The organism is Faecousia intestinalis, assembly GCF_040096185.1.
GTDB lineage: Bacteria > Bacillota > Clostridia > Oscillospirales > Oscillospiraceae > JAZOXB01.
This window is the reverse complement of record NZ_JBBMFF010000270.1, coordinates 1-57,671: the sequence shown is the minus strand read 5'-3', so window position 1 is coordinate 57,671 and position 57,671 is coordinate 1. Positions and strand designations below refer to the sequence as shown.

Annotated in this window: 57 protein-coding genes (1 of these 57 running past the window's edge); 17 read left to right on the top strand and 40 right to left on the bottom strand. The window is 50.2% G+C overall.

Going from position 1 to position 57,671, the window contains the following annotated elements; all coding sequences use genetic code 11:
- From WMO66_RS14555 to WMO66_RS13745, 14 genes are all read left to right on the top strand, one after another.
- On the top strand, window positions 1-37 hold the 3' portion of the coding sequence (locus tag WMO66_RS14555) for a hypothetical protein (RefSeq protein ID WP_435387808.1). The gene continues 398 nt to the left of window position 1, outside the view; only the last 37 of its 435 coding nucleotides appear in the window; the start codon falls outside the window, past its left edge; the stop codon is at window positions 35-37.
- 6 nt (window positions 38-43) lie between these two features.
- Entirely contained in the window at window positions 44-568 is a 525-nt protein-coding gene (locus WMO66_RS14550; RefSeq protein WP_435387807.1) for a helix-turn-helix domain-containing protein, read from the top strand.
- A gap of 146 nt (window positions 569-714) precedes the next feature.
- On the top strand, window positions 715-1,314 hold the full coding sequence (locus WMO66_RS13800) for an MptD family putative ECF transporter S component (RefSeq protein WP_009249994.1): 600 nt from the start codon (window positions 715-717) through the stop codon (window positions 1,312-1,314).
- Complete coding sequence (locus WMO66_RS13795; RefSeq protein ID WP_009249995.1) at window positions 1,314-2,066, top strand: energy-coupling factor transporter transmembrane component T; 753 nt, start codon at window positions 1,314-1,316, stop codon at window positions 2,064-2,066. Before WMO66_RS13800 ends, WMO66_RS13795 begins: the two co-directional genes overlap by 1 nt.
- The gene (locus WMO66_RS13790; protein WP_009249996.1) at window positions 2,063-3,529 is read left to right on the top strand and encodes an ABC transporter ATP-binding protein; all 1,467 of its coding nucleotides are present in this window, start codon (window positions 2,063-2,065) and stop codon (window positions 3,527-3,529) included. The genes WMO66_RS13795 and WMO66_RS13790 overlap by 4 nt, the downstream gene beginning before the upstream one ends.
- Before the next feature lie 126 nt (window positions 3,530-3,655).
- Window positions 3,656-5,440, top strand: a complete 1,785-nt coding sequence (locus WMO66_RS13785; RefSeq protein ID WP_009249997.1) for an ABC transporter ATP-binding protein — start codon at window positions 3,656-3,658, stop codon at window positions 5,438-5,440.
- Window positions 5,441-7,189, top strand: coding sequence for an ABC transporter ATP-binding protein (locus tag WMO66_RS13780; RefSeq protein WP_009249998.1), 1,749 nt, complete (start codon window positions 5,441-5,443; stop codon window positions 7,187-7,189).
- A gap of 11 nt (window positions 7,190-7,200) precedes the next feature.
- Entirely contained in the window at window positions 7,201-7,584 is a 384-nt protein-coding gene (locus WMO66_RS13775) for a metal-dependent transcriptional regulator (RefSeq protein WP_009249999.1), read from the top strand.
- Window positions 7,585-7,637: 53 nt separating this feature from the next.
- The gene (locus tag WMO66_RS13770) at window positions 7,638-8,087 is read left to right on the top strand and encodes a winged helix-turn-helix domain-containing protein (protein WP_009250000.1); all 450 of its coding nucleotides are present in this window, start codon (window positions 7,638-7,640) and stop codon (window positions 8,085-8,087) included.
- A gap of 461 nt (window positions 8,088-8,548) precedes the next feature.
- Entirely contained in the window at window positions 8,549-8,971 is a 423-nt protein-coding gene (locus WMO66_RS13765) for a sigma factor-like helix-turn-helix DNA-binding protein (RefSeq protein ID WP_009250001.1), read from the top strand.
- Between the two features lie 596 nt (window positions 8,972-9,567).
- Window positions 9,568-9,780, top strand: coding sequence for a DUF6870 family protein (locus tag WMO66_RS13760; protein WP_009250002.1), 213 nt, complete (start codon window positions 9,568-9,570; stop codon window positions 9,778-9,780).
- 139 nt (window positions 9,781-9,919) lie between these two features.
- A complete protein-coding gene (locus tag WMO66_RS13755) occupies window positions 9,920-11,548 on the top strand; it encodes a recombinase family protein (RefSeq protein WP_009250003.1) in 1,629 nt (542 codons plus the stop codon).
- Window positions 11,549-13,201, top strand: a complete 1,653-nt coding sequence (locus WMO66_RS13750; RefSeq protein WP_349136975.1) for a recombinase family protein — start codon at window positions 11,549-11,551, stop codon at window positions 13,199-13,201.
- Complete coding sequence (locus WMO66_RS13745; protein ID WP_009250005.1) at window positions 13,186-14,727, top strand: recombinase family protein; 1,542 nt, start codon at window positions 13,186-13,188, stop codon at window positions 14,725-14,727. The genes WMO66_RS13750 and WMO66_RS13745 overlap by 16 nt, the downstream gene beginning before the upstream one ends.
- Here WMO66_RS13745 and WMO66_RS13740 read toward each other — a convergent pair.
- The 9 genes from WMO66_RS13740 to WMO66_RS13700 form a co-directional block, all read right to left on the bottom strand.
- Window positions 14,681-15,856 (bottom strand): site-specific integrase, encoded by a 1,176-nt coding sequence (locus tag WMO66_RS13740; RefSeq protein ID WP_349136974.1) that lies wholly within the window; start codon window positions 15,854-15,856, stop codon window positions 14,681-14,683. The genes WMO66_RS13745 and WMO66_RS13740 overlap by 47 nt on opposite strands.
- A gap of 99 nt (window positions 15,857-15,955) precedes the next feature.
- A complete protein-coding gene (locus WMO66_RS13735; protein ID WP_349136973.1) occupies window positions 15,956-16,174 on the bottom strand; it encodes a helix-turn-helix domain-containing protein in 219 nt (72 codons plus the stop codon).
- Window positions 16,175-16,186: 12 nt separating this feature from the next.
- Entirely contained in the window at window positions 16,187-16,711 is a 525-nt protein-coding gene (locus tag WMO66_RS13730; protein WP_349136972.1) for a type II toxin-antitoxin system PemK/MazF family toxin, read from the bottom strand.
- Window positions 16,712-17,292: 581 nt separating this feature from the next.
- Entirely contained in the window at window positions 17,293-17,772 is a 480-nt protein-coding gene (locus WMO66_RS13725; protein WP_349136971.1) for an RNA polymerase sigma factor, read from the bottom strand.
- 477 nt (window positions 17,773-18,249) lie between these two features.
- Window positions 18,250-18,915, bottom strand: a complete 666-nt coding sequence (locus WMO66_RS13720; protein ID WP_177716544.1) for an ATP-binding cassette domain-containing protein — start codon at window positions 18,913-18,915, stop codon at window positions 18,250-18,252.
- Window positions 18,916-18,917: 2 nt separating this feature from the next.
- Window positions 18,918-20,084 (bottom strand): FtsX-like permease family protein, encoded by a 1,167-nt coding sequence (locus WMO66_RS13715; RefSeq protein ID WP_349136970.1) that lies wholly within the window; start codon window positions 20,082-20,084, stop codon window positions 18,918-18,920.
- A gap of 29 nt (window positions 20,085-20,113) precedes the next feature.
- Window positions 20,114-21,952 carry an ABC transporter permease gene (locus tag WMO66_RS13710; RefSeq protein ID WP_349136969.1) on the bottom strand — a complete coding sequence of 613 codons (1,839 nt, stop codon included), beginning with the start codon at window positions 21,950-21,952 and terminating at the stop codon, window positions 20,114-20,116.
- Between the two features lie 813 nt (window positions 21,953-22,765).
- On the bottom strand, window positions 22,766-23,377 hold the full coding sequence (locus WMO66_RS13705) for an accessory gene regulator ArgB-like protein (RefSeq protein WP_349136968.1): 612 nt from the start codon (window positions 23,375-23,377) through the stop codon (window positions 22,766-22,768).
- A complete protein-coding gene (locus tag WMO66_RS13700) occupies window positions 23,374-23,538 on the bottom strand; it encodes a cyclic lactone autoinducer peptide (protein WP_349136967.1) in 165 nt (54 codons plus the stop codon). Before WMO66_RS13700 ends, WMO66_RS13705 begins: the two co-directional genes overlap by 4 nt.
- 276 nt (window positions 23,539-23,814) lie before the next feature.
- Here WMO66_RS13700 and WMO66_RS14505 point away from each other — a divergent pair, with 276 nt between their 5' ends.
- The 3 genes from WMO66_RS14505 to WMO66_RS13690 are packed head-to-tail and all read left to right on the top strand — an operon-like array spanning window position 23,815 to window position 26,257.
- Complete coding sequence (locus WMO66_RS14505) at window positions 23,815-24,174, top strand: helix-turn-helix domain-containing protein (RefSeq protein WP_353963941.1); 360 nt, start codon at window positions 23,815-23,817, stop codon at window positions 24,172-24,174.
- A gap of 44 nt (window positions 24,175-24,218) precedes the next feature.
- A complete protein-coding gene (locus WMO66_RS13695) occupies window positions 24,219-24,932 on the top strand; it encodes a LytR/AlgR family response regulator transcription factor (protein ID WP_349136966.1) in 714 nt (237 codons plus the stop codon).
- On the top strand, window positions 24,929-26,257 hold the full coding sequence (locus WMO66_RS13690) for a sensor histidine kinase (RefSeq protein WP_349136965.1): 1,329 nt from the start codon (window positions 24,929-24,931) through the stop codon (window positions 26,255-26,257). Before WMO66_RS13695 ends, WMO66_RS13690 begins: the two co-directional genes overlap by 4 nt.
- 98 nt (window positions 26,258-26,355) lie before the next feature.
- Here WMO66_RS13690 and WMO66_RS13685 read toward each other — a convergent pair whose 3' ends face one another.
- The 31 genes from WMO66_RS13685 to WMO66_RS13540 form a co-directional block, all read right to left on the bottom strand.
- A complete protein-coding gene (locus WMO66_RS13685; RefSeq protein WP_349136964.1) occupies window positions 26,356-28,080 on the bottom strand; it encodes a CHAP domain-containing protein in 1,725 nt (574 codons plus the stop codon).
- The gene (locus WMO66_RS13680) at window positions 28,073-28,867 is read right to left on the bottom strand and encodes a class B sortase (protein WP_349136963.1); all 795 of its coding nucleotides are present in this window, start codon (window positions 28,865-28,867) and stop codon (window positions 28,073-28,075) included. The genes WMO66_RS13685 and WMO66_RS13680 overlap by 8 nt, the downstream gene beginning before the upstream one ends.
- Before the next feature lie 12 nt (window positions 28,868-28,879).
- The gene (locus WMO66_RS13675) at window positions 28,880-31,225 is read right to left on the bottom strand and encodes a VirB4-like conjugal transfer ATPase, CD1110 family (protein ID WP_349136962.1); all 2,346 of its coding nucleotides are present in this window, start codon (window positions 31,223-31,225) and stop codon (window positions 28,880-28,882) included.
- Window positions 31,222-31,566: a PrgI family protein gene (locus WMO66_RS13670; RefSeq protein ID WP_349136961.1), complete on the bottom strand. Its 345-nt coding sequence runs from the start codon at window positions 31,564-31,566 to the stop codon at window positions 31,222-31,224. Before WMO66_RS13670 ends, WMO66_RS13675 begins: the two co-directional genes overlap by 4 nt.
- Before the next feature lie 13 nt (window positions 31,567-31,579).
- Complete coding sequence (locus WMO66_RS13665) at window positions 31,580-32,416, bottom strand: VirB6/TrbL-like conjugal transfer protein, CD1112 family (RefSeq protein WP_349136960.1); 837 nt, start codon at window positions 32,414-32,416, stop codon at window positions 31,580-31,582.
- Window positions 32,406-32,972: an MT-A70 family methyltransferase gene (locus WMO66_RS13660; RefSeq protein WP_349136959.1), complete on the bottom strand. Its 567-nt coding sequence runs from the start codon at window positions 32,970-32,972 to the stop codon at window positions 32,406-32,408. The genes WMO66_RS13665 and WMO66_RS13660 overlap by 11 nt, the downstream gene beginning before the upstream one ends.
- A gap of 62 nt (window positions 32,973-33,034) precedes the next feature.
- Window positions 33,035-33,250: a hypothetical protein gene (locus WMO66_RS13655; RefSeq protein ID WP_349136958.1), complete on the bottom strand. Its 216-nt coding sequence runs from the start codon at window positions 33,248-33,250 to the stop codon at window positions 33,035-33,037.
- 13 nt (window positions 33,251-33,263) lie between these two features.
- Window positions 33,264-33,608 carry a glutamyl-tRNA amidotransferase gene (locus WMO66_RS13650; RefSeq protein ID WP_349136957.1) on the bottom strand — a complete coding sequence of 115 codons (345 nt, stop codon included), beginning with the start codon at window positions 33,606-33,608 and terminating at the stop codon, window positions 33,264-33,266.
- Window positions 33,609-33,626: 18 nt separating this feature from the next.
- Window positions 33,627-35,408, bottom strand: coding sequence for a VirD4-like conjugal transfer protein, CD1115 family (locus WMO66_RS13645; RefSeq protein ID WP_349136956.1), 1,782 nt, complete (start codon window positions 35,406-35,408; stop codon window positions 33,627-33,629).
- Window positions 35,392-35,586, bottom strand: a complete 195-nt coding sequence (locus WMO66_RS13640; protein WP_213540386.1) for a hypothetical protein — start codon at window positions 35,584-35,586, stop codon at window positions 35,392-35,394. Before WMO66_RS13640 ends, WMO66_RS13645 begins: the two co-directional genes overlap by 17 nt.
- Window positions 35,587-35,588: 2 nt before the next feature.
- Window positions 35,589-36,476, bottom strand: a complete 888-nt coding sequence (locus WMO66_RS13635; RefSeq protein WP_349136955.1) for a hypothetical protein — start codon at window positions 36,474-36,476, stop codon at window positions 35,589-35,591.
- A 3-nt stretch (window positions 36,477-36,479) separates the two neighbouring features.
- The gene (locus tag WMO66_RS13630) at window positions 36,480-37,283 is read right to left on the bottom strand and encodes a PcfB family protein (protein WP_349136954.1); all 804 of its coding nucleotides are present in this window, start codon (window positions 37,281-37,283) and stop codon (window positions 36,480-36,482) included.
- A 58-nt stretch (window positions 37,284-37,341) separates the two neighbouring features.
- Entirely contained in the window at window positions 37,342-38,775 is a 1,434-nt protein-coding gene (locus WMO66_RS13625) for a relaxase/mobilization nuclease domain-containing protein (protein WP_349136953.1), read from the bottom strand.
- 7 nt (window positions 38,776-38,782) lie between these two features.
- A complete protein-coding gene (locus WMO66_RS13620) occupies window positions 38,783-39,112 on the bottom strand; it encodes a plasmid mobilization protein (protein ID WP_349136952.1) in 330 nt (109 codons plus the stop codon).
- Window positions 39,109-40,491, bottom strand: coding sequence for a DNA (cytosine-5-)-methyltransferase (gene dcm / locus WMO66_RS13615; protein WP_349136951.1), 1,383 nt, complete (start codon window positions 40,489-40,491; stop codon window positions 39,109-39,111). Before dcm ends, WMO66_RS13620 begins: the two co-directional genes overlap by 4 nt.
- Before the next feature lie 176 nt (window positions 40,492-40,667).
- Entirely contained in the window at window positions 40,668-41,069 is a 402-nt protein-coding gene (locus WMO66_RS13610; RefSeq protein ID WP_349136950.1) for a DUF3846 domain-containing protein, read from the bottom strand.
- A gap of 15 nt (window positions 41,070-41,084) precedes the next feature.
- A complete protein-coding gene (locus WMO66_RS14500; RefSeq protein ID WP_353963942.1) occupies window positions 41,085-41,240 on the bottom strand; it encodes a DpnD/PcfM family protein in 156 nt (51 codons plus the stop codon).
- Window positions 41,218-41,592, bottom strand: a complete 375-nt coding sequence (locus WMO66_RS13605) for a helix-turn-helix domain-containing protein (protein WP_349136949.1) — start codon at window positions 41,590-41,592, stop codon at window positions 41,218-41,220. The genes WMO66_RS14500 and WMO66_RS13605 overlap by 23 nt, the downstream gene beginning before the upstream one ends.
- Window positions 41,589-42,557 carry a DUF3991 domain-containing protein gene (locus tag WMO66_RS13600; RefSeq protein ID WP_349136948.1) on the bottom strand — a complete coding sequence of 323 codons (969 nt, stop codon included), beginning with the start codon at window positions 42,555-42,557 and terminating at the stop codon, window positions 41,589-41,591. The genes WMO66_RS13605 and WMO66_RS13600 overlap by 4 nt, the downstream gene beginning before the upstream one ends.
- A gap of 96 nt (window positions 42,558-42,653) precedes the next feature.
- Window positions 42,654-44,570: a UvrD-helicase domain-containing protein gene (locus WMO66_RS13595; RefSeq protein WP_349136947.1), complete on the bottom strand. Its 1,917-nt coding sequence runs from the start codon at window positions 44,568-44,570 to the stop codon at window positions 42,654-42,656.
- A gap of 13 nt (window positions 44,571-44,583) precedes the next feature.
- The gene (locus WMO66_RS13590) at window positions 44,584-46,506 is read right to left on the bottom strand and encodes an ATP-dependent nuclease (protein WP_349136946.1); all 1,923 of its coding nucleotides are present in this window, start codon (window positions 46,504-46,506) and stop codon (window positions 44,584-44,586) included.
- A 146-nt stretch (window positions 46,507-46,652) separates the two neighbouring features.
- A complete protein-coding gene (locus tag WMO66_RS13585) occupies window positions 46,653-47,852 on the bottom strand; it encodes an ATP-binding protein (protein WP_349136945.1) in 1,200 nt (399 codons plus the stop codon).
- A 164-nt stretch (window positions 47,853-48,016) separates the two neighbouring features.
- A complete protein-coding gene (locus WMO66_RS13580) occupies window positions 48,017-48,340 on the bottom strand; it encodes a DUF6664 family protein (RefSeq protein WP_349136944.1) in 324 nt (107 codons plus the stop codon).
- A gap of 69 nt (window positions 48,341-48,409) precedes the next feature.
- Window positions 48,410-49,093, bottom strand: a complete 684-nt coding sequence (locus tag WMO66_RS13575) for an antirestriction protein ArdA (RefSeq protein ID WP_349136943.1) — start codon at window positions 49,091-49,093, stop codon at window positions 48,410-48,412.
- A gap of 11 nt (window positions 49,094-49,104) precedes the next feature.
- On the bottom strand, window positions 49,105-49,650 hold the full coding sequence (locus tag WMO66_RS13570; protein WP_349136942.1) for a hypothetical protein: 546 nt from the start codon (window positions 49,648-49,650) through the stop codon (window positions 49,105-49,107).
- Window positions 49,647-49,982 carry a hypothetical protein gene (locus tag WMO66_RS13565; RefSeq protein WP_349136941.1) on the bottom strand — a complete coding sequence of 112 codons (336 nt, stop codon included), beginning with the start codon at window positions 49,980-49,982 and terminating at the stop codon, window positions 49,647-49,649. Before WMO66_RS13565 ends, WMO66_RS13570 begins: the two co-directional genes overlap by 4 nt.
- Window positions 49,983-50,136: 154 nt before the next feature.
- Window positions 50,137-54,363, bottom strand: a complete 4,227-nt coding sequence (locus WMO66_RS13560) for a SpaA isopeptide-forming pilin-related protein (RefSeq protein ID WP_349136940.1) — start codon at window positions 54,361-54,363, stop codon at window positions 50,137-50,139.
- A gap of 57 nt (window positions 54,364-54,420) precedes the next feature.
- Window positions 54,421-55,056, bottom strand: a complete 636-nt coding sequence (locus WMO66_RS13555; protein ID WP_349136939.1) for a hypothetical protein — start codon at window positions 55,054-55,056, stop codon at window positions 54,421-54,423.
- Between the two features lie 187 nt (window positions 55,057-55,243).
- Window positions 55,244-56,146 (bottom strand): ParB/RepB/Spo0J family partition protein, encoded by a 903-nt coding sequence (locus tag WMO66_RS13550; RefSeq protein ID WP_349136983.1) that lies wholly within the window; start codon window positions 56,144-56,146, stop codon window positions 55,244-55,246.
- Complete coding sequence (locus WMO66_RS13545) at window positions 56,130-56,954, bottom strand: ParA family protein (RefSeq protein WP_349136938.1); 825 nt, start codon at window positions 56,952-56,954, stop codon at window positions 56,130-56,132. Before WMO66_RS13545 ends, WMO66_RS13550 begins: the two co-directional genes overlap by 17 nt.
- A 102-nt stretch (window positions 56,955-57,056) precedes the next feature.
- On the bottom strand, window positions 57,057-57,299 hold the full coding sequence (locus WMO66_RS13540; protein WP_349136937.1) for a DNA-binding protein: 243 nt from the start codon (window positions 57,297-57,299) through the stop codon (window positions 57,057-57,059).
- Between the last annotated feature and the right edge of the window lie 372 nt (window positions 57,300-57,671).

Sequence of the window (57,671 nt, the reverse complement as noted above, 5' to 3'; positions counted from 1 at the left end):
CTACTTTGAAGATAGTGAGATAGATGCTTATGAGTAAAAATTATTGACTGGCATTTCAAAAGTGAGTATCACCCCGTATATGGAACATATTTTTGCGGAGTTAAAAGATTTTACGCAATACCGGGGCGGTTTAGGGTATTTATTTCTGGAAAGCAAGGTCTTTGAATTGCTGTCCGTGTATTTGAGTGAAGTATTGGAACTCAGTATTCTTTCATCGAGTTATATCAGCATTTCTAAAAGTGACAGGGACTCAATTACCGAGGCAAAGCGGATTATCGACAGCCAGCTTGCTTTTGCACCGAGTTGTGAGAAACTGGCGAAAAAGGTCAATATCAGTGTTTCCAAGCTGACAAAGGGATTTAATTCTTTATTTGGGACATCGGTTCACGCATACATCATAGATCAAAGACTGGAAAAAGCGGCAGGGCTGCTTTTGGAAAGCGACTTGAATGTAAGCCAGATCGCAACGCTGGTTGGATATTCAAAACCAAGCAATTTTGCGGCTGCGTTCAAAAAGAAATATGGAGTAATACCTAAGAACTATAAAGATGAAAATACGATTGGCTAAACCTAAAAAAATACCGTTTTTGGGTAGAATGAAATCGGGTTTGGGTTGGATTCATTGTCGGTAACAGTTACAATATGTGGTGTGGTTAGATTATGCTAACTACGCCACATTTTATTTTTCCGTACAAGGATAGGAGGATATTGTTTATGGATGCAAAGAAAAAAAGTGCTTCCCGACTTGAGGGAAAGGACTTAATCACGATTGGCATTTACACGGTTATCTATGTTGTTATTGTCATGCTGGTGGCGATGCTTGGCTTCATCCCCATTTTTATTCCGCTGATGGCGGTGCTGTGCCCTTTGATTGGTGGCATCCCCTATATGCTGTATGTTACAAAGGCTAAAAAATTCGGGATGACCGCAATCATGGGTTTCCTGATCGGCCTGGTCATGGTGTTCTTTGGTAACGGCTATCTTACGATGGTAACAGGGCTGGTTGGCGGTCTGATTGCTGATGTAATTTTGAAAAACGGCGGATATAAAAGCGCAAAGAGCAGCGTTCTATCCTGCGGCGTGTTCAGCATTTGGGTGTTTGGCAACTTTGCTCCCATTTTCCTGAACCGCGAAAGCTATATGGTTATGCTGACTGAAGGCTATGGTGCGGAATATGCTGCTACGCTTAATAGCTATATGCCGATGTGGATTGCTCCTGTTCTGCTGGTTGCCTGCTTTGTGTTCGGACTTGTCGGCGGTCTGCTTGGCAAAGCAATTTGTAAAAAGCACTTCCAGCGTGCAGGTATTGCGTAATGGCGCGGGAAATTCTGCTCAGCAAAAAAACAGAACAAGGGTTGCGGCTTGATCCGCGTACAAAGCTGTTGCTCATCTTCATCATAAGTATTTTTGTCATGGGAGGAACAGGCGGAGAGGCTATGGGGCTGATCCGCCTTGTTCTTTGTGCGGTTCCGGCACTGTTGTTGCTTACTTCAAAACAATTTGTAAAAGCCGTAAGCTATATTGCTGTGTTCTCTGTTTTTTACGCTGTTCAAGTTTATGTTTTACCACACCTTACAGGAATATTGAATTTTCTCGTGCTGTTTACAACAGGATTTTTCTGCCGTATCCTTCCCAGCGTTGCAATCGCTGCGTATGCAGTCAAAACAACAACGGTTAGTGAATTGATTTCGGGCATGGAAAGAATCCACATGCCTAAAGAAGTGACAATCCCCTTAACTGTCATGTTCCGCTTTTTTCCAACTGTCTTTCAAGAGTCGGAAGCAATCAGTGATGCCATGAAAATGCGGGGGATTAAACTCGGTGGGAAAAAATCTTCAAAAATACTGGAGTATAAGTTGATTCCAATGATTACCTGTTCCGTGAAAATTGGGGAGGAACTTTCCGCTTCTGCGATTACCCGTGGCCTTGGCGCTCCCGTTAAACGGACAAATATTTGTCAGCTTAAATTCAATTTCGCTGATGTGGTGCTGATTTTGTTCTGCTGCTTTGTAGTATTTTGGGCGATTGCTTCCCCGATAATTTCCGCAGGAGGGATTTTGCCATGATAGATTTTCAAAATGTTTCTTTTTCTTATGGTGAAGAATCCAGCGGCGGAGGGATTAGAAATGTCAATCTCACCATAAACACAGGGGAATTTGTTTTACTCACGGGAGAATCCGGCTGTGGGAAAACAACGATTACCCGTTTGGTAAACGGGCTGGTGCCTCATTATTACGAGGGCAATTTAGAGGGTGATGTCCTTCTGGACGGAAAAAGCGTATCAGATACGCCGCTTTATGACTTGGCTGCTATGGTGGGATCTGTATTCCAGAATCCCAAAAGTCAGTTTTTCAACGTGGATACGGATAGTGAATTAGCCTTTGCCTGTGAAAATTTAGGCTATCCCCAGGAAGATATCCTGAAAAGGATTGACCGTACAGTTTCCGATTATCATATTGAAGATTTGATGGGGCGAAGCGTGTTTGCTCTGTCCGGGGGCGAAAAGCAAAAAATAGCCTGTGCTTCATCAAGTGTATTGCTACCGGGAATTATGGTCCTTGACGAACCATCTTCTAATCTGGATATGGCTGCTATTGATGACCTGCGGCAGGTCTTGAGCCTCTGGAAAAAGCAGGGCAAAACAATTCTGATTGCAGAACACCGCCTTTACTACCTTCACGATCTTGCAGATCGTGTGCTGTATGTAAAAGATGGGGAGATTGAACGGGAATACACGCCTGCTGAATTTGACAGTTTATCGGATAGCACTCGAAAAGAAATGGGGCTGCGGCCGTTTTCTCTCTCGAAGTTGAAACCCGCGAATCAGTATCAGGCGCATACAGCTAAACTGATGGAATTTCAAAATTTCTGCTTTGCGTATAAAAAGCGGGAACCGGAAAGCCTCCATATTCCGAGTGCTGAACTGCCTGTTGGAGAAACGATTGCCATTATCGGCCTGAATGGCGCTGGAAAATCTACTTTGGCCCGCTGTATTTGCGGACTGGAAAAGAAGTGTGGCCTTTTGCAGGTTGACGGGAAAACCCTTGATTGGAAAGCCCGGCTCAAACATTGCTACATGGTAATGCAGGATACCAGCCATCAGCTATTTACCGAAAGCGTGATGGATGAAGTGCTTCTGAGCATGGACAACGAGGATGAAACTGTTGCAGATGAAATCCTTAAACAGTTTGATCTGCTGGAATATAAAGACAGGCACCCGCTTTCTCTTTCCGGCGGGCAAAAACAGCGGGTAGCGATCGCATCTGCCATTGTGAGTAACCGGGAGATCATTGTGTTTGACGAACCAACCAGCGGGCTTGATCTCAAACATATGTGGGAAGTTGCGCGGAGTTTGAAGTCACTCGCGGATCAGGGCAAAACGCTTCTTGTTATTACGCATGATCCGGAGTTGGTGATGGCGGGATGTTCGTATGTAGTCCATATGGAAAAAGGGCAAATAAAAGAAAGCTATCCATTGGACGAATCCGGCAGTAAAAAGGTTTTGGATTTTTTCCGAATCCGCCAGTGAATTTTAGAAATTATGAATGTCAGGGCCGCCTTGACTGGACAGAAAGATAATGATAAGAGGCCGCTTTACTTTGGCGGCCTCTTGTTTTTGAAGCACAGACAGTACGGCTCAATATAAGGAGGGCTTATGTTCAAAAAAATCTTTGAGTACGCAGGGCCATATAAGAAAAATATGTATGTGGCCACGGTTGTCGTACTGGTCAGCGTTCTTATGGGCGTCCTGCCTTTTGTGCTGGCCTATCAGGTCATTTCGCCATTGGTTATGGGCGATTCTGTTGAGACAGAATTTGTTTTATTGCGTGTTATAGGGGTTTTGATCTGTCTTGTTTTGCAGGCGGTTTTATATGGATGGGGATTATCAATTTCTCATAAAGCAGCATATAACACATTGTTCCGGCTGCGGGTATCTCTGCAAGAGAAGTTTGAGAAACTTCCCCTTGGCATTGTGGAGGAAAAAGGGACAGGGACAATCAAAAAGCTGTTTGTCGATGATGTGGACAGCTTGGAATTGCTCCTTGCTCATTCAGTCCCGGAGGGTATCGCAAATTTGCTGATCCCGCTGGTGATTTATGTTGCTATGTTTTGTGCGGACTGGAAACTGGCTCTTATGTCTTTGGCCTCTATCCCGATCAGCCTGCTCTCCATGGTCATTATGTACTCTGTTGGAATGAAGCGCATGGGTCCCTACTATCAGTCTGCACAGAAAATGAACAACACGATCATTGAGTACATCAATGGTATGGAGGTTGTCAAGGTTTTCAACCGGGAGAGTGAATCTTACGAGAACTTCCGCAAGGATGTAACGGACTATCGGGATTATACCTTGGCATGGTATAAGGCCGCCTGGCCCTGGATGGCGATATACGGAAGTCTGCTGCCCTGCACTGTTATTCTGACTTTGCCTCTTGGGGCATGGTTTGTTCTCTGTGGCATAAGCACTTTACCTGATTTGATTTTAGTCCTCTGCCTTTCCCTCAGCATTGGGATTCCTCTCCTGAAAGCACTGGGCTTTATGGAGACGATTCCGAATCTGAATTATAAGATCACGGCACTTGAACAGATGTTAAATGCGGCACCGCTGCAAGCTGCTGAGGATGATTTCCACGGACAGGATTTTAACATTTCTTACGATCATGTTTCCTTTGCGTATCAAACGACACAGCCTGGCCCAGATGGGAAACCGATAATAGCGGAAAACGAAGTCCTCCACGATATTACCCTTGTGGCAAAAGCAGGACAAAAAACTGCCCTGGTTGGTGAATCCGGTTCTGGCAAGAGCACCCTTGCAAAACTGTTGATCCACTACTATGACCCGCAGAAAGGGAGCATTTCCATTGGCGGGCAGAAACTTTGTGATATGAGCCTGGAGGCATTGAACAGCCGCATTTCCTATGTGGCTCAGGATCAGTACCTGTTTAACACCTCCCTGCTGGAAAATATCCGTCTTGGACGTTTGGATGCTACCGATGAGGAAGTAATGGAGGCGGCGAAGAAAGCCCAGTGTATGGAGTTTCTGGAAAAGCTGCCGCAAGGTATTCACTCCATGGCGGGCGATGCGGGGAAAATGCTTTCCGGGGGGCAGCGCCAGCGAATTTCCCTGGCGCGAGCAATATTGAAGGATGCCCCGATTGTAGTGCTTGACGAGGCCACGGCCTATGCTGATCCAGAAAATGAGGAAAAAATGGAGGCTGCTATTGCGGAGCTGGTGAAGGGAAAAACCTTGGTAGTTATCGCTCACAAACTTCCCGCTATAATGAACGCAGATCAAATATGCGTTATGGATCACGGAAAGATGGTGGCAACCGGAAAACATCAGGAGCTGATTCAAGCTTGCCCAGAATACCAAAAGTTGTGGAAAGCGGCTCAGGACAGCGCCGAGTGGAAAGTATCTACTGCAAAGGAGGGAAGATAAATGTTTGCATTGATTTCAAGAATCCTGAACCTCTCCGGGAGGTATAAAAGCCGTATTCAGGCTGCATTTCTATGTGCATTTGTCGAGTCCATTCTCTCCAAAATGCCGATCTTCATGGCGTTTATTGTCTTTGCCGGGTTTGCTGATAATACGCTGACTGGAAAGACCTGTCTGTTTGTCGGACTTGGATTATTAGCTGTTGTAGTGGTTCAGACAGTGGTTCACTATTTGAGCGACCGTCTGCAAAGTGCCGCTGGATTTATGATCTTTGCTGATAAACGGATGGAGTTGGGAAATCATTTAAGAAAAATGCCGATGGGTTACTTTACATCGGGGAATATTGGCAAAATCAGCTCTGTTCTCAGTACGGATATGGTTTTCATTGAGGAAGTTTCTATGAGTACCATTGGCAACATGATGAGCTATATGCTGTCTACTTTGGTTTTAGCTGTTTTTATGTTCGTACTGGATTGGAGACTTGGGCTGATTGCGGTAATCATTACCTTGCTGGCATCGCTGGTTGCAAAATATATGAATAAGGTTTCCTTCAAGGAGGCTGTCGGGCGTCAAAACCAAAGCGAGAATTTGACGGATGCGGTCTTGTCTTTTGCTGAAGGAATTGGGGTTATCAAAAGTTACAATCTGCTCGGAGAAAAATCTGACGAATTAACGGAAAACTTCAAAAAATCAAGGGATGTCAATACGAAGTTTGAGCAGAAAATGACACCGTGGACCACTGGCTTAAACATTCTCTATGGCGTGGGTATTGCCGCTATCTTCGGTTTATCCGTTTTTTTACATCAGGAAGGCGTACTCTCCCTGGCTTATCTTTTGGGCGTGCTGCTGTTTGTCTTTGATCTCTTTGGGCCTCTGAAAGCTCTTTATGGAGAAGCAACCCGACTGACCGTGATGAATGCCGCATTAGACCGCATTGAAGCTGTTTTGGACGAGCCCGAACTTCCCGATAACGGAAATCAACATATTCTGTCACAGGCACAGCCGGATCAGCCAGAAGTACAATTTAGCGATGTGGCCTTCGCCTATCAGGACAAGGAAGTCCTGCACAACATCAGCTTCTCTATGCAGAAGAATACCATGACCGCACTTGTGGGACCGTCTGGCGGTGGCAAATCCACGATTGCGAACCTTCTGGCGCGGCTGTGGGATGTGAAATCTGGAACGGTAACGGTTCGCGGGACGGATATTCGGGATGTGCCGCTGGCTGAGTTGATGGAACAAATCAGCATGGTATTCCAGCGCGTGTACTTATTCCAAGACACAATTTATAACAATATCAGCATGGGCAAACCTGACGCCACTGAACAGGAAGTCTATGAGGCAGCTAAGAAAGCTCGGTGTTATGACTTTATCATGGCTCTGCCGGATGGATTTCAGACTGTTGTTGGCGAGGGCGGCGCTACTTTGTCCGGCGGCGAGAAACAGCGTATTTCTATTGCCCGCTGTATTCTGAAAGATGCCCCGATTGTAATTTTAGACGAAGCAACAGCCAGTGTCGATACTGATAATGAAAGTTACATTCAGGAGGCAATCAATGAGCTGGTCAAGGGTAAGACATTACTTGTAATTGCACATCGGCTGAATACCATCCGGCAGGCAGATCAGATTTTGGTAATCTCTAATGGACAGATTAGCGAACAGGGAACCCATGATGAGCTTATGGCAAAAGCCGGAATTTATCAGGAATTTGTCAATATCCGAAAAAAATCTGCTGGATGGAGCCTTACATAAGGGAGGAACGGATGAAACTTCATGCGTCAGGCGAGGACTACTTAGAGGCCATACTAATGCTGCAAAAGAAATCCGGCATGGTACGCTCTGTTGATCTTGCCCGACACATGGGCTTTAGCAAACCGAGTATCAGCCATGCAGTAGGTGTCCTGCGGGACGGTGGCTTTCTGACCGTGGATAAAGATGGTTTTCTCCATCTGACAGACATAGGCCGGGAGATTGCCGAGAAAATTTATGAACGGCACCGATTCTTTACGGAGCAGCTTGTCGCTGCCGGTGTCGATCAGGAAACGGCAGAGCAAGACGCCTGCCGGATAGAACACGCAATCAGCGAGGAATCCTTTCAGAAATTGAAAGACGCTTTAAGGAAGGAAGGTGATGACATGGGAAACTAGCGGTACTTGATTTATCGGAGAATGGCCGGCAGATTGGTGAGAAACTTTTTGTTTTGCTTGATGTTGAGCAGAAACGCGAAATGATACAGTTTGTCCTTGAAACAGAACAACAGCAGGGCTTTTCGGCCATCCCATGTACTAACCCGGATTCTTTTGGCGCACGGATAGATACGTCTCAACCTTTAACAGAAATTCGGGAAGGTGATCTGTATTTTTGTCTGGAAGAAAGAGAGGTCGCTGTCCAAGGGAAAAAGGTAGATTTGTCGGTCAGAGAGTTTAATGCCCTTTACTTATTGCTTATGAATCGAAGACGAGTAATGACCTTTGAAACCATAGCCTACCATGTATGGAGTGAGGAATATGTTGAGAACGAACTAACTGCGATTCATAACATAATGAGTCGGCTGCGGCAAAAACTCAAAATATCCCCGGACATTCCAGATTATATTATCAGTGTGCGCGGTGTTGGATATAAATTTGACACAACGCAGCAAAAGAAGTGAAATTACAACATCTTGATTAACTTCTGAGAAAAAGGTGAACGGAGGCTGATTACTATACCCTATATAATGTCCCCAAAGTAACAGATTGGGGGAAGTATAAAAGCAATACCGTTCTAATCTGTTTGTGCTCCCCCAGGTATGGGGGCAGACATGCACATTTGGAAGGTCCAATATTTCTACAGAAACCGACAACGATATAGCCGAAAATCTTTTAGTGCCGCAGCTCAAAACGCTGCGGCGCTTTTTGTATCGACATATTTTTATCCTTTTCCCCAATACTCAACAAAATATTCCTATGAGCGCGTTCCTGAAATAAAACAGGTACGCGCTTTTTTCATATCTGAAAGGCGGACAAGCCTATCTGATTTTTTTCTTGTAGGCGGAACTCCTGGCTGTCGCTCCCCGCCCTCTGATTTCGATTTTGCCTATCAACTCAAAAATTGAAATTGGAGGATAATCTAATGAAAAAGATCAATCTGCGGGATTATTACCCGTTTTATACAACTGATACCATTGTGGAAGTGCCGGACGAAGTGGCTGATTTGCTCCATGAGTATAAGCTGAATGAGGCGGCTTATATTTTGCGTACATACCGGCACAAAGCATATTTTTCGCTGGACTATGATGCCAATGTCGAGCGTGACGCTCTGGTAATTGTCCTGACACCTGCGGATATTTTGGAACGGAAAGAAGAAAATGCCAGGCTGTATCAGGCACTTGCCTCTTTGCCGGAGAAACAGCGGAATCGGATTTATGCGCACTATTTTCTTGGCATGAGCAAATCGGATATTGCAAAAGCGGAGGGCACCCATAAGAGCCGAATTACTCGCTCTATCAATGCCGGCCTGCGAAGTTTGGAAAAGTTTTTGAAAGAACTTTCCTGACAGACGGCAACTTTGCCCCCGAAAATGAAATGAATAATAGAGGGACATATTCGGCAGACAAGTCCAATGGGTGCGGCCATACAGCACATGCTCTGGTCCACCCCAACTATAAAATGTCATAATGGCCGTGCCCTCGTTGCACTTTGACAACCGAATATACGTTGCTATGGGTACGTCATTCTGTGTTCCGAGCGGCAAATGGAGCGGCGCAAAGACAGGCAGCCAGGGAGGTGATGAATCCGGCTGTCCGAGCGATCCACGCAATCCATTGACCCGGCTGTGGCAGGCCGGGCGCGACGACGGCGCAGATCATAATGGTACTTTTTCACAATCTCTCACGGACTTGAAGGGAAGTCCCTGCGGTGTGCGCTTGCTCTGGCAAAGCGGCGGCATCTGCGGGGCTATGATGCGGTAAAGCTGGCCGCAGCCTATGGCAACCCCGCTTTGTGTAGACAGAGCTGCCGGGGGGCGTGGCAAATACGGCAAGCAAAATCGAAATCAGATACAATGGGCCGGACCTGTTTCTATTTATAGGGCGGGTCCGGCTTATTCATGTGGTTTTGATAGACCAGTAATTTCAGGAAGGAGTTGGTATTATGGAGAATATTACTGCTGGCGGAAGCGGTTCATTGGTAGACATTCGGGATGTCACCGTGGATAAGGAGCTTCCCCGCGAGGAACGAATCACTGAATTTGTGCGCCAGATCAAAAACCCTTACCGTTTTAAGTGCGGACGTTTTACCGTCCGGGCCAGCTTTGCCCCTGGCGGTGCCACCCTGGAGGAATGTATCAAGGGTATTTTACGGTGAAGCAAAATTTCTTCCAGAAAAGGGCTGACTTTCCCGTAAGAGCGTGGTACAATAAGAGTCGGAAAAGGAATTGAATACGGCATAACCACACTTCTTGAATTGCGGGGATTTTTCTGCGCAACGAAAGGAGTGTTTTTTTATGCAGGTTTATAAAGCTATTAAGTATATCCGTCTTTCCTATACGGATGACAAGTCGGTGGAAAGTGACAGCGTTGCCAATCAGCGGCGGCTCATTGATGATTTCATTGCCCGGCACCCGGAGATTGAGGTTGTGGCAGAAAAGATTGACGACGGTTACAGCGGTGTCCTCTTTGACCGTCCAGCATTTCAGGAAATGATGCGGATGATCGAACAGGGCGAGGCTAACTGTGTCATTGTAAAAGACCTTTCCCGCCTGGGGCGTGAGTACATAGAGACGGGCCGTTATATGCGTCGGGTATTTCCGGCCTACGGCGTCCGTTTTATCGCCATCAATGACAATGTAGACACGGAAAATGACGCTGCAGATGATCTCACCGTATCGGTAAAAAACATTATGAACGAGGCATACTGCCGGGATATTTCCGTAAAGACCCGGAGTGCCCTGGATGTGAAACGACGCAGCGGTGATTTTGTTGGAGCTTTTACTATTTACGGTTATGTAAAAACTGGCGACAAGCATAAGAGTTTGGAAGTTGACGAGTATGCAGCGGGTGTGGTACGGGATATTTTCAGAAAGCGTCTGGAAGGATTCAGTGCTTCCCATATTGCTGATGAACTGAACCGCATGGGTATTCTCTCTCCGCTGGCTTATAAGAGGAATCACGGGATGCCCCATGCCAAAGGCGGCTATACGGACCGTAAGGATTGTAAATGGTCTGCCACTACCATCATCCGCATTTTGAAGGACGAAACCTATACCGGGACACTGGTGCAGGGAAAACAGACAACGCCCCACTTCAAATTGAAGGAGCGTGAGGATAAGCCTTCATCCGAGTGGATTCGTGTAGAGGGCACCCATGAGGCGATTATCCAGAAACACGATTTTGACCTGATTCAGCGACTTCGCCGGATTGACACCCGGACCTCTCCTAAATCGGATAAGGTATATCTGTTCTCCGGTATTTTGATCTGTGGATGCTGCGGCTGCCGCATGACCCGTAAGACAAACCGCTACAAAGACAAGGAATACCACTACTACTATTGCCCTACGGGCAAAAAGAATGGCTGCGCTTCCTCTGTGATGCTGAAAGAGGACGACTTGATCGAGTGTGTGCAGGACAGCTTAAAGGGCCATATTGAAAATGTGGCTTCTCTGGATTCGCTGTTGTCCAGTATCAGTCAGGAACGGATCAACCGGGAACTGGCCCAGGAATACGCCGGACAGATCAGAGCCAATGAAAAACAGTTGGCACAGATTGAGGGTTTCAAGACGAAGCTCTATGAAAATCTGGTGAGCGGGATTCTTACCAAAGAAGAATATCTATCCTACAAGCGGAAATACAATGCGGACATTGAATTGCTGCAAAAGGCAGTTGCGGAATGGGAGGAACGGCTGACAGATGTATTGGAAAACCGCAGCGAGCGGAACCGCTGGATCAATCACTTCATGCAGTTTTCCACGATGGAGGAAATTGACCGCCGCGCAGTCATGCAGCTTATCCGCAGTATTCGCGTGATTAGCAAGGACGAGCTGCATATTGAATTTAATTATCAGGACGAATACAAAAAAGCGGTTGCCCTGGCAGAGCAGATCGTAGAACAGGCCGCGGAAAGGAAGGTGGGTTAAATGGCAAGAAAGAGCAGAAAAGAAACAGTAATCACGGCTGAGCCAGTACCATCTTTATATGTTCATGTAGCACTGTATATCCGGCTTTCCGTGGAGGATAACAAGAAACGGGGATGTTCGGTGGAAAACCAAAAGCTGGTCCTGAATGATTTTCTTGCTGATAAACCGGATTTTGTCGTCTATGATACCTATATCGACAACGGCATGACGGGCACGAATTTCCATCGTCCGGGCTTTCAACAGATGCTTTCGGATATTGAGGCAGGCTATATCAACTGTGTGATTGTTAAGGACCTATCCCGCCTGGGGCGTAATTCCATTGATACCGGCTATTATATCGAACAGTATTTCTACACGCACAATGTCCGTTTTATTGCGGCTACAGATCAGTTTGATACGGCAGACCCCGGCAATCTTCACGGAGGCATTATGCTTCCGCTGAAAAACATGATAAATGAAGCCTATTCGCTGGATATTGGCCGGAAGATCAAGGCCCAGGCAAGGCAGGCCATGAAAGACGGTGACTATATTGGCGCACGGGCTCCATACGGCTACCGGAAAGACCCGGAGAACTGTCATAAACTGCTGATTGACGAGGCCGCCGCTCCTGTTGTGCAGCAGATTTTCCAGTGGGCTTATGAGCGTGTAGCGTTAAACCGTATTGTGCGTAATCTGAATGAAATGGGGATTCCTGCCCCAAGCCATTATAAAAAGACTACCGGTGAAATTACCAGCCCTGGGCTGATCGGGAGCGGGAAATGGCAGACCCGTACTGTAATGAAGATACTGGAAAGTGAGGTTTATACCGGTGATCTGGTACAGGGCAAGACCAAAATTGTAGACCACCAGCAGGTACAGGCCGGAGACGATAATCTGATCGTTGCAAGGCATACCCATGAGCCTATTATCAGCCATGCGGTTTTTGAGGCGGTACAGGACTATCGGAAACAGGTCTGCGAGCAAAGCAAGGCTGTGCCAAAAAAACCATATACCCCCAATATCTTTAAGGGAAAGGTATTCTGTGCGGATTGCGGCAGGAGTCTCCACCGGCAGCGGGCGGAGCGCAAAAAAGGGCCGGATATTTACTGGTTTCATTGCCTTACCAACAGCCGGGTAGAAAAAGATAGCTGCAAGGGTGTGATGATACAGGAAACGGAGCTGATCGCTACGGTCACATCTGTTTTGGAGAAAGAGCTGACGGTTGCCCTGGGAATGTCTCTCCCCCTCTTTCAGTTGGAGGCAAGGCAAAAACAGGAAAAGGATAAACTCAGGGGCCAGATGTCATCCAAACGGCAGGAAATTGAAAAGAAACGCCGGTTGATCCGCGGCCTATATGAGAACTTTGTACAGGGTGTTTTGACAAGCGAGGAATACTTTGAACTGAAAGCGGATTATGAGGAATCCATCAATACACTGTCCGGTGAGATCACCGAGCTTGAAAGGGATATGGATGCTCTCGACGAACAGTTTGTACGCTACCGGACTATGGAAAAGGATGCAAAGTCACTGGCAAAGGATCACCTGCTTACGGCAGAACTGATTGACCGGCTGATTGAGCGGATCGAGATAGACCACAAACGGGATATTCATGTGACCTTCCGCTTTAAGAGTGAATTTCAGGGAAAGGAAGTGGAGTCATGCGCAAATATGTAATTGCCCTTTATATTCGGTTATCCGTGGAGGATATTAAGACAGAAAGTTTGAGTATTCCGAACCAGCGCCTTATCCTGCGGGAAAAAGCCATGTCGCTGCCGGAATGGGATAATGGCGAGGTTTTGGAGTTTGTCGATAATGGCCATACGGGTACGAATTTTGAACGTCCCGCAGTGCAGGAGCTTTTGACGATGGTGCAGGCAGGAAGTATCGACTGTATCATTGTCAAAGACCTATCCCGGTTTGGACGCAACAGCATTGAGACCGGTTATTTCATCGAGCGGGTGTTTCCGCTCTATCACACCCGGTTTATCTCTGTCAGCGACGATTTTGACACCGTCAATTTCAAAGGAGATACCGGAGGGATTGATGTTGCCTTTAAGTATCTTATCAGCGAGTGCTACAGCCGTGATATGTCCATGAAAACAAAAAGCGCCAAATATGCGAAGATGCGCCGGGGCGAGTACCAGAGCGTTATCTGTCCTTACGGCTACCGCAAAAGCGCAGACGGGCGTATGGAGCCGGACGAAAATGTTGCGGGAAATGTCCGTCTGATATTTGAATGGGCGGCTGAAGGCAATACCGCAGCAGAGATCACCCGCAAGTTGTACGCCCTCCATATTCCCACGCCTGGAGAGTATCGGAGGGATAACGGAAAAGACCATTATAATGTGTCAAGGACACACGGCGTATGGAGCAGTTCAACAGTCCTGCGGATGCTGGAGGATCAGCGGTATATCGGCACCTACATAATCGGCAAACGCAAGGTGCAGGAAATCGGCAGCCGCTGCATGAAGCTCAAAGATGAAAGCGAGTGGTTCAAAATCCCCGACCATCATTCCGCGATTGTCAGCAAGGAATTGTTTGAGCAGGCCAATACTTCTATTAAGCGTTTTTCCCTCCCCAATAAAAAAAGGCGTGACTATCTGCTTCGGGGAAAGGTGTTTTGTGGATGCTGCGATCATGCTATGTCACTCAGAAATGGAGCATGGTTTTATTGCCGTCATTCCGAAGTGTCAGAAAGTTTTCCCTGTCATGGCGTGCGGGTAAAGATGGCTGATCTGGAGCAGGTAGTCTTTGAGACGATCCGGGCGCAGATGTGTCCGGCGTTGGGAATCGACGGCAGTAAAGATAAGCTGGATTTACAGACGGTCCAGCAGGCCGAGCATGAAGATAAGTTGCGGGCTATACAGGACAGCAAACGGCAGCTTTATGAACGGTATGCGCTTGGCGAGATCGATCTGGAAACCTACCGGTCACAGAAAGCAGTATATGACGCGGAACTGGTACAGGCCAAGAATGTCCATGCCGCTATCACAGCGCAGACCAAACAGATACAGAGTGATTATGAGGCGAGGCTGAAACAGCGGGAAATTGTTCAGGAAGTAGGCAGCACCGATGTCCTGACGCAATCGCTGATAGACCGGCTTATCAACAGGGTATATGTTTTTCCTGGGGATCGGATTGAGATAGAATATGTTACGCAGGACTTTTTAGGAACGGAGAAATCTGGAAAGGAAGCATGAGCCATGAATACCGTATGGAACAGCTACGGGCAGCTATTGCAGCTGCCCGAAAAAACTTCAAAAAAGATGCAAATTTTTTTGTCGTGGGCTTGACATACGGGTGCCGCAGATCATGAAAGCGAATCTTCCGCATACCGTTCTTTTGCAGAATCAGCGGAAAATGCTGTGTGAGATATCCGGGCTTCACAAGTTCACCGATCTCGTTGACATAGATATAACCGGTGTATTTTTTGCAATAGGAACGCCCGCATAGTTTTTGATTCAACTCCTGCTGTGCTTTCAGACGGTGCAGCAATTCTTCAAACGGCGGGACAAGCGGCAGACTGCGGTAGCTGGATTTCGTCTTTGTCCGATCCTTTTGGATGATTTTGCTTTTGCCATCTATGGTCGCCTGCGTGACGGTATGCCGGATAGTAATGGTTTTCTTTTTGAAGTCGATCGCGTCCCACTTCAAGCCAACCGCTTCACTTCGGCGCAGTCCGTAAAATGCGCCGAGGATAACGCCAAGCTCTATGGGGTCGCCTTTGACGATCTCAAAAAGGCGGTTTAGTTCATCTTCTTCGTAAACGCTGCCGACAAACTTTTCTTTTTTCGGTCGCTCAATGCGATCCGCAGGGTTCGTATCAATCAAACCGAGCTTGAAAGCGTGCTGTAAGGCTTTACGGATATTGGCATGACGATGTATGACCGTGTTTGCGGAAACACCTCGCACCATCAATTCGTAGGTGTAATAATCCTGTATGTGTTTTGGTGTCACCTCGCACAGCGCCAGTCCGGGATGGTGTTCTTCAAAGTACGGAATGATCTTGTTTTTGATCCCCATTGCATACGCCCCGTAGGTGGTTTCCTCCACATTCTTTTTCGTCATTTCCAGCCAGTCAAGCAGAAATGCAGTGAAAAGGATCGTGCCCGCAGGGGCTTTGCCTGTGCTTCGTTCGATCGCTCTTGCCTCTAATTCGGCTTCTTTTGCGGCACGAGCTTCGGAAAGCATTTTTTCGGCACGCTTTTTGTTTCCCTTTACGGTTAGACCCGTGGATTTCGACGGCGTGTGCCGTTTGCCGTATTCGTCCACATAATTCAGTACCATATGATAGTACCCGTTTTTTTCTCGCAGATGTCCTGCTACCATAATAAAACCTCCTTTGAGTGGTACAGCGTAGATTCATCTGCCATTGACATTCATATTGTAGCAGAAAGAACCTCGTAGGCCAAATGTGCAAACGAGGTTTTACGCATTAGATTTATCTATCAATTCCAAGTATTCCAGAATGTTGAGCTTCGGGATTCGATAATGACGGCCGACGATAAAGCTCTTGATTTCGCCGGATTTCAAAAGCCGATATGCCGTTTTATCGCAGATGCCACCGAGCATTTCACACATCTGCTCGACATTGACTACATCGGGATATTCGGTGAACAACAATTTATAGGCTACCTGAGATTCCATAGGTAGTCCTCCTTACCGTTTCTTCGGAATCAGCTCATAGTCGTATCCCTTCCGCTGATTGCAGTAGGTGCAGGTATCCTTTTCGATCTGCTGCGGCTCGATCCTGCGCAAAGAATAAGCACCCGTGCCGCAGAAGTTATCGGCGCAGGTGCTGCAAAGGCAGAGGATCAGTTTTTTCGGGACGCTTTCGATCAGACCGATGCTGACCGCCAGCGCATGGTTGATGCCGCAAATGTGCTTTTCGGACAGATGCCCGATGAAGTTGCCCAAGCGTCGCTTATCGACGGTGCGCAGCTGTTCCAGCAGGACGATGGAGGGCAGCTCCAAGCCGTCCTCGGCGTCGATGTAGTAGTGGGTGGGAAGTTTGGCTTTCACGCCGGTTTTGCTCGTAATGGAAGCGATAATGACCGTGGGGCTGTGTTTGTTCCCGACATTGTTCTGAATGATCACGACGGGGCGATAGCCCTCCTGCTCGGAGCCGATACCCCGGCCTAGATCGGCGTAATACATATCGCCGCGCAAATATGTGTGGTTCATTCTGTGATGACCTCCTTTGTGTATTTAGGCGTTTCCGCCTATGTAGAGGTCAAGCGGCAGAACAGAATTGAGGTCGGTGAGAGATAAAGCATTCTCCGTTTCGTCTGACCCGTCCCGCCGCTTGACCGTAGTATTTTGAAGAAAATCTATTTGTCCTCGACACCCCGATTTTCTATTGGGAAGTCATCAAGCGGCCGATGGCTGTCGGCTCCACGGGAATTTCACCCTCACGAGGTTCTCTCGCAACCGCCCCCATTGCCTGCGACGGCTTCACGGTCGAAATGCCGCTTATCACGCTCGGACTGTGGCTGGACGGGAGTATCGTTAGCCCTATTGCCGGTCGTCGCCGGGGCGGGAGCCACCCGCCCGTGATAGCCGACTGTTTCTCGCTCCCCGCAATGCGGATTATGGCGCAGCCGCTAATGTGGCTCATGCTTTCGCAATGGCAATAGGAATGTGCTTGATGAATGGTTATTCGGTTGTCAAAGATCATCCCTGCTTGCCGAAAAGGAAAACAGGCAGAGAGTTTTCGTACCTCTCCACCTGTTTCCTCACTTAAAGGCTATTTGTGTAGTCTGAACTCAAAAATTTTTGAAAAACTTTTTGAGCTTTTCCACGGCGATGTCTACACTGAATTTCACTGCCCGTTTGGTGCATCCCTCCATTTCTGCAATCTGCTCATAGGTCAAGCCTTGAAAATAGTAGAGGATCAACCTCCGCTTTTGTATTTCGGGCAGTTCAGAGATCGCCCTATGTAACTGCGCATATTCCATGCTCTGCAAAGCGCTTTCTTCGACCGTCGCCGGGCGATGCACGGCTCGGTCATACAACGATGCCTCCGTGAGCTCCGACTGCTCATAGTGGCGATCCACCTCGTTCAGATAGGAGAGATCGTCCAACTCAAAGGAATCGAACAGTGTAAATACGGCAGCACTGATCTCAACATGATGCCGATCGCCTTGCCCGTCCAAAAAGGTCAGCCAATGGCGGCCGTCCTCGGTCGTGCTGATGGTATAGGGATCATATTTGTCCTTTCTTCGTTTCGGATGGTTTCCATCCATAGCGTTATCCTCCGTTTCGATTTGAATTTTTGAATGATCCAAATCGGACGGAGGGCTGCGGCAGCCTACGCTGCCACGCAAAAGGCACAGATATAGCAAAACGCACCTGCAAAGCGGCAGAAGCCGCAAAGCAAGTGCGTTTAATTCATTATTATAATGACCGTGCAGTTCAGCATCAAGGAATGAGTAGAAATCAAGTTGAATAATTGATGCAAGCGATGGATCAAGCGCCCGATGCTTTTGTCATGCTTTCAGGATAATCCTCATTGTCCGGTCACAGCAGCGAAAGCATCTATCAAATCGGCATCATGTTTTTGCTATACACCGCAAGGTGACAACCATTTTACGGATTTCCGTAGCCATATCCTTGAAGACATAAGACTTCAAGTCACCAAAATGGGCTCTAAACTGCAAGCGAATCTTTTGGTATATGGCACTGTCGGTCATTTTCCTTGTGCAAATAGGTGATGCAACGGATCAGTGAATCAACTTACCGTCTTTCATCTTTAGTAGCACATCGGCTACCTCTGCTACTGCGGGATCGTGGGTGACAATGATAACACAGCGATTTCCCTCATGGGCCAGCCCTTGCAGAATACCAACAATGTTTCGGCTGTTTTCACTGTCCAAATTGCCGGTAGGTTCGTCTGCCAGAATAAGCTCACTGCCTGAGGTTAGCGCGCGGGCGATAGCCACTCGCTGCTGCTCTCCTCCGGAGAGCATATTGGGAAACCGCTTGAACTGATCCTCCTTCAACCCAACTTGCAGAAGTTTTTCTGCTGCGAGCTCATCCGCTTTTTTCTTTGGCATTTTGCGGACATACAGGGGATAGGCGGCGTTCTCCAACACGGTCAGGTGTTGAAACAAGTTGAAATTCTGGTAAATCACGGACACATGGTTCAGCCGGTAAGAATCACGGTTCATTTTCGCCGTGGATTCTCCGTCTAATTCGATCGTGCCGGAGGTCGGCACATCCAGTCCTGCAAGCAACGATAGAAATGTAGTCTTCCCGCTGCCGGAAGGCCCTACAATGGCATAAACATGCCCCTGTTGAAAAGTGCAACTGACACCATTCACAGCCCTTACTGTCTGGACTGCATTTCTATATTCGTATGTAACTTGTTTGGAAGTCAGGATATTCATATTCAATCCTCCACCTTCATGAGATTCATAACATTTATGCTTGTGATCCGAAGTGCTGCAACCGCGGAACCGAGTAAAAATATACCTGTCATCAGCGCAGCATGAAGCAATGCACTTGTCTGTATTTCGCCTTCCAGAAGAATGCCACCAGCTATACCGAAGAATGCACCTGTAAAAGCGAGAATAGAAAGTTCTCCCATGACCAATCCAAAAATTTTACATTGTTTCATGCCGAGGCAGCGCATGACAGCAAACTCTTTTGTCCTGCCGCGAGTTGCCAGAAAACTTGCGAAAAAGCCGATGCCGCCGCATACAATGATCAAAACCGGCAGCAACAGATGCAGCATGGAAAGGTTCGCCTGAATCTCCTCTATATTTTTCTGATAGGTCTCATCGTGGATTAAAACACCAAAAGTAAGACCATCCATTTGATTGCTGAGATCCGGGCGAACAAACCACTCGTAAATATACGATTTGCTTTCTTCCAGCTTTTGATTGTTTCGGATATCGAAAGAACAGCTGTCCGTCAGAAAAGCAACGGAAACGCCTTCACTCCATGACATGAAATAGGGACAATATATTTCATTGCTCGGGCCGTTTGTAACAGTCCCTATGATTCGCAATCGTGCAGATTCGCCCATATCGGCGGCAACGGTAATGTATTCGCCATCGGTGACCAAGTCAGATGAAATCAGGCATACTTGTTCTTGCCCGCGCAGAACTCCTTCCTCCCAGTCTTCAAAAAATTGGACATAGACCCCTTCTGCTTGAGAAAGAGCGGGATCGGAATCGATCGAGAGAATCCTGCTGAGTGTTGCGCCTTCCGGTTTCTCCAATGACATTTTCGCTTTTGCCCGCACGTTTTTTACATAATCGTCCAAATAGCATTCCCGCAACCGTCGTTTCCCCTCCAACATCTCTACAAAAGCCGAAAGCATTTGCAGGTTGCCGGAATCAGTACCTTTTGCATTTGTTACGGTGCAGGAAATTGTGGTATTCTCAATCGTGTTGCATAAAGCATTCTCCTGACGGATAGTTAAATTCTGTAAGATCATTGCAGAAAGAGCCCCTGCGGCGGCAACCGCAATAAGGAGCAGACTTGATGTCCATCGGCGGAGCATGGCAGTCAGTGTTACACTTTCAAGAGCGTGACCGTTTTTTTGAGACATAGACAATTATGCTCCTTTCAAGGCAAGCCTTATTTTGCTTTCATCAGCTTGCGGTTCGCAAAGATCGCCGTGCTGATCATAGTAGAAACCATGAGAAATACAAATGCAGTAACAGCAGAAACCGCCATTGCCTCCGGTCGGAGCGTAAGAGCGCTCGAAAGCAGATTCCGTGTAACAACATCAAATAGCGCAATTGCAGCACATGTGCCAAACAAGACTGCAAGGGTTTCCAAAGGAATAAGTGCCATGATGATTTCCCGGAATACTGCCTTGGATGACCTGCCCAAGAGGCGAACACCACGGATCGTCAAGTTCATTCTGCGGAAATTCAGAAACAAAAACAGTGCGGAAGTAAGCAGGAATACTCCGATGCCGACCATCATCAGGCGCATGGCATTGGTTTCAAGTGCATCCAGTGATTCCTGCATAGAAGAAAAGTCCTGATCGAAATAGAGAAATTGTCCAGCGAGGTTCTGCTGCTCCATGTACTTTTCAAATTCTTTTGCAGAGCCATTTTTCAGGACAAAAGTGTTCAGTAAGGAATTTGCCCGTGTTTCATAATTCTGCGCATTAGGAACAGATGCTTTGGGAACCAAAATCGTGTCCGCATTAAGCTGATATGCGCCAAATGCGAATCGAGCGCCAGTATAAATGCCAATAACGGTATAATTTTTGCATACACCGATCGCATCATCGAGAGACATATAGTATCGTTGACGATAAGGGCCCGGATCTTCCGCCGCAAGCATAGAATTCGCCGTCGCACCGTTGTTGTATTCCCCAAATCCAGAATCATAGTAGTCAAGCTGAATCATATCTCCCAGCCGGAGGCCGTTTTGTTCAGCATAGGCTGCACTGATGACACACACATCATCACCGTTTGTGTACTCTTCGCCTGTAAAAAAGCGCCCGGATAACAAAGCCTCATCACCGGTATTAAAAGAATACATACTCTCTGCTCGATCGGTCAGTATCACGGCCGCAGACTCATAGTTAAGCTGACAAAGCGGTACAATATCTTCCCGCCAAGTCGAAGCTGCATCGCTGTTTAGATAATCTGTCACCGACCCTGTATATTCACAGACCCAAGGAAGTTGTCCTGCCGCAAGGAAATGGTAGTCCAGCCCATTATAACTACCAAGTTCAAGACTGCTGGGCTCACCATAGAAATTGCTGTTGATCTCAGGGAACGGAACAATGTAGCGATTCTCATTTTTTACCTGATCATACCCATCGGCGGACCGAACGACACGATGATCTTGGTATTGGCCGAACACAAGATAGGTTTTACCTTTTTCAAATGGTACTGCCCCATCCGATTCGCGTACATCGCTGTAGATATGTACCGAATCAGGTCTGGGGAACGTATTATATGCGTCTGACAAGCAGACGATTTCCTCAACGCTGAATGTTGCATCATACAGAAACATACCTTCCGTTGGCTGCTCCCGGATGCCGCTGCAGCGCAGTGCAAATACAGCAAGAGAATAACATTCTCCATCAAATGCAGTATTATATTCAGATGGGTCGATGCTGCTGGAAGAGAGGGATCTACTGCCCGCTATATGAGCAGAAAGCAGGCAGCGACGGTCAACCATGGTGATTTGGGGAGCCTCCTGCGCTGCGTTGTCTGCAAATACACGATTCTGCAATGCGGTGGCGATCTCCTCTGGTGACAGGTTGCTTAGATCAGGCTCTATCGGGATTGCAATCGTTGTGTAACCATTTGAAATCTCACTTTTCTGTGTTTTGGCGCTTTCCCACGCGGAATAACCGATGCAGGATAGCAGAACAGAGAAACTGAGCAGCAATACCAGCAATGTGGTAAAGAGCGGCCTTCTTGTTGCCTGCTTGAGGAAAATATTCATAGTTCTATCCCCCTTTTCGTAATATCAAATGTTGCCGCACCTGGGGTGGTGCGGCAACATTTTAAGATTGTTGCTTAATGGTCGGGTTGACTATACAAAGCTTACTAAGAGTTTAGATAGGCAACCACTGACAGCCATTTTTGTGATTCTTACCTGCACCGGGACATGCGATCCACTTCGTATACCGATATGCACCGCAATTGGGGCAGTTGTAAACGTGCGTCTGAGTAGTGCCATCACAACTTGCACGACTCAAAGCTTCACCATGATAAGGATAGCTGACGGTAGATGTTTGCGTGACTTTCGCGCATTTAGTACATACTCTTGTCACCACAACGGTTTTTTTGCATTGCGAGTCGTTGTACTTAGCCCATGATGTAGACGTAGTAGCAGCTCCCCAAGTGTGACTGCATGCCTGGGGCACCACAGTGTCGGGCTGTGCCGCAAAAGTGGGGATGGCAAGGCACATAACCAGTGCAATGGCCATAACAAGAGAAATAACCTTTTTCATGCGTAGCTCCTGCTATTTAGTATTTGGTGTATTTGCTGATTTCTTTCTGCCCCAACTGCAATCAACATACAGTTAATGTGTTTGTCCTTTCACAAGACGATCGGCAATGGCACCACATGTCGATCGTGGGCATTGGACTATAGCAAACGCTGGCCCTGCGTTTGTCAACGAGAAATGACTATGCCTCGAGCCAAATAGTTCGGATAGTCTATTTTGCCTGCTATACACTATCGAGTCGGCCGTTTAGTACATCTTACTTTTTGAATTATGAGAATTCAAGAGAAGATGCACGAAACGACAATTTATGGGCCCTTTTGGTCATGCTTTTTTTGTGTATTTGCAAATAACCGCTTGATCAATACAGGCATTTGCAAACAAGCTGGTAAAACTATCCCAAATCCGATAGGAAAGGCAACATAGTCCTGTTTGATAGCCAGAAAAATAATGTACACAATTAGCATTGCTATTACAATAACTCTGGCCCACCTCCCGAATACCCGAATTTCCTTCTCTGATAAGCGTCTGGCTTCAGAATCGATAGGACTAAACACGCAAATAATAACTACTGATAGAAAAACTGCAACAGATAGTCCCGTTGATGAGGTAGTGCTATTGATCACAGTTAATCCCCATACGGCAAATCCCAAAAGGATAGTTGACGTGGCAAAGCAAATACCGGGGTTGGAGAGATGATATCCGCCGCTAAACTTGCGAATCAGCATAAACGGAAGAATTAATAGAGTGCTTTCGAGTAGCGCGTTGAAAATAATCCCCCATACAGTAACTATGATAAAAGGAAGCAGCCCCCATATAAAACTGTAAGCTGCATAGCGAAACAGCGGTACTTCGGAGGCTTCAACACAGCCTTCCCTTCTAAGCCAACTTACGACGCGCTCAGAAAGCCGATTGATCATTTGAGTTTGCTGAATTTGCGCAGCTCATCGGGCGCTTGAGGCTGGTGAATCATAAAACAGGAGTTAGTATTTGCACAGACAAATAGGACTGCGCACAGGACAGCAGAGAGAAGAGATGCTGTTTTTCCCAGCAGCATGTTGTTTCGAGTAGTTCTTTTCATATAAAACCCTCCAGAAATTTTTTTGCAGATTACCTGCAAATGTATTGTAGTGTAAATTTGAATAAAATGAAAGACATTATACACGAAACGACAGAATTCACTCAAAAACGTATATACGCTCAATAAATAGGCACAGGATATATAACTAAAACAGAAAAATTCTTTGCTGCATAAATCAAATTTGCATTTTATTTATACAACTACATCCAATACAGAATAATTCTGGAATAGATTGTTGAGTTTAAGCGATGCTATTGGTAGGATTTATGAGGGCAGGTGATTCTAGTGGAATTGAACTACGTTGAGATAGGGAACCGAATTGCTCAACGGCGTATACACGCTGGCATCAAGCAAACAAATCTGGCTGAAACAGTGGGAATATCTAATAATTACTTATCAAGCATTGAGCGTGGGAAAGAACGACCCAGCCTCGAAATATTGGTCAGCATATGTAACGCTCTGCATGTAACACCTGATTACCTTTTGATGGGAAATATGCACTCAAACAATATTCCACAAAATATAACCGATGGATTGAGACTATGTTCTGAGAATGACCTCGACCTTATATTGGCGATCGTTCAAATCATGGTTAGAAGATCGTCTGACCGATGGAATAGTGACAATTACTTTTAGATATGCTATAATACCCCTACTCTTAAAAAGGTAGGGGTATTATTGTGCGTATTATTTTTTGTGATGATGACCCCATGGTCATCGAGCAGCTCCTGTCATATGTGTCAGAGTTTTTTGCACAGCTGGGAGGAAAGAAAGTGGAATTCGCCTATTACTCCAGCGGAGATGCTCTGTTAAATGCTAAAGCTCGTGCGGATATCGCATTTTTAGATGTTGAAATGCCCGGCGTTAGCGGGATCCATGTTGGTGCAAAGCTGAAAGAATTGAATCCAAATATAAAAATATTCATCGTGACCTCTTATCCGGATTATTTGGACGAAGCCATGAGATTTCAGGTGTTTCGGTATTTGTCAAAACCGATTGATAAAAATCGGCTGTTTCGCAATCTGAAAGATGCAGTTTACCAGTACAATATGGAAAGCCGCGAGTTCCCCATTGTAACGAATGAAGGAGTATTTGTTCGTCGTGCGGAAGAGATCATTTGCGTTGAAGCGACACAGAGAAAAGTTTTAGTTCATACGATAGATGGAGTTCTGCAAAGTACACAGAATATGGAGTATTGGCGGCAAACTTTGACCTTGCCATGCTTTTATATGACGCACCGGAGCTATATCGTCAATCTGCACTTTGTCAATTCTATTCACAAAGATACGATCCTGCTGAAATATCGGGGCAGGGAGATGACCGCTTACTTAACAAGGAGAAGGTATACTGCATTCAAGGACACCTATTTGTGGTATATGGAAAGCGTGAAATGATGGCGGAATATATTTGCTATGGCGTGTTATATATTGCGGAAGCGACCATTGCATGGTTGTATTTTGATGCTCTGTTTTGTAGAAAATCGTCCGGCTTGAAAATCGGTATCACTTTTGCGGTTGCCTATCTTCTCTTGTTTGGCATTACATGGTTTAACAGCGTCGTTTTGAATGGCGCAGCATTTTTCCTCGCTAATTTACTGCTGCTATGGATGAATTACGAATGCAAACTGAGATCTGCCATATTGCATTCTGCTTTTCTGACCTCGATCATGGCTATTACAGAAATTATCGCAGCATGGATCATCAGCTTGTTTGGGTTCCGTTTTGGTGCCTATGCAGATAGTTTGGCCATCATGATCGTCATGGCTGTGATCAGCAAAATGCTTTATTTTTCGATAACAGTCATTGCTGCAAAACTCTGGGCTCCGAACCGACAGGCTCAGGAAGAGCCTGCGTTTATGGGATTGCTTTGCATATTACCGATCTTTTCTGTCATTGTCTCAGCAGTAGTGGTATATATCGGGGTACGCGCAGAGATGGCAAAGCCGGTAGAACTTCTCATGATAATCATTGTGTTGACCTTGCTGATCGTCAATCTGATTTTTATGGTCATATACAACCATTTGCAGCGAATGCACGCTGAACAGCTGGCTATGAATTTGAGTATTCAAAAAGAAGAAGCAGATGCTGCATATTATCAGGATCTGCAAAAGCAGTCCGAAAACCAGCGCATTCTCATACACGACATCAAAAGACATCTAAATACTATTCACGGCTTGGCAAACGATTTCAACGCTCCGGGGATATCCGAGTATATTACAAAACTCGTGGATGATGTACTGCCTGATCAGCAGGTAAAACTATGTTCTGACCCCATACTTAATTTCATGCTGCAGCAATTTCGGGATAAATGTAAAAGCCCCCAAATAACCTTTCAATGTGATATCCGGGATAATTGTCTTTCGTTTATGGATGCCCCAAGTATTACGACCTTTTACGGTAACCTGCTGACGAATGCGTTCGAGGCGGCGAGCTTCTCTGCAGAACGGACGATAGAGCTATCCGTAAAGAAAAATGAGGACCAACAGGTTGTGATCGTTTCAGTTGTCAATTCCTGCGACACACCACCTGTGCCGGATCATGAGGGCTTGTTTCGAACGAAAAAGCGCAATCCCGGAATTCATGGTGTGGGGCTGAAGAGCATTGGACGTATAGTAGCCCGATATCACGGCGTTGCAACGATGCGTTTTGACCCCGAAAGTAAGAAATTCTATCATATCGTTCAATTTCCCATGCAAGAAGAACGGAAAAATCGTAGCTGAACACATCTAATGATTTTTCCGCCCATTCGGTATGTAACATGCAAAAGGAGCAAATGGCATCTTTGGTCTATGCCATTTGCTCCTTTTTATAGGCCTAATTAAAAGGCTGGTATTCCATACCCAAGGATCTCATAATACCCTACGGGATATTGGTTCTGTCGGCAGCTATCGCCGGAATTGCCCTCGATGGTGTAGACAATGCCGTTTTCGCATTTCTCCACGATGCCGACATGATCGGACTGCCCATCTTGCGGGCCGGAGCTGCCTTTGTTGTCCCAATCAAAGAAAATGATCTGACCGGCAGATGGTTCAAAGCTGCCGTCCTGCCATTGTCCACGGTCTTTGAACCACTGGACACCGTTGACGCAGCCCGCAAACTTCGGGATAACGCCGCCGTCGATATAGCCGCACTCATTGGCACACCACGAAACAAAGCAGGCGCACCATTCTACACGGCTTTCAAATCCATACCACGACCAATAGGGCTGACCGCCCACATTGCCGATCTGCGACAAGGCCACCGTGACGATGGAATCATCCCCGAAATAAATACCATAGAGGACAGCAGACCACATACTGCGGTTTTCCTCGGCAAGCAGTTCAGAAAGCTGCTGTCGCTGGTCAGCGTTGAAATTGAAAAGGTCTGCCATTTCCTCGGCGGTCTTGTGGCTGACCGTGATATAGAGATAGGTGCGTGTGACCGTCGTGGCAGTTTCCACGATGTTCCCGTGACCGTCGTCGGTTTCAGTAATGACTTTCTCGGTCTTGCTCTCGGTGCGGGAAGATATTTCGTTCATCTGCCAGAAAATATCGTTGAGAATGGCTTTCTTGGCATCGTCCACCGTGGCAACCTCCTGCGGATCGTCGGGATCGGTGGTGGTTTTTACCGCATACACCGCCAGCACCTCCGGCCATACCGCACGGGAGCCGGACATTTCCAGCTCGTCATAGGTGATGTTTGCCCTTGTGGTGTCGATCTGTGATTGATAGTCGGCATTGATCTCCTGCACGGCCTGTCGCATGGTCTGTCCCGTGCCGCTGTCCTCGCCGGAGAAAAAGATGCCGAAGCAAGAGCCGATGATTAGCCCGATCAGACAGATGACGATAATCACGACAACGGCGATCCAACCGCCCGCAGCGATGGCGGCAATCAGCGCTTTTGTTCCGGCAATGATGGCTTTGACGGCAGCAGCGGTAGCCTTGACCGCCGCCTTGATGCCTGCCGCAGTCGCTTTTGCTGCTGCACGGGCGGTTTGCGCCGCAGTTTTAGCGGCTTTTGCCGTGGCCCGTGCGGTTTTCTGTGCCGTCTTTGCCGCAGCCTGCGTCGTTTTTATGGTCGTCCGGGCGGTCTGCTCGGCGGTCTTGATGGTTTTCTGCGTGGTCTTGGCTGCTGCCTTGCCTGTGGATTTTGCCGTCTGCTTGATGGTCTTGCCGCTGCGGTCTACCGTTTTGATCGTTTTTTGCGTGGTATCGGCAGAGCGGCGCACTCGCCGCATGGCGTCCTTCGTCTGCTTTTTCGGCAGGTCTGCCTTTCTCCGCTGAAAATAGTCCTTTGCCTTGGAGATATTCTCCTTGGTGGTTTTTACGCCCTTGCGGCCGGCCTTATCCAGCCCGTGGGCGGCTTCGTGCGCCGCCGTTTCCGTCCCGGTCAAAGTGCGGTCGGCGGCATATTCTTCGGGAGAGGATTCCGCCGCAAAAACACCGTGCTCCGCCTTGTCCTTGGTGCGGACATAGGCATCCTTCATCCGCTCGGCGGCTACCGCCGATTTGCCAATCACCTTTACCGTTCCATTGACCGCATCTCTTGTTTTGATGTCAGGCATCGCTGCCCACCTCCGCAGAGGGTGCGGCGATCCGCTTGGCAACAACGACCATGCGCCCGTTTTTGCGGCTGTATTCGCAGGTGGAGAGCGTGATCAGCTTGTCGCCGTATTCCGCCATTATGCCGGTGTCGTAGAGGGAAAGCGCCTTGCATTGAGCGATATAGGCTCCAAAGTCCTCCGCCGAGTCCGCACGGGTGAAGTGGTAATACTTGAAGTCCTGCTCGGAATAGGCAACGGTCTTGAACACCGCCACGATCTCATATTCACCAAAGCCGGACAGCGTGTCAAAATGGATTGTCTTGTGCTCCTGATAGAAGCCCTCGCTTTCGTATTTGCAGAGATCGGCAAACATCGTCCCGTTGTTCATGTGATGGCCGTAGATCACGCAGTTGTCGGAGAGTGCAAGGTCGCAGTTTTCCTGCACATAGGGCACACCGTAATCGCTGTACTGCTTGTCAAAGCCTCGTTTCAGATAGAAATTCGGCTTGTCCACGGTCTGCATCACGGGATAGTCGATGCTCGTGCCGGGGATGGAGAGCCAGCCCACAAAATCGCTGTTTTGCTCCTGCACCGCCCGATACTTTTCAAATGCCGTCAGTTCCGGCAGCGGCTCGGTTTCCTGCGGTGTATCGGCGGGTGCCGATTCGGTTTCCACCAGTGCGGCGACCTGTTCAAAGGCTTCGGTGCTCTGTTTTTCGTCTGCATACTGCCGACAGAGCATGATGCCGGAGAAAAGGAAAAGGGCGGCACATACGGCCGCCCCGATCATCAGATATTTGCTTTTCATATATGGCCTCCTTTAAGATGCGTTTCCGCTGCCGAACACACCCTCGCCGGGGCGTGTCGTCATCAAGCGGTAAAGCTCGGTATCTTTGGGGAAACGGTTGATAAACGGCACCAGCGCCGAGCCGTACTTGATCAGCCCACAGCCCGCATCGGCGTTGGTGACATAGCTCATCTGTTCGTCAGAGATGTTCAGGAGTTTTGAGAGCTTGGCACGGTCGGAAAACGCCTGATTGAGCATGACCACAAACTCGGAGTTGGAGAGCATCGTGCTTGCCTGCACGGAATCCAGCAGGTATTCTACATTCTGCGTGATGGCAGTGGGATAGCCGTTGCGCTTACGGAACTGCCGCCATGCGGAATTGAAGAAAATGCCGCTCTGCTCATTTTCAAAAACGACATGAAATTCGTCGATGAAGATGTGGGTGCGCTTGCCCTTCTTCCAGTTGAGAGTGACACGGTTGAGGATGGTGTCGGTGATCACCAGCAGTCCCGTCGGCTTCAACTGCTCGCCAAGGCCGTGAATATCGAATACGACGATGCGCTTGTCGAGATCGACGGTGCTTTCGTGGCCGAAAATATCCAGTGAGCCGGTGGTGAACAGCTCCAGCGACAAGGCGATTTCTTTTGCCTTTTCTTCGGGCTGTTCCAACAGCTTGTTTCGCAGGTCACAGAGCGTAGCGGGCTTACCCGTCCGCTCGGCGTCCTGATACACCAGCGCCGTGCAGCGGTCGATGATGGATTTTTGCTGCGGGCCGACACCGGCCTTATCGATCTGCTCCACAAGGGACATGATGAACTGCGATTTCTCCACGATGGGGTTGTTCTCGCCGTAGCCGTCCACCATATACATGGCGTTCAAACGGTCTTTGCCGCCAGCCGCCATATGAATGACGGTCGCCGTTTCCTTACCCAGCGCCGCCGCCAGCGCACCAAATTCGTTTTCCGGATCGCAGATCAACACATCATCGGCGGTATTGAGAATGAGAAAAGCGATCAGCTCCTTGGCGCTGAACGATTTGCCCGAACCGGGCACGCCCAGCAGAAACGCCGACTGGTTCAGAAGATTTGCTTTGTTGCACATGATGAGGTTGTGGGAGATGGCGTTCTCTCCGAAATAAATGCCGCCCTTGTCCTGTACCTCCTGCACCTTAAAGGGCATAAACACCGCAAGGCTCTCAGTGGTGAGGGTACGGAACGCATTGATCCTCCGTGCGCCGATGGGAAGAACGGTGTTCAGCCCGTCGAACTGCTGGAATTTCAGAACGGCAAGCTGGCACATATGCTTTCGTGCCACGGCAAGCACCGTTTCGGTATCGCTGTCGAGCTGCTTTTTGTCGTCGGCGGTAATGACCATCGTAATAACGGCAAGCATCATCCGCTGATCTCTCGTGGTCAGGTCGTCCAGAAACTCCTTGCTTTCCTTGCGCTGGAGCTCCATATCATAGGGCACGACAGCGGAGAAATTGTTGTTGGCGTTCTGCCTGCGCTGCCAGTTGGTGATATTGGTTTCGATGCCGAGCAGACGGTTTTCCACCTCCCGCACGGCCTCGTCGGTGGGGATCGGCACAACATCGATCGACAGCATCATATTTCGGTTGAAATCGGTCAGTTCCGTGACCATGCTGTCTTTGATATACGAAGCGTAGTCCTTCAAAAACAAGACACGGCAGTATTTCTCGCCCAGCTTCAGGCAGTCACTGCTTTTCTCCATTGAGTCAGGACAGATATAGTCCTTGAAATTGTGTCCCTTGTGCATCATATCCTGCGGGTCAAAGTGAAAGGCCGCTTCTTCACCCTGACGGTAGAAATCGTGGAGCACCCGCAGCTTTTCGGCGGCATCCAGTTCGGTACACTTGGAGCCGAGGGCGGCGAAATGGGCAATCAGGTCTGCGCCCACACGGGAAAAGTAGGTGCGGGCTTCTTCGATGTCTTTCTTGCAGACCGACACCGTGATATACTTCTCCTGAATGATGCCGTTGGCGCCGGTGGTCTTGTCAAGCAGCATTTGATTGTATTCCCTGCGGTACACATCGCAGGCATCGCCCCGCATGGGCATCAAGATCGACTGCTCAAAATCTGCCCGGTTCAGCCTGCGGTTGTTGATGGTGATCTTCGTTGTCGCCCCGGAATCCAGACTGTTCAGCAGCTCCGAATAGGCAAGGAACATCTGCTCCTTGTCCTCACGGCTTGCCACAAGGTAATTGATGTCGGTAAACTGATAGGTCTTGGAAAAGCGGCCGCCCACCTGAAAAATGCCGTCCTTCCAGATGCGGCGGACGGGGATCACATCCTGCACCTTGCGGGGCACGGTGTACCGCTCCTTGTCCTGTTTCAGCAGGTTTTTCAGCGTCTTGATCATGATTTTCCTCCCTCCAATTTGTCTTTGAGCGCTTCATAGTAGAGGTTCGATGCCTCAAAGCGAAGCTCTTTCGGCTCTAACAGCTCCGAGCGCAGCCACGCCCAGAGAAATTGCTCGGCGGTCATGCCGTGATAAGTGATAAAGCCCAGCGCCGCAAAGGGTGCGGCACCGAGAATGCACATCCAACTGACGGTTTCCGTCCCGAAATGGGGTTTCAGCAAAAAGTACAGCCCCACGGCGACGAGGATCGCCAAGACAGAAAAAACGAACTGCCGCATGGACAGCCCGAAAAACATGGATTCCGTATAGTTGCGAATCTCCCGATTGATTTTTACTTCCAAATTTCTTCCTCCTTTACAGTCCCATCATTTCACGCACAACACGGTCGGCCATTTTGACTGCGCCGACGAGCACCAGCATATTGAAAACCAACTCGCCCACATACGACCACACCTGTGTCACCGCCGCCGCATCGGGATCGACGACGGGCGGGCTGGATGCAAACAGGGAGAAGATGATGCACGCCAGAACGATAATTGCCCCCTCCAAGCAGACGGCGGCATAACTCTTGATGAAACTCTTGCCGATGTTCTGCGACGGCTCGCCCGCAAAGGCAGAAAGCGGGACCGGTGCAATGGCCGTATAGAGATATAGTTTGAAAAATCTGCCGTACACGGTCATGATCATGATAAACGACAAGACCGTGATGAACAGCCCGCCGATCAAGGTCACTGCCCACAATGGGATGCTTTCAAAAAAGCCGCAGTCCTCCACGGCGGTTACGATCTCGGCGGGCAGCACGGTTTCCTGCGCTGTGCCGAAGCCTGCGGCGTTCATGATGGTAGAGATCAGCCCCTGCACGATATTGAACAGGGCAATCATCAGCTCCAAGCCGTATGTGACGGCGGCTTTGGCAAGGACGAAGCGGATGAACACTTTCAGGGCGTGTTCCGGCCGCTTCAGTTCCGCAAAGCTGCCGCAGGTTTTCATCACGCCCACCACAAAGAACAAAACGAGCAGCGCAAGCCCGATAGCCTGCACCGCACCGTGGATGCCGACGATCACATTCCAGATCGTGCCGCCCTTGAATTGCTCTGGCGACTGCGTAATGAGCTGCCAGATCTCTGCCAGCTTTTCGTTCCAAGTTTCGAGTGCGTTTTCGAGATTCTGTACGACCCAGTTATCCGACATTCGGCTCACCTCCCGTCAGCGCAACATCACAGGCGACCTCGTTGCCCCAAGCATCCCATCCGTCCGCTTTCTGACGGGCGAACAGTTCAATGCGTGGCAGATCGCCCATCAGCTCAACAATGCGCCGTCTTGCTTCTTCCGGCTTCTTGCTGTGTTCTTCGATGTGGGAGAGGATGACTTGATGCACCCCGGCAGAGCGGCGTTTCGGGTGTCCTTTGGTGGCAAGCATACAGAACTCCGCATTGGCTCTCGTCCAGTGTCCCATACCCCAAAACAGGCTGTCGGACTTGCGGTTCTGCTTGATCCACACGAAAGCCACCGTCTTATACGAAAAGCCCCATGCGCGCATGACTGAAAAGCAGTCGTGCAGCAGCGGGATCGTTGTCCATAGAAACAATACGCAATCATCGGCGGCAAGCGTGCCGACCGCCAGCGCCCGTATATCTTCCAGCTCCATTGTCGGGTAGTGGGATTCGGCGGAGCGCCCAAGCCCCTTTTTAGAATAGACCTCGTAGCGCCAAGGCGGATCTGCGTAAATAATGCTGTATTTCTTCACAGCTTCCTCCTTTCCGGCAAATAGGGGCAGGCCGAAGTGACCTGCCCCGTGTGCCGTATCATTTATCTGCTGTCCCGGTCGGGCGTGCTGCGGATCACGCCGTACACATCGTCTACAAAGTAGCGCCCGGCAAAGGGATTGAATATGGCGTGGCATTTCACGCCGTTGTATTCGGCAAGGTAGTCGTTGTCCCCAAGGCGTTTGAGGATCGTCGCCTCACCGAGCACATGGGTTTCTCCCTGTTTCAGAGAGTGGATATAGCACTCACACTTTTCCATCTTCAGCCTCCTTTCAGCCCGTGATCAGGTTCAGGATCTCTTTGGCAAAAGTGATGACAATGCCGCCCGCAAGCGTGAGAAAGCCGTTGCTGCGCTGGCTGGGATCGTGGGACTGGAACGAAAGTCCCACCTGCACGATGCCCCAGCCGAGCAGGATCAGTCCGACCGCACGGATCAGACCGAAAATGAAATCGCTCAGGTTGTTCACGGCGGCGATCGGGTCATTGGCAGCGAAGGCCGTGACGGAGCAGCCGAGCACAAGGGCAACCGACAGTACGGCGGCGCAGTAGAAACGGAAGCCCTTTCTGACCTTGCCGGGCACAGGCAGCTTGTTTGCGGTCTTTTTGGTGTTCTTCATAGGTTCATCCTCCTTACATTAAAAAAGAGCTTCTATATCCTCGTCGGAAAGAAGCTCATAATCGGGTATGGGTTCGTTTGGTGCAGATATGGTTTCGGCGGCAGCGCCTGCAAACGAGAGCGTTGCAACGGCATTTTCCGTCCCACCGTGTTGATAGGGGGCTGCACCGCCGTCCTCGGTCAGCGCAATGTTCGGGTGTTTCAGAATGTCGTATTTTTCATCCATTACAGGACGCTCACCACGGATAAACAAAAGAGCGTAACGGTTGTCCAGCATACGCACCTCGTCCGGTGTCAGAAGCTCTCTGCCGCTGATCTGATAGTTCGTGCTGTAATTGCCGTTGCGCCCAGAGGATTTGCCGTAGGTGTTGGTGTCGATGGTGGATTTGCCGAGATAGGATTCCGAGATCAGCTTGTGGGTCGAAGTTTCGTTGCCGCCGAGGTAAAGGAACTCGTCGCAGTTGCCGAGTATCGACTCCCATTCCTTTTCAAACAGTGCTTTGAGTGCCGCTACATTTTGCAGAATGATCGATACATACACATTGCGGGAACGCATGACCGCAAGGATCTTGGAGAAATCCTCCGGCAGGCTGACATTGCTGAACTCGTCCATTAGGAAGTGAACGGGAACGGGCAGACTGCCGCCGTATTTGTGGTCGGCCAGATAGAATAGCTGCTGAAAAAGCTGCGTGTACAAAATGCTGACCAAAAAGTTAAAGCTGGTATCATTGTCGGGGATCAGGGCAAAGAGCGCCACTTTCTTTTCGCCGAGGGACGGCAGATCCAGCTCATCCGTAGCGGTCAGCGCCGCCAACGAGGACAGATTGAATTTCTCTAACCTTGCCGCCAAAGTGATCTGAATGGATTTCAGTGTTTTGGCGCTGCCGGAGTGGTAGTCCTTGTAATACTTCACGGCAATATGGTCGGGCTCCCGCATCTCCAGCCGTTCAAACAGCTCGTCCAGCGGCGAGGTGTATTCGTCGCAGTCCTCCCGCACATCCGCCGCACGCAACATTTCCATGACCATTGGAAAGTTCTGCTCGTCGGGTGGCGCTTCGTATTTCAGATAGAAGATCAGCGCCAGCAGGAGCATAGACGCGGCGGTGTCCCAAAAGGGATCGTTGGACTGGCTGCCTTTCGGCGTGGTGCTTTTGAACAGATTGGTCACAAGCCGCTGCACATCGTTGTCGTCCCGCAGGTAAACAAACGGGTTGTAGCAGTGGCTTTTCTCCATGTTTAGAAGATCCAGCACCCGCACCTCATAGCCCTTTAGCCGCAGCAGATGCCCCGTGCTGCGCAGCAGCTCGCCCTTCGGGTCCAGCACGGTAAAGCTCGTGTTGGCTTGACACAAATTCGGTTTGGCGTAAAACCTCGTTTTGCCTGCGCCGCTGCCGCCGACAACGACCGTGTTGAGGTTGCGGCGGTGTTTTCGTCCGTCCAGACCCATACGGACATTCTGCGTGAAGATCTTGTTGTCCTCTGGTGCGGCTGCCCGGTATTTTCGGTTGACGGTTCGGGCAGAGCCCCACTTGGCCGAACCGTGTTCCTCGCCCCGACGGTAATTGCGGCGGGAAGATAGAATCACACCCACCGTAAGCCCGTAGGCACAGAGCAAAACAATGACAGTTTTCAGGCTGTCCCCGCAAAGCTCGATATGAAACGGGTTGTTCATTACCGCAGGAAACCGGGCGACAATCTCCGGCAGGCCGCCGTGGGCGGCGGGGGCGATCAGCAGCCCCAGCCACACCACGGGGAGAATACCGAACAGGCAGAGGACAAGAGGGTTATTCTCTTTCTTCATCGCTTCGGCACCTTACCTTCTTTGCGGGGGCATCGATCACCTTCAAAAGAACCTCGTCAACAATGTCGGTGGGGCGTTCTTCCTCCAGCAGATCGTTCCGCATCTCATTGAGGGCATTGACCACAACGCCGTGCTCATAGCGGTCAAGGGTCAATACCCGTTTTTCCTGTTTTCCCATCATTATCGCTCCTGTTCACTCTGGCGGGGCGCTTTGCTTTGTTCCAGCGACCGCATCATCCTTGAGGAAATGTCATAGGCGGTGTCCCGGATGTCGGTCAGTTCAGTGCGGATCGTCTGCGGGTCATCGGTACGCAGGAAGTCGGCAGGCGCTTCAAAGGCATAGCCGGTCACATCTACGCCGAACTCTTTACCGAGGATATAGGAAACGCACTGCGCCTTGAACCCGGCATTTTCCTCGGTGTATTCCTCGCCGGTCCGGGCAAGCTCCGCCTGCGCCAGTGCTTTGGACAGACCGCAGAACAGATCGTTTGCCGACAGCCCACGGCGGACAAAAACGGCGTTCTGCTCACGGTCATACACGGCATCCATGCCGTTCGGCAGCTCGTCCACAGACTGCACCGGCGCAGGGCGCTTGTAGATCAGAGCATTCAGCAGCGCCCGTGCGTCATGAGAAACCGCCTGCGGTGCTCTCGTTCGGGCGGTAGTCTGTGAAATGTCATAGACCCGCTTGATGTTGTAGGACACGCCGATGCTGCCGTCGTCACGGGTGTACTCGCCGTTAGACTCGACGATCTTGATGGGGCGGCCAAACTCCTGCCGCTTGATATACACGCCCTGATCCCGCCAGAAATCTTTGTCGCCCAGCCTGCGGGCATCCGGCTTCGTTGCAAGGATCAACAGGGCGTTGGTGGCAGAGTAGTTGCGGAAAGTCGCCTGCACATCCAGATAGTTACGGAACTTGCTGCCGTCAGCGCAGACCGCCTCGGCGGTGGCATCGGCCAGAGCGTAAACCTCGTCGCGCTCCGCCTTTTTCTTTGCCGCCCACGCCTCCTTGTCAAATTCGTCGGTCTGTGGGGCGGATTCAAAAATATCATCAAAATTGCTCATGGCTTATCGCTCCTTTGCTTTCTTCGGTTTCTTTCGGGAAGGCTGCTTGTGAGTGGTTGTCGGCTGCTTTTTCGGCTCTTTCGACAGGGTGGGTTCGGAAATGCTCGGCTCTGCCGTCTCTTTCTGCCTGCTCTCCCGAATTTCCCGCAGTTCCTCACGGACAGAGGGGCGTTCTTCGGGAGATTTAGCAGTACCCTCGGCGGTTCTGCTTTGCTTCTCGGAGGTAGGCGCGGACGGATGGGATTTCTCCGTCTTTGCCGCCGCAGGGTTTGGAAATGCGTGTTTCTCCTTTTGAACGGGTGCGCCCAGCAGGTCATCCAGCAGGCGGTCGTCCGCCGCTTTGTCGGGTTTCTCCTGCTCGGGGGCAGACGGGGCGGCTTTGTCCGCCTTGGACTGTTCAATGTCCCGCTTGATGGAAACGGCATCGACCGTCGCCAGCTTGAAGCGCTCTACGATGCGGTTGATCTTGGACGCATCCTCGGCACGCACCATAATGTCTACCATACCGTCAGCGGAACGCTCTTTGCCACGCAGGGCACAGTAGACAACACCGTATCGTTTGGCTTCGGTTGCAAACTGTTTCAGATGCTCCTCGCTGACGGTAAACACTTTCAGCTCCTTGCCGCTTTTGAGCATGGCGGAGAGCCGCTGGTGGCCTTTGGTCTTGTTCTTATCTCGGTTTTTCCAGACAGCGTAGAGCATGGCGGCGATATTCTTTGCCGCCGAGCCGGTCAGCTTCAGGGCAACTTCCGTACCCTCCAAGCTGATCCGCACGACTTGCTCCGCTGCGTCACCGGAATTGTACATATTTCATCATCTCCTTCGTGTTTAGAAAATTCGCTTGCGAATTTTGTGTGACCGCCGATCATCTGGCGTTTTTTTGCTGCTCGGCGCGGTCACATTTCTCCTTTCCTTTGATTTGTTCGTCCTCACGGACGGCTTTGATTTTCTCTTGGATCACGCCGGAACGCTCGGCAATGCTGTTACATAAAACCACCTCCTTTCGCAGCGCGGCAAGCTCTTTGGAAAGTGCGGCGACCTTCACCTTGACCTCCGACGCCTTTTCGGGATCGGCTTTGACTGCCGCCGTCCGCTGCAATTTGTAAAGCTGTTTTCGCTCAGCGGTCAGAGCGGCAATTTTGTCTTGCGCCTCGTCACGGTATGAAAAAAGCTGTTCGGCGGTATCAATACGATTTCGCACAAGCAGCCTTGTTTCGGCGGTGATGGCGTCCAGTTTCAACAGATCCTCCCGCAGGAGAAAGTGCAGCCGTTTTCTGCTTTGCTGCGGGCGGTTCTTCGGAAAGATGCCCAGCAGATAGCAGTAGTGAACATACAGCGTCCGAAAGCCGGTCAGTTTTCGGGCGGTTTTCAGATTGCCGATCAGCCTGACCCGCAGGATCTCCGGTTTTTGCTCCGTTGTTCTTCGTTCGGGGCGGCGCTGAGATAAAATACGCCTGCGGATGCTGTCCAGAGAGTAGTCCTCACCGAAATTGCGCATCAGGCGCACGAATCGCTCCTTGCCCGGCGGTCTGACCGAAATATCTTTGCCGACCTTCACCGCATAGCCCTTTTTCCGCAAAGCGTCAAAAAACTGCCGCTCGGTCATGGCTTGCCGTATCGCCTCGTCAATGTCTGCACGGATCAGCCCACGCCAAGTGGGGCGCTGTTCCTGCTCGGCACGCCATTCGCCGTATTGCTTGCCCCGGCCTTGCTGCGGTTGCTCGATCACCGACAGTCCGTATTCCCAGCAAAGCTCATCGGAAACCGTCTGCATCTCGTGGTAGTCCTTTCGGGTGCGGTGGTATTTGATGCTGTCCGCAAAGGATACGGTGTTGACGACAAAGTGATTGTGCAGATGATTTTCTTTGTCAAGGTGGGTGGCGACGATCACCTGATAGCGGTCGCCCCATAGCCGCTCAGCCAGCTTTACGCCGATCTCATGTGCCAGTTCGGGCGTTGCCTCGCCGGGGGCAAAGGACTGATAGCCGTGATAGGCCACGGTGCCGTCCTCCTTGCCGAACCGCTTTTTTACGGCAAGCATTTCGTCACGGGCGGTGGCGGGAGAGCAGTTGATGCCCGACACAAAGCGGTGGAGCGGTGCGCCGTCCTCGGTGCCCGTTTCCTGCGTTTTCTCGGAATTGACGGCGTAGCGGATCACATCGGAAAGCTGCTGCCCGTCCTGTTCGGTCAGCTCCCGGTCGGCGTAGAATTTCGGGTTCGCCGTCTTTTCGGGGTTCTCCGCATAGATCACCACCTTGCCGAGCCAGCCTTTTACCCGCCATATTGATGTCGTCGCCATAGGCACATCACTTCATCGGGCGGGGCAAAATGACCGCTGCGGTGATTGTCTTGACGGCTTCATCCAGCTTGCGGCAGTTCTCGTCATACCGCTGCACATCCAGTGCATTCAGGGTGTGGGCTTTTGCGGCGATCTGATTGAGATTGTTGCCGATCCCGTGGAGTTCCCGCATCATGGCGTAATAGTCGGGCGGCGGTGCGTCCTGCGGTTCAAGGCCGGTTACCAAGTGCCGAAGATACGCTTCACGGGAAAGCCCGCTTTTCTTGACCTTCTTCTGAAACGCCTCGGCTTCCTTTTTGTCCAGCCAGAATTGAATGTGAACATTGCGTTTTCTCATAGTACCTCCTTGTTCAGCTCGTTTTGAATTTCCACGATCCGTTTTCCAACTGCATACACAACGGGGATCGTCACACCGTTGCCCGCCTGCTTGTAAAGCTGGGCGTCGGAATTGACAGCGGCCGCTCGATCAAACATATCGTCCGAAAAGCCTTGCAGCCGCCAGCACTCACGGGGTGTCAGCTTGCGGATGCGTCCGCAGCCGAGTGGAAGCGCAGAGCCGTTTTCAGGCTTGCTCTGATCCGCCTCCTTTGCCCGCTTGACGGGCAAAGCGTATTCGCAGGAATCGCAGGCGCAGAGATAAACGCCGTGCTTGTCCTGCGTGTTCAGACAAAAGGCCGGTTCGCCGCACGCCTTGAAGCGCCGTCCGTTCTGCCGCTTGTTTTCCCGGTCGGGGGTGAGGACGGCACGGCAGCCATAAAAAATACCGGAGCTTTCGCCCCGGTTGCTGACCCCGATCTTGTCATAGCCTGCGATCAGGCATTTGGTGTGCTCCTGCTCCAAGATTTTCGGCGTACCCCGTTTTAGTTGGATGAGCGCTGTTTCCTCGGTGCGGTCCGAACACTCGCCGCTCATGCAAAGAACGCCGCTTTTGTCGCCGCTGTGGTTGGTGATGCCGCTGTCATACCTTGCTTTGATGCAGCGGGCGTGTTCGGTCAGCCTCGGTTCGCCTTTGCACAGGTCAATGAAGTACATGCCCGTGCGCCCGCCAAAGCCGCCGCCCTCGCTCATCAGCGTGCAGCTCACGCCTACGGGATCATAGACACGCTTGCCCTGCGTGCCGCCGATCAGTTGTATAAGAGCCTTGCCGTCGCCTGCGGTGACAGGAAATACTTTTCGTCCACCCTCGGCTCTAAAATGTCGATAAGCGACAAGGTAGATGCGTTCCCGGTTTTGCGGAACGCCGTGGAAGCGTGAATTAAGCAGTCCGTATTCGATATGATAGCCGATTTCGGCCAACGAATAGAGAACGGTCGCAAAGTCCCATCCGCGATTAACGGAGAGCAGATTTTTAACATTTTCAAGGACAAGCCATTCGGGTCGATCCTCGTTAGGCGTGCCTTTGAGGAGTCTAACGATTTCAAAAAAGAGAGAGCTTCGCTTGCCTGCAAGCCCTCGCTGCCGGCCAGATACAGAAATGTCCTGACACGGGAATCCGCCTGCCCAGAGGTTGACTCTCGGCAGGTCGGCGGGTTCGGTTTTGGTGATGTCCTCGCCATACCACTCATCCTCCTTTACATCGTGGATCGCGCGGTAGCTGCGGTCTGCGAATTTGTCGATCTCGCAGTGGCCTTTGCAGACCATGCCGCAAAGTTCAAAGCCCTTGCGGAAACCGCCGACACCGCTGAAAAAGTCCAAAAAGGTCATGGGTTTGTTCACCGGCTGTGACCTCCTTTCGGGTATAAAAATATCGTCCTCCGCATGGGTGGGGACGAAAAGGGTTCAGGGGCTACCCCTGACAAGTGCCGTTGTGGTATCACAACGGCGATGCTTGCTGGTACAGTGCATAGCGTTCGTCCCATAGGCCGAACATTTTGCTACCGACCGAAATAATATCACCGCTCCTGCTCCGACTGCGGGCGGTACGGGATGCCGAACAGCGTGTCGTTCACCCTCGCAAGGTGTTCGGGATAGCGGAACATCTTGCCGTAGCGGTCGATCTGCTCGTCGGAAAGGCTGTCCAGATTTTCGCCCCGGCAGTCGCAGATAAAGGCGGGGCCGAAGATGAAATCCACCATCACGCCATCGTCATTTTTCACGCTGCGGTTCGGGCGCATCCCATTGATCTTGCTTTCCTCATTGCATACGATACAGACCTGCTCCTCAAAGGGATAAAACGGCTCGATCAGACCGCCCACCGTTTTCTGCATCCCGGCAAGGGACGCATCAATCTCGGCTGTGCGGGCGAGCTTGCCCGGCTCCAGCAGAACTACTTTGATTTTCTTTTCTTCACTCATAATAGAAAACTCCTTTCATCGTTCATGGTCACGGCTGCGCTCAGTGGCTCTTGCAGAAAAATCCACCCTAACAAGATGACCGGGAGCATATTCGCTGTCGTTCCACCTTTGCTCAACCATTCTCTCAGCTTCCTCACGGGAGTTGGCTTCAACCTCGACCGTCTTTTGCATTGTTTCGGTGATCGTAACCATATAGGTTTTCATCGGTTTTGCTCCTTCCGTTGTTTTCCGTAATCGTGACCTTCAGAGCATATTCTTCCTCCAGCGCAAGCAGCAGTTGGTTCAGCACCTCACGGCTCTTGATACGGGGAATGTCCAGCGCCGAGGGCGAAACACCCAACGCCTCCGCCAGCGTACAGAGCAAATCGTGTTTCGGCATCCTTGCGCCGGATTCATACTGAGCAATGCGGATGTCGGCGGTTTCGGGCGAAAAGCCTGCGGCGATGCCCAGCGTTTTTTGCGTCATACCTCTCTGCATACGATAGTGCCGGATGCGCCGTCCCGGACTCATATAGTCGCTCACCGTTCTTTGCTCCTTTCTCTGCGCTTAGTGATGGGCAATCCCAGCCGCATACATAGGCAGTCGTTGTAGTCCTTGCCCTGCGGTGGCGGCTGAATGTCCACCGTGACCGCATACTTTCTCGGCAGCAGGGTCTTGATGGTTTCGGCGGCGATCCGTCCCGTGGCGTCGTTGTCGAGCCGCAGCACCACACGGCGGATATGTGGATGCTCGGCAAGATACCGCACCAGCGCAGCGGGCAGACTGCTTTCCTCGATTTTCGCTCTTGGCTTATAGACACCGGCGAGGGAGAGCAGGTTTTCACTGCGCCAGTCCTTACCGTCCAACTTTTGCAGCGTCCCGTAGGACAGCAGATCCACCGCCGATTCAAACAGGTGGAGCGTATCGCTTGCGACCGCCGCAGGGATTCCAAAGGAATAGTGCTTGTCACTTCCGTTGGCGTCCCCGATGAAGTCCGAGCCGATCCCTCGCTGATTGGCGTAGCGGGGCTTGCTGTCTGCGTCCATCCCCACGAACACTACATTATGATAGGGATAGCTCTCGTAAAGGCGGCCGGTTTGGATGCAGAAGTCGATCAGCTCATAATCGATCCCTCTGCGGTGCAGGTATTCGATGGCGTAGGTGGCACTGCGGTTGACCTGCGGCAAAAGCAGTACCTTTTCTTTTGGCGCTTTCGGAGCCGGGGCAAAGGCAGGCGGCGCCGCTGACAGATTCCCCATGATGGTTTCAACTGCCTGCGTAAAGGGCATCTCTTTGACCTTAATGAGGTAGTCCAGCGCCGAGTAGCCGCCGATCCCACGGGAAAACCAGCACCATTTGCCGTTGGAGATTTTCAGACTGTCGTGCTCACGGGTGCAATAGGTGCCGCCCCCGAAATGCACCAGTTCCCGCGGTTCATAAGTCCGCAGATAAGTCAGCAAATCCATCTCACGAGCTCTTTCTACCACCTCCGGTGGGATATATGGCATATGTTTCACCTCCGTTCTGACATAAAAATAGCCGAGGGGCTTTCCAAATGAAAACCTCTCGGCTATGTATGTGATAATATATTTTGTGCGCTGTATTTATCCTCTCAAATCAACAACTTCCCAGTCAGCATCGAATACGCCCTTACTCTTTTCATAAGTTTCCGCCTGCATTGCTACGCATAATAGCTTTTTAGGCCTACTCATACCAACATACGCAAGCTTACGACTGGAATCATATAGACTTGAGCTCCCGCAGCGACCAATACCAAAGTACGGAAGAATCCGATTCAAATCGGATGCGCCCTGTCTATCGGTTTCAAGATATAGAGTCGCATCATGCGTTTCACCTTTAACGCCGTGAATAGTGTCAAATATAATTCTGCGGCCTCTAATAGGATCAATCAGCACATTTTTCTCGGCTATATCTGCATGATTAACACTAGTGGATTCTTCGAGAAAAAACGCTGGAAGAACAGTAAATATATCAGTTAGGCTCGGATTTCCAATTCTCAGCAATTCGTTTATCTTCTGCCGCAACAATTGATCTACCGAATGTCTATCAATTGTTTTTATCCTCGACATTTCATATATCCATTGACGATACTGCCCTCTGTATTTTTCGTCGAGAGCATTTTTCATTGCTACTATGGTATAGTCTTTTCCTGATATAGGGTGCTTTATCGAAATGTAGTGGAATACTCGGCACAAAAGCCTACGAACACTTTGCTCTGCCTTATACAATTTTCCCTCCAGCAAATACTGGACAATCTCATCTACTAAAACCCAGTAGCTATACTCGTTTTTCTTATTTGCTGAACCATCAAATTCAGTCCAATAGCTCCCAATTTTCAAACCGGACAAGTCCTCTCTTTTTACTGCTCCGATAGCCTTATATATGCCATTGTTGTCGTAGAGTTCATGCCTATCTAATGCAGAAATGAATCCACCAATAACTCTGTCAATATTTTCAGGAGAAAAAACAAGCAAGACTGGCTTAACGCCTGTCGCCCCGGCAAGCGTTACGATATTTTTCTCGCCCTTTTTTAGCTTGCAGATCACGTTGGCAATTTCTTGGTTAAACCTGCAAGACGTAATAATTGGTAGAAAGTCAGGCTGCGGCATCCAGTCAGGGGTTGTATCTTCTGCTGAATTGTAGATGGCCTGATCGGAATCTCCAATTTTGAACACTGCACATTTTTGTGGGTCAAATATTGCATCTATGGCTTGTCGCTGAAGATTATTGCAATCCTGATATTCATCTATAAATACATACTGAAATCGTGACGAAAAGAGGTCAGCATACTCCGCTGGTAATTCACCAATGGCAGTGCTTGCATATACATAGGCGTCTTGATACCGTATCATTCCTTCATCTTCAAGAAGCTCGACCAGCAGTTTTTTATATTGCTCAGCAGAAGTCTTCCCAGCACCAGCCAACGGCTTTTGCTGCCTTCCTATGCAAAGCGCCCCATCATCTCGTATGTATAATGCCTGTGTGTGATTGATTCGTTCTGAGAATTGCTTGCCAGTTTCAAAATTATTCTTTGTTACATAGTCAAGCGCACTATACTTTGCGTCATGCTGCATCTTGCTAAGCACTTGCTGGGCAAAAGTCAGGCTATCAACCACTTGCACATTCTGTCCAGAGATGTTTCGCAAGTATGGCATCGTCACAAATCTGTCAATAAACGACTGGATGGTACCTATATAATTTGGATAGCTGAGAAGTCTGTCCGCGTAATCGGAAAGCCGGTTTTTGATCTCATTGACGGCGACATTTGTATGAGAAAGCACACAGATTCCTGCACCGTTTTCGAGCGGCATTCTATCCGCTAACAATTTCAGTTTTGCGAGAAGAACCGTTGTCTTTCCGCTGCCGGGACAGGCTGCTACATCAGTTGAATGCCAACAACGTATAACGTTCGTTGCATCTTCCGGAAACTGTGCGCCATGCGGCAAAAGGATTTCTTCTACGGCTTGAATATCTTGGTCGGAAATCTGCCATTCCATCATAGAATCCTCCTATCTACACCGTTTCTCCTGCTGCATATTTGATGGCATTCACAATATAGCTTAAAAATGGATCATTCTCTATTGCAGATTTCAATGCTGCCTCTTTGCTTTCGTCGGCTTTGAATCCATACAAGTCGAGATCAAACATCTTTTCTTGCGTCAACCCAGCTGGAATTATGGATACTTCCCAACGCAAAAGCGAAGCTAAGCACTGGGCAACAATCGCTTTCAGGCTGCTTTTTCCATCGCCATTAAGCATTAAATCATAAATATTGTATGCCCTCTCAGCAGCAGAGAACCCATTCCACGCCTGCGCTTCTGCTTCGGCGTCACGATTTGCTTCATCAATCTTGGCATCAGTCAGTGAAATATGCTCTTGCGCATTCAGAATTTTCTTTCCGTAATGAACCGCCTTATGGAAATCATCCGAAAGGCAACTCATAGCAATGCAATACTCGAGCGTCCATCGTGGTGAAGTAAAGCCGTGCACGGAGCCATTTGTATATTTTCTGTCTCTTTTTTCTTTAGCCTGCAAAGATTCAGCTTCCTTCTCGTTGAATGTTTTCTCCTTTGTCGTGGGCTCAACATCGTATGGTCTAACATCACAATCTGTTATTACAGAAACAGGTATTCCTATATCGGCGCCGTCTTTTCTTACCATAATTCCGCTATATCGAAGAAAAGCCGTGCTTCCAACATTTACAATGGATATACCGTATTTCTCCAATGGATAGCCGAGAATGTCTGCAATGACAGGAATTAAAATATTCTCTGCATCACCCTCGACCATTATGATACCCTTAGCAAAAAACAAATTGGCCTTTGTTGAGTCGAGAAAACGCTGGAGGAACAGGTAATCACCCTTTTGTAATCCGGTTCGCCCTTCAGCCAAATCATATCCGGCACCATTCTTCATTAAAATCAAATTCTTGAGGTTGATTTTTGATGCCAAAATGGGGCTATGCGTGGATATGATAATTTGGACATCATTCTCGTTATACTCGTTCTGGAGATAACTGATTAGTCGAAGCTGCGCTTGCGGATGCAGATGGGCTTCCAATTCTTCGATTAGAGCCAGTTTCAGGCCACCATCTGTATCATCCTTAAGGAGCAATAACTCCGCCGCAATAAATAGCAGATTCAATTCCCCAAGCCCGGGGTTGATCTCAGGAGCATTCAATGACAGGGACTCCAGTATAGCTTTTAGCTGAATATCCGAGGTTTTTAATTCTGCATCACTGGCTTGGCCTTTATCACTAAATGACTCTAAATTACTGCGGATCGTCTGGAGAATGCGTTTTCCATCCGTATCTCCTATAAAATAATCCTCAATGCGTTGATTCGCATCCCGAAAAATATCGAGAACTGTATGTTCTTTTTTATCTTTGAAAACAGGGTGATTTAGAAGTATTTGCGAGATTCTGGAACCACGCCCGGAACTCATTTCTCGCTCGGCATCACGGAGCGGTTTCAAATAAACAGCTTTCAGCAATTCTCTTGCTTTTCCATCAATCGAAATTCCATCGTCTATATCGCCCACGCGCAATTCCTGATAGATTTTATGTCCTTCTTTCCATGCACGATAATGAAGTTCAAGCGTATATTCAATGCCATTCTCCGTTTGGTTGAATGAAAGATATTCGATAAAGTTCTTTGCTTCGTTCTGTGTAAAATCTGAAATCGTACAATCGATCTTGAACTCTGAGCACGCATCTTCGCCAACAGGCTTATAAAAATCCTCATCTGACGGCCGGATATACTCATTGCTCTGTGTCAACAAGACTAATTTTAATGCATCAATTACAGCGGTTTTTCCCGAATCGTTTTCGCCAATCAGTGCGTTTAGACCTTTGTGAAAAGTGATTTTTAAGCCGGGAGCGTCATCCACAGATTTGAATTGGCGGAAATCATACACTCTTAATTCGGATATAATCATTTTTTCACACTCACTTCCAATAGTAATTTCATAGGGGATGTTGTTTCCAAGAATACGCTGTCACTGCTTTTTCCTGCGAACTATTATCTGCATATACTTTGCCTGTTTTATGTGCAGAAACCGTATTGACCTATGCAGAAAACCGTTTAATACTCCTTGCTTAGCAGAAAGTCCGCCAGATGCATAATTTTGACACCGTTGATGTTGCCTGCGGCCAGTTCGTCCATCGTCACCACATACTTCGGGTAATGGTCTTTGATCTCCAGCAGGTTGGCAACCTCCCGGTCGGATTCCTCCGGCAGATTGCGGCATACCTGCACATAGATCCGCTCGTCCCGTCGCACGGCCACGAAGTCGATCTCCTTGGTGGAGTTTTTGCCGATATACACATCATAACCCTTCCGCCGAAGCTCAAAGTACACGATGTTCTCCAGCATAGCGGCAACGGATTTCGGATTAAAGCCCATCATGCAGTATTTGAGAGAAGCGTCCGCAAGATAGAATTTCTCCTGCGTTTTCAGGACGGTCTTGCCCTGCATATCGTACCGCTGACAACGATAGATTACAAAAGCCTTTTCCAACCATTCCAGATAGTTATAGACTGCTTCCACCGAGAGGGAGCGTCCTTCGCCTTTCATGAATTTCACGATGGCGTTGGCAGAAAAAGTCTTGCCGACATTCTCTACAACATACTTTACCACACGGTTGAACAGGTCGAAGTTTGTGATATTGTGCCGCTTGGTGATGTCGCTGGTGATAACGGAATTGTAGATACCCTCGACGATCTGATAGGACGAACGCTCGTCAAAGTTTCCGAGCGCAACGATGGGAAAGCCGCCCATGCGGATATATTCGTTCAAAAGCTCTTTCGGCGTGCGGCCGCTGTCCTTCTTAAACTCCAAATATTCAGCAAAGGACAGCGTAAAAACGGGAATGGAGATATACCGCCCTGTCAGATAGGTGGAGATCTCGCTGGACATCAGTTTGGAGTTGGAGCCGGTCACATAGATGTCGGTATTGGAATCCTCCAGCAGGCTGTTGACAGCCTTTTCCCAGCCGTCCACCTCCTGCACCTCGTCCAGCAGAAGATAGTAGCGTTCGCCGTCGGTCATTTTCTCTTTGATGTCACGGTACATCTGCTTGGCAGTCATGCCATCGTCCAGCTCTTCCGAGGTATAGCGCAGATGAATCACATGGTCTGCCGCAATGCCGCTGCCGAGCAGGTCGTCTTTCAGCATATCCAAAATGGTCGATTTCCCGCAGCGGCGAATCCCGGCAAGGATCTTCACCAGCGGAACATCCCGATAGGTTTTCAATATATCCAAATAGTAGGGTCTAACGATCATGGTATCGCCTCCTTGCTATTAGTATAGCCAAAAACGCCGTTTTGGTCAATAGTTTTTACTTAAAATTCAGAAAAACTTTTTATACAGAGCATCTTTTTCGACTCGCTTTGCATTTCTGCCAACAAAAAAGCGGCGCAGATCTCTCTGCACCGCTTTCGTCGTACTTATAGCGCTTTGATTTTTTTGAGGTAGGCCACGGCGTCGGTATGTCCGCAGAAGTAGATGTGCTGTCGCTCCATGTCCTCCATTTGCCGGGCAAGGTTCAGATAGTCCACATACGCCCGATGCTCCTCTGCGGTCATGCGGATCTCGCCGTCGTCCTCGCCCAGCCTGTCGATAACGGGGCACTGCGCTCTCAACTGATCCATGCGGTCGGAAAGCTCGGCATAGTCCTCATTGGTGTTTTGCAGATCCATCACAATATCGCTGTCAATCTCGGCAAAATCGTCCTCGATGCGGGACGGCAGGTCAAAATAGCTGTCGCTCACGGTGTTCACTTCCTTCTCGTTTTTATTATACTATACCCAAACCGCAAGGCAATATCAAAGGTGCAAATTTTATCGTTCGGGCTGTTCGGCCTGCCGCGGCAATGCGGAACGAACAGGAACGGCAGGTGAACTGATCCGATATTCTTCCGGGATATTCTCGATGTCACCGTCGTAGATGTCCACAAAGCGGCCACTGTTTGAGCGCACATATCCGTTGTCACCGAAAATGCCGCCTTCCTCCAAGCGAACATCTCGCCCAAAGCCCTCATAGTCGATATAGTTTGCCAGCGCACCGAGCTTGTCCGTATCATAACAGCCGCTTTCCTCGATCCAATAATAGCCGAGGTCATAGTCGCTGCACACGCCGGGCAGGTAATCAAAGCAGTCCATATTTTCGGTCAGGTTGATCAGCTCCCGCACGCTGCCGGTGTTCTCGCCCAAGTCCAAGACTGCCTGCCAGAACTCGTCGCTCTCCCGCAGCTCCATGATCTGCCCGGCGAGGTAGTTCAGCTCACTCAGGCTTTCGTATTCTCCGAGCACCTTGCCGATGGCCGCATCCGGGCAGTCATAGTCGGTGATGAACCATTCCTCATAGCGCCGCCCGATGCCGATGCGCCGGAAAACCGCCTGCATTTCTTCATTTGTCACGGGAAACTTCACCCATTCGCCCACCAAAAAGCCCTCATTGTATTTTCCGAGGTTGGTAACAAAGGCTTCAAAGGCGCAGTCCCTTGTATCTGATACATTCATCATAGCTGCCTCCGTTATCGTTCCTGCACCGGCGCCTGCCTGCGGGGGATGGAAAAGCCGTAAACATGGGCGATCTCGTCGCCCAGCCTGCGGGTCACTCTTGTAATGTCCGCACGGGTGGCAATGCCCCGGTAGAGTTTTTCTTTCAGGTTCTCGATCTGCGTGTCGCTCACACCGTCCTTGTAGGCACGGTAAAGATAATGGTTCGTGCCGTCGTGATGGATGGCATCGCAGCGGAAGTCGCCGTTTTTATCCACATACCAAGTGCTGTAATCTATGTCCCGTTCGCTGTAAAGGCAGTCCCGGATATTGCCGCTCGGAATTTCCTTGTAGCCCATGCGGCGGCCGTGCCAAAGACCCAGATCACCGACAACGAGAATGGGACGGGAGAGCTGAATGTCCAGATTGGAGCGCTCGTCGTCCAGATAGTCGCCGTTCAGCTCATACATCAGTCCTATACGCTCGGCTTCGGTGAGGTCGGGGTATTGCTCCTCCAAATCCTCCCGCCAGTCGTCGTAGTCAATGTCGTTGCTCCAAATGATGTGCCTGCCGTCCTTCATTGCGTCCGTCCCTCGCTTTCTGCCATCAGAAATTGTCCGAACTCGGTAAAGGCGTACCAGTTCGTGCGGTCGAAGCGGCTCTCGTTGAACCGTCCCTTGGTGAGCACTCGCCCCTTGACCAGCCGTTTCAGGGCATAGCGGATCTCATCGTAGGACAGAAACGGGAAAGAGCCGGTCATCATCTGCACCGAACAGCGCACCCAGACCTTGCCCTCATGGAGCTGCGGCGACTCGGTGCTTTTCTGCTCAATACAATCCCAAAGGAAGCAGGCCAGCACCGCCGCATTGACTCCGTACTTTTTCGCTATGTCCGAATCAAAGAAATGAACCATAATCTTGCCTCCTTTTTTGTTTTCGGGATATGTAAAAGGGGCAGCGGAAACCGCTGCCCCAAGGCTTACTTTTTCTTGGCTCTGATCTTCAGGAAGATCAAAGCGCCGACGATAAACACGACCAGCCCGATTGCCAGAATGGTTTTCAGCTCCATTACTCTGCGCCCTCCTTTCTGCGTTTTCTGAATCCGACTACGCCCAACACAGCAGCACCCGCAGCGGAAATGCCGAGCAGGGCAAGCCACAGGGCGGGGTTGCTGTCGTCGCCGGTTTTCGGCGTGTCACGAAGCTCGTTGTGCATCTCCACTTTCGTCACCGCACCCTCAAACACGGATGCCGTCTTGTCGGCGGGCAGCACATAGGCGGAAGATGCACCGTCCGACACCTCGGACACCACATACTCACCGATGCGGAGATCATCAATGATGATCTCGCCGTTTTTGTCGGTGGTGAATACGCCGACATAGCCGTTCGGACCGGTGACACGGAACGAAAAGCCCTCAATTTTGCCGTCCGAGGAAGTCTTGATGATTTTCAGAGAGCCGATCTGCGGCGCATTGACAAATCCCTTTCCGGCCTCGTTTTCCACGGTCACGGTCTTGCCGTCCTCAGCGATCTCGAAATAGTAGGCGTTTTCATCCAGATAGAAGCCCTCCGGCGCTTTCGTTTCTTTGACGAAATAGCCGCCGTAGAGCAGGTCGGACATTTCATAAACGCCGATGCCGGTTTCGGTCAGCGTGCCGACCAGTGCATCGTCCGCATCCAGCTCCTTGTTGCCGTTGCTGTCACGGTAAACGGTGAACTCCGCACCCGTCAGCTTGTTGTCGGGATAGTCCCGGTCGGTCTTGGTGAGCTGTACCATACCACGGATGCGTGTGTTTTCGATCTCTACCTCGATCACCGCACCGTCTGCATCGACGGTCACGGGATAGGTTTTCTCCGACAGCACAAAGCCGGTCGGGGCTTCGATCTCCCTCACGATCCAGTTGCCGTAAGGCACACGGGCAAAAGAAAAACTGCCGTCCTCGGCAGAGGTGGCAGTCAGGATGGCGTTTTCAGTCGTAAACTCGGTGCAGTCCGCACGGAACAGTCCGATCAGCGCACCGGCAAGGCCGCTGCCGTCCTCGTCCTTTTTCAGTCCGTGGATCTCGCCGTAGAGCAGCTTGTTTTCGATGGGTGCGCCGCCGTTTGCCTTGATGTCCACCAGCGCCGTGTCCTGCCCGGCGTATTCAAATACGATGGGGTACTTTTCGTCGGAGAGGATATAGTGTTCGTCTGTGGAAAGCTCTTTGAGATAGTAGCTGCCAAATGGCAGGTCGGTCTTGCAGACGGCGTGACCGTTTTCGTCCACCGACACAATTTCCAGCAGGCCGTCGGCGGGAATGATGCCGCCGTCAGCGGCGGTCAGCTCCTCGGCGGCAAACAGCCCAAAGGTCACGGCGGTAAGCTCACCGTTCTTGCCAATGCCGAAATGCTCGTCCTGCTCCAAGACCTTATCCAGAGAAACGGCGGCTTTCTGCCGCTCATTGCAGAAGTCGGCGGCAGTTTCGGTGATCTCGACCTCCTGCCCGGCATACACAAGCTCTGCCGTGTGGACTTCGGTGTTCAGCACATAGCCGTCGGGAGCGGTGATCTCCCTGACCTCGTATTTGCCGAGATACAGCGGCTTGCTTTCGGCAAGTCCCGTTTCGTCGGTGGTCACGGTATCGACGACCTCTCCGGCTGCATAGCGGAGCGTGCCATCCGGCGTGATGATGTCCTCGGCAGCGGTGATCTCATAGACTGCGCCCGCAAGCCCCTTGACCGTAAACACCGGCTGATAGATGCCGTCCGCCTCGGTGACGGAGAAAAAGACCTCGCCGCTCTTGCTGATTCGGATCACACCCTTCTGCGCCGTGTTCGGCTTTGTGACCTCGACCACCGTAACGGCGTTTTCCTCCGTGGCATTGTCGGCAGTCACAGCAAAATAGACCGGCTCGCTGTTCAGCGTGTAACCGTAGGGTGCGGAAACCTCCATCAGCGAATAGCCCGTGCCGTATTCCAGCATTTCGGGCGTAATGAGATAGCCGTCGCTGTTTGTATAAAAGGTGTCGATGGTGGTGACTTCGGGATAGGTGAAGGTCTGCGTGATGAGCGACCCGTCCGGGCGATAGAGTCGGAAGCCTGCGCCTGCCAGCGGAATGACCTTGCCCGTTTCGGCGTCCACCTTGACGATCTTGATATAGCTCTCAAAATTGCGATTGTTGGCAAGGTAGCGATAGGTCTGCCCGTCCTTGGCGATATACACATCGAAATCGGCAAGCAACTCACGGCCGTCCCAGCTCTTGGTTTGATGCACCGTGTAGATGCCGTAGGGCAGGTCTTTGGTGACCGCATAGCCATTTTCGTCGCAGATCAGGTAGTCACGCTCGGATGTCTTGGCACTGTCATAAGAGCCTGCGGCTTTCAGGAAAACCGCAAACTCCGCTCCGGCCTCCGGTGTTTCAAGCTGCGTTTCGCCGTCGTCGGTGTGCTTGATGATGGCGATTCTGCCCTTGATGATCTGCTCGGTCACATCGTTTGCCGTGGTGTTGTATTCCACGGCATAGTTCTTCGCCTCTGCGCCAATGGGATAAACGCTGCTGTCCAGCAGATAGCCCTCCGAGGGCGTGATCTCACGGATGGTCCAGTCGTCCCCGCAGACATAGTATTTTGTAGTGAACTGCCCGTTTGCGTCTGTGGTGTAGGTGTCCACAAGCTGGTCGCCCTTGTAAATACCGTAAACGGCACCGGCAAGGGCGGCGTCACCCTGCGGCAGACCCATTTCGGCATCGCTCTTGGTGACAGTGACATTCCACTTTTTCAGAATGTTCGTGAAGCTCTTGTTCGTGACGGTGTTCCATTCCACCGCCGCCGTCTGCTTTGCGGGGACGACATAGCGGATCGCCGTATCAACTTCCTCCAGCGTGTAGCCTGTGCCGATCAGCACATCAGAAAATACGGCTTTGCCTGCGCTGTCGGTCACGGCGTATTCATCCACCGCAAGCCCTGAAAGCGAAGTGCCGTAGAGGTGGAATTTCACGCCCTCGTTCAAGCCGTCCTCGGAGGTCTTGGTCACGATGAGCGTGCCGCGCTTCAAGGTATTATTGAAATTGACCGTTGTCACCTGACCGCTGACGACGGTGACACGGCGCACCTCCTGTGGTTCATATTTGTCGTAGTTCTGCTCGGTGACGGTGTAAACGCCGGGGGCAAGGTTGTCGATCTGAATGATACCGCCTGCGCCCGTCGTAACGGTCTTGTTCACACCGTTGCCGGTGATCGTAAAGGAAATGCCCTCTACCTTGCCGTCCTCGCTGGTCTTGACGATTTTGGCACTGCCGTAGCTGACCTTGATGTTCAGATAGCCCTTTACGGGATCGTTCACCGTCTGCGCATAGGTGACGGTATCTTGCAGCTTTCCGTTCGGGCCGTAAACGCCGTCCGTCCAAGTGATCACGCCGCGCCGCTGAGAATTTCTCTTTTCGGCTGTGATCGTTACTGTGTCAGCGGGAGCTGTATCTGCTGTAATGGTCAGCTTGTTTCCGTTTACGGAAAAACGAATCCCCGGAACACTTGCGGAAAACAGGTAATCGGAAAGGACATTGTTTGTATCGGTAAGTGTGGCAGTGTACTTTTCGCCGTCCCATGCAAGCTCGATATTCTGCGCTTTTCCTGCGGATTTGGAAAAGAAGCTCGGCACTTTGGAATGCTTCTGTACGCTTGCCGCAATGGAATCGCAGTAGCTCATGATCTGACTGTACAGCGGGTGGTTCGTGCTGATCTGCTCCACGATGGCGTTTTTGCCGCCCGTGCCGACCTTGCTGAAATCGGCATCACGCTCACCGACGACCGTTTCCCAGATCAAAAGCTGGGTTGCAACGGCATGAGCCAGCTTGTCGCCGCCCTCATTCTGTGAGCGCCAAGAGGTCGAGATCGTTCCCGTATAGCCGTACTGAAAGATACGGCCGATAAACAGCTTAATATCATCGGGAGAAATGGTACTGTTGTAGGACGACGGGTATTCGTCCCAGAAATCCTCGCCCTTTTTCGTAAAGGTGTTGCCCGTCTGCTGCGGCACGCCGGGTTCGATGCAGTAGCAGATATTGCCCTCATACGACCCCATTGCTCGGATCGTCGTAAAACGGGATGTTGCCGTAGACCAGCCGTTCATAAAGCTCAGGCTGTTGTGTCCCCATTCGCCGCCGTAGTTAGCGTCGCCGTCACGGGGATAGGAGATAAGATATACTTCGTCGGTTTCTTCTGCGGCAAATGCGGTCGTTCCCATGCCAAACAGCGTGGTAACGCACATCAGCATCGCAAGAAACAGCGACAGCGTTCGTTTGAATTTCTGCGTTTTCATTGAGTGACCTCCTTGAAATGAAAAAACGCACCGTGTTTCTCGGTAAATATTTGGTTTTCAGGCATAACCGATATACAGGTCGTATTTCCCGTCGGAGCGTGCCTCCGCCCATATCCACACATCGGTTATATCCTCGTCACGGGCGTATCGGTTCAGCCTGCTTTGAATGTCCCGTTCCAGATAGGAACAGTGCGTACCTACCGAAATAGGGTTGTCCCAACAATCCACCGCCGAGCTTTCCATCCGCAGCCCTATGCTTTCGGCATAAGCCTTGGCATAGTCGATCCAAGTCTGAATGTCAAATGCCGGCTCTGTGGGTTCTTCTTCGGCGGGCGATTCAGGCTCCTGTGGCTGTGTTGCCATTGGTTCTGTCGGTGGTTCGGGTTCGGATGCTTTCGGCGGGGTAGTTTCTGTAGGGCTGCTGACGGTCGGCGGCGTTTCCTCTTTGGCGGGGGTTGAAACCTCCGGCTTTGTTTCTACGGGTTCGGGTTCTGCTGTGATTTCTGCGGGAACCTCTGTACTTCCCGAAACAGAAACCGTTGCTTGCTCCTGCGGTACGGTGCTTTGTGCAGGCTCGGCCATAACCGTTTCCTGCGAAGATGGCGCAGACACCTCGGAGCGATCCACATTTGCACAGCCCGAAAGAGAAAGTGCCAGCAGCACTAAAACGGCGATGATCCTTGCGTTTTTCATATGCGCAAACCTCCTTTGCCTTTTCATTGTACGGATCGCTGCCGAAAACTGCAAAGCTGCCGCCGCTGTACTATCTCTTTTTTCGGGAAGTACAGGTAGTTTCGAGGGGGTGAGGTGTGGAGAGGGGGAACACGCCGACACAGCCGTACATCCATTGAAAATGGGTATGGCTGCCCCTTGGTAGTAACTATCGTTCCATATCCCGCTGGCGCTCCCGCCTGCGGTACAATTCCAATGCCTTGATGATGGTATCTTCAATTTTCTGTGCGGGCGTCCCCGGAGCAAAATACTTGCTGATACGCTCTTTCGGCATTTTGAACTGCTCTCGCTGGTTCGGTTTTTCCTCCTGCATAATAGAGAGGATGACTTCCTCCGTCAGTTTCCCATCCCGGCTGAACTCTTTCATTTTGATGGCCTGTGCCAGCGACGGCGTGCAGTCCTCACACTCCATCGTGTCGTATAGGCTCTGTTGCTGTTCTTTGGAAAGGTAGGAAAGCTCCACGGCGGGACGGAAAGCGATCTTGCCGCTGTCCACCATGTCAAGCACCGATGGGATCAGCTCGGTCAGGCGGATAAAGCGTCTGACTTGTTCTCGGCTATCACCGTTCTTCTGACCCAATTCCTCGTTGCTGCGGGACTTCGACACCAGTGGTGACGAAGTTAAATCCGACCGCTGACCTTGCCGTTTCATGGCTTCCAGCTTCATCTTGTAGGCGAATGCCTTTTCGGACGGCAAGATCGTTTCTCGCTGCAAATTGCTGTCCACCATGACGATCGTCGCTTCATCATCGGTGAGGTTGCGGACGATGCAGGGCATTTCGGTGATCCCCGCCAGCGTCGCCGCGCATTTTCGCCTATGACCGGCTACCATTTCATAGCCGCCGTCAGCCTTGGGGCGGACAAGGGCGGGTGCCAACACGCCATACAGCTTTACGCTGTCTACCATCTCCGCCATAGCCTCGTCCTGCTTGACCTTGAACGGATGGTTGGGAAAGTCGGAGATGTCGGCGGGGTTCAGCGTAACGACCTTTTCAAGCTGCGCTTCCGCACGGCTCTCGTCGGTGGAGAACAGGTCATCGAGCGGTGTCATCCCTAAATCTCTCGGTTTTGCGCTCAAGCTCCAACACCTCCTTCGTCAGCGAGCGGTATGCGGCGGCGACCTTGCCGTTCTTGTCGTGGGCAAAAATGCTCTTGCCCCGGCCGCTGGTTTCTGCGGCTCGGACGGAAAAGGGGATCTCCGTCCCGAATACCCGGATCTTTTCGCCGTAGTGGGCACACAGAGATGCGATGATCTCCTTGGCCTCGTTGGTACGGCTGTCCACCATCGTGAACAGGATGCCGTCGATTTTCAGTTTCGGGTTGATCTGCCTCTTGACCTTTGCGATGGACTGCATCAGCAGGTCAAGCCCTTTGGCCGAGAGATACGACGGCTGGGACGGGATGATCACGCTGTCCGCTGCGGCCAGTGAATTGATCGGCATCATACCAAGCGACGGCATACAGTCAACGAGGATATAGTCGTAATGGGGCTTGACCGCATTGATATATGTCCGCAGTACGCTTTCCCGGCTCATGGCGTTGATCAGCCGGATCTCCATGCCGGACAGCTCAATGTTTGCAGGGAGCAGGTCAACGCCCTCACCGTGATGCAAAATACCGCAGCCGTCCGGGATGGGGGTATCGTCGATCACATTCTGCATGATGTCCGCCAGTGTGACGGGAAGTTCGTCCGGCTTCGGGTAGCCGAGGGAGAGTGTCAAAGAGCCTTGTGCGTCTGCGTCAATGAGCAGCACCCGCTTGTTCTGCTGGGCAAGCCCGATGCCGAGGTTGGCTGTAGTCGTGGTTTTGCCCACGCCGCCCTTTTGGTTCGTTACTGCAATCACTTTGCAATTCGCCATATGGGTTTCCTCCTTTGCATAAATTTAGCCGCCTGCGGCGAAGCAGACGGCTATGTACGGGTATGGAAAAAGCCATCTGCATTTCTGCAAATGGCTTAAAGATCAAACCCTTGCTTTGAGTGTCTTACTATATTCCGCATAATCCTCGCTCAGCACATAATCGATCACGCAGGCTTTGGGTATAAGGTATGTACATCTGATATAAAAGTGTTTGACCTTATTTGCCCGCATGATTCTTCGGGCTGTGCTGTCACCGATGCCGCCCAGCATGGCTTGAAATTCGGGCAGAGTGACAACATCAGGATAGGCAGCAAAAAGTTTTTCATAGTGTGCGCGCGTTCTCATAGCGATACCTCTTTTTCGGAAAGTGTGTTGTCAATGGCAGAGAAATACGCTATAATATGTTTGCAATTGATAAATCTATTGCGTGTTCTGTTGTGCTCCGTTTTGAGGGTACATCCCTCCGATGTCCCTCCAAAATCCAAAATTTCCGTCCAAATCGAAAAGAGCGGAAATGGCAGACGAAACGGAGCTTTTCTGCATATCAGCTTCAAAATAGTAGTATTTGCAGGGCTTTTGGGTGTCCGTCAACGACCTCCACAGGGGGCTGAGTTTGTCTGTGTTCCGTGTGGAGCAAATAACTCAAAATCCGTTGGGCTAATAACCCGTGCGGGTTCGACCCCCGCCACCGGCACCACACCGAATGGCTCGCAAACC

Coding starts and splice junctions, on each gene's coding strand:
- WMO66_RS13800 (WP_009249994.1), top strand. CDS start 715: ATGGATGCAAAGAAAAAAAGTGCTTCCCGACTTGAGGGAAAGGACTTA.
- WMO66_RS13795 (WP_009249995.1), top strand. CDS start 1,314: ATGGCGCGGGAAATTCTGCTCAGCAAAAAAACAGAACAAGGGTTGCGG.
- WMO66_RS13790 (WP_009249996.1), top strand. CDS start 2,063: ATGATAGATTTTCAAAATGTTTCTTTTTCTTATGGTGAAGAATCCAGC.
- WMO66_RS13785 (WP_009249997.1), top strand. CDS start 3,656: ATGTTCAAAAAAATCTTTGAGTACGCAGGGCCATATAAGAAAAATATG.
- WMO66_RS13780 (WP_009249998.1), top strand. CDS start 5,441: ATGTTTGCATTGATTTCAAGAATCCTGAACCTCTCCGGGAGGTATAAA.
- WMO66_RS13775 (WP_009249999.1), top strand. CDS start 7,201: ATGAAACTTCATGCGTCAGGCGAGGACTACTTAGAGGCCATACTAATG.
- WMO66_RS13765 (WP_009250001.1), top strand. CDS start 8,549: ATGAAAAAGATCAATCTGCGGGATTATTACCCGTTTTATACAACTGAT.
- WMO66_RS13760 (WP_009250002.1), top strand. CDS start 9,568: ATGGAGAATATTACTGCTGGCGGAAGCGGTTCATTGGTAGACATTCGG.
- WMO66_RS13755 (WP_009250003.1), top strand. CDS start 9,920: ATGCAGGTTTATAAAGCTATTAAGTATATCCGTCTTTCCTATACGGAT.
- WMO66_RS13750 (WP_349136975.1), top strand. CDS start 11,549: ATGGCAAGAAAGAGCAGAAAAGAAACAGTAATCACGGCTGAGCCAGTA.
- WMO66_RS13745 (WP_009250005.1), top strand. CDS start 13,186: ATGCGCAAATATGTAATTGCCCTTTATATTCGGTTATCCGTGGAGGAT.
- WMO66_RS13740 (WP_349136974.1), bottom strand. CDS start 15,856: ATGGTAGCAGGACATCTGCGAGAAAAAAACGGGTACTATCATATGGTA.
- WMO66_RS13735 (WP_349136973.1), bottom strand. CDS start 16,174: ATGGAATCTCAGGTAGCCTATAAATTGTTGTTCACCGAATATCCCGAT.
- WMO66_RS13730 (WP_349136972.1), bottom strand. CDS start 16,711: ATGAACCACACATATTTGCGCGGCGATATGTATTACGCCGATCTAGGC.
- WMO66_RS13725 (WP_349136971.1), bottom strand. CDS start 17,772: ATGGATGGAAACCATCCGAAACGAAGAAAGGACAAATATGATCCCTAT.
- WMO66_RS13720 (WP_177716544.1), bottom strand. CDS start 18,915: ATGAATATCCTGACTTCCAAACAAGTTACATACGAATATAGAAATGCA.
- WMO66_RS13715 (WP_349136970.1), bottom strand. CDS start 20,084: ATGTCTCAAAAAAACGGTCACGCTCTTGAAAGTGTAACACTGACTGCC.
- WMO66_RS13710 (WP_349136969.1), bottom strand. CDS start 21,952: ATGAATATTTTCCTCAAGCAGGCAACAAGAAGGCCGCTCTTTACCACA.
- WMO66_RS13705 (WP_349136968.1), bottom strand. CDS start 23,377: ATGATCAATCGGCTTTCTGAGCGCGTCGTAAGTTGGCTTAGAAGGGAA.
- WMO66_RS13700 (WP_349136967.1), bottom strand. CDS start 23,538: ATGAAAAGAACTACTCGAAACAACATGCTGCTGGGAAAAACAGCATCT.
- WMO66_RS13690 (WP_349136965.1), top strand. CDS start 24,929: ATGATGGCGGAATATATTTGCTATGGCGTGTTATATATTGCGGAAGCG.
- WMO66_RS13685 (WP_349136964.1), bottom strand. CDS start 28,080: ATGCCTGACATCAAAACAAGAGATGCGGTCAATGGAACGGTAAAGGTG.
- WMO66_RS13680 (WP_349136963.1), bottom strand. CDS start 28,867: ATGAAAAGCAAATATCTGATGATCGGGGCGGCCGTATGTGCCGCCCTT.
- WMO66_RS13675 (WP_349136962.1), bottom strand. CDS start 31,225: ATGATCAAGACGCTGAAAAACCTGCTGAAACAGGACAAGGAGCGGTAC.
- WMO66_RS13665 (WP_349136960.1), bottom strand. CDS start 32,416: ATGTCGGATAACTGGGTCGTACAGAATCTCGAAAACGCACTCGAAACT.
- WMO66_RS13655 (WP_349136958.1), bottom strand. CDS start 33,250: ATGGAAAAGTGTGAGTGCTATATCCACTCTCTGAAACAGGGAGAAACC.
- WMO66_RS13650 (WP_349136957.1), bottom strand. CDS start 33,608: ATGAAGAACACCAAAAAGACCGCAAACAAGCTGCCTGTGCCCGGCAAG.
- WMO66_RS13645 (WP_349136956.1), bottom strand. CDS start 35,408: ATGAAGAAAGAGAATAACCCTCTTGTCCTCTGCCTGTTCGGTATTCTC.
- WMO66_RS13640 (WP_213540386.1), bottom strand. CDS start 35,586: ATGGGAAAACAGGAAAAACGGGTATTGACCCTTGACCGCTATGAGCAC.
- WMO66_RS13635 (WP_349136955.1), bottom strand. CDS start 36,476: ATGAGCAATTTTGATGATATTTTTGAATCCGCCCCACAGACCGACGAA.
- WMO66_RS13630 (WP_349136954.1), bottom strand. CDS start 37,283: ATGTACAATTCCGGTGACGCAGCGGAGCAAGTCGTGCGGATCAGCTTG.
- WMO66_RS13625 (WP_349136953.1), bottom strand. CDS start 38,775: ATGGCGACGACATCAATATGGCGGGTAAAAGGCTGGCTCGGCAAGGTG.
- WMO66_RS13620 (WP_349136952.1), bottom strand. CDS start 39,112: ATGAGAAAACGCAATGTTCACATTCAATTCTGGCTGGACAAAAAGGAA.
- WMO66_RS13610 (WP_349136950.1), bottom strand. CDS start 41,069: ATGAGTGAAGAAAAGAAAATCAAAGTAGTTCTGCTGGAGCCGGGCAAG.
- WMO66_RS14500 (WP_353963942.1), bottom strand. CDS start 41,240: ATGCAAAAGACGGTCGAGGTTGAAGCCAACTCCCGTGAGGAAGCTGAG.
- WMO66_RS13600 (WP_349136948.1), bottom strand. CDS start 42,557: ATGCCATATATCCCACCGGAGGTGGTAGAAAGAGCTCGTGAGATGGAT.
- WMO66_RS13595 (WP_349136947.1), bottom strand. CDS start 44,570: ATGATGGAATGGCAGATTTCCGACCAAGATATTCAAGCCGTAGAAGAA.
- WMO66_RS13590 (WP_349136946.1), bottom strand. CDS start 46,506: ATGATTATATCCGAATTAAGAGTGTATGATTTCCGCCAATTCAAATCT.
- WMO66_RS13585 (WP_349136945.1), bottom strand. CDS start 47,852: ATGATCGTTAGACCCTACTATTTGGATATATTGAAAACCTATCGGGAT.
- WMO66_RS13575 (WP_349136943.1), bottom strand. CDS start 49,093: ATGATGAATGTATCAGATACAAGGGACTGCGCCTTTGAAGCCTTTGTT.
- WMO66_RS13570 (WP_349136942.1), bottom strand. CDS start 49,650: ATGAAGGACGGCAGGCACATCATTTGGAGCAACGACATTGACTACGAC.
- WMO66_RS13565 (WP_349136941.1), bottom strand. CDS start 49,982: ATGGTTCATTTCTTTGATTCGGACATAGCGAAAAAGTACGGAGTCAAT.
- WMO66_RS13560 (WP_349136940.1), bottom strand. CDS start 54,363: ATGAAAACGCAGAAATTCAAACGAACGCTGTCGCTGTTTCTTGCGATG.
- WMO66_RS13555 (WP_349136939.1), bottom strand. CDS start 55,056: ATGAAAAACGCAAGGATCATCGCCGTTTTAGTGCTGCTGGCACTTTCT.
- WMO66_RS13550 (WP_349136983.1), bottom strand. CDS start 56,146: ATGACACCGCTCGATGACCTGTTCTCCACCGACGAGAGCCGTGCGGAA.
- WMO66_RS13545 (WP_349136938.1), bottom strand. CDS start 56,954: ATGGCGAATTGCAAAGTGATTGCAGTAACGAACCAAAAGGGCGGCGTG.
- WMO66_RS13540 (WP_349136937.1), bottom strand. CDS start 57,299: ATGAGAACGCGCGCACACTATGAAAAACTTTTTGCTGCCTATCCTGAT.